The following is a 57,671-nucleotide window of genomic DNA, read 5'->3' as shown; positions in this document are numbered from 1 at the left end:
TAGAAACACCTGATTGGACACTTGAAGAACTCAAAGAATTAGAAGGGGTCATCGATGTGAAGGAAACGAGAAAAAATCAATATACATTGAAACTCGAGGATGCATCTTATGGTGAACCTTTATTTAAAACAATTTCTAAAGGTGAATACTTACCGAAGTTTAGTCAACAGCCACCGACATTAGAGGAAATATTTAAGATGAAAGCAGGTGAAGCCATTCATGAATAGATTAGGAGTTATAATTAAAGAAGTCTATCGAAAAAATGTCCTATCTTGGTCATTTTTTTGGATGATTGTCTCACCAATTATAATGGTAGGTGTTGTTTTAGCTATTGGTTATTTCGTCGGCAGCAGTCAGTTAGATTCATCTGTGGGTAATATTGCGGTGATTGATGCGAATGCTGAAGTACAAGAGATTATTGAAGAAGTTAATACTGGAAATCAAATACAATATGATTTTGATCGTAGTCAAGCAGATGAAGCTTTACAGACCGATGACATAGACGGTTATTTAATATTTGGAGATGATGTTTCTAATCCAATGTATTACCGCAAAACTACAAGCAAAGATATTTCATTAGCACCTTTTGAAGAAGCCTTAAGTCAATATAATTTCGTCAATTCAGCGGAAGAAATGGGCTTGACCGGTGAACAATTAACTCAAATTCAAGATACAGCCGTATCGATTAATAGTATTAATGTGAGTAGGAATGAGGCCGGTGAAGTCGTTGAACAATCTGCTCAAGATCCTGTGATGTTTGTAAGGATTGGGATTGCTTATGCTGTTTCAATTATTGTATTCATATTTATTATGAATTATGTGAGTATTATTTCTCAAGAAATCGCGGTTGAAAAAGGGTCTAGAATTATGGAAATTATACTTTCCAGTGTATCACCTACCGCTCACTTCCTAGGGAAATTGATCGGGATATTATTAGTGATACTGACTCAAGTCGTTATTTATATTGGTTTGTATTTCTTAATTTCTTTTGTTTTACGTCAATTGAATCTACTGGATTCTTTTGAGGGATTAAATATTGGTGAACTGTTACAAGGTAGTAGTAATGTTGTTATCTTAGGTATCGTCTATGCCATCAGCGGTATATTAATTTATACTGTTCTTGCCGGATTCTTAGGTTCACTAGTATCTAAGACTGAAGATGTTAATAAGATGATTACACCGATTATATTCTTAGCTCTAGGTGGTTTCTATGTTGGGATGTTTGCACTGAATTCAACGAATAATTCCTTAGTTCGAATTACATCGCAAATCCCATTATTTACACCATTTATCATGCCGTTTAGAGTCGCTGCAGAGACTGTAAGTTCAACTGAAATCACTATTTCAATTGTGGTTTCCGTCTTATTTATGGCCTTTGTACTTTGGTTCTCACTTCTGTTCTATAAGAGCAATGTTCTAATCTATAGTGATAAAGGGATGGTGAATGCCTTCAAGCGTTCATTTGCCTTATGGAAAAGTGAAAGAGCAAGTAAATAGAATGTGTTTAAAGAAACAATCCAGTCACACGGGTTGTTTTTTTGTGAAATTTTAGGCACATTTTTTAGCATTATTTTGTAATCAGCGTTATACTATAAGTTAATAATTATTTGTTTACTTTCGGAGCGATTTATTCACTCCACTTAATATCGATGCGATATTATTAATACGGTACTATTAGAAAAGAGATGAAAGTATGAAAGAATTACCCATTGGCTTTATTGATTCAGGGTTTGGTGGTTTAACGGTTGTAAAGCAGAGTTTAAAACAACTACCTAATGAATCAATCATCTATCTAGGTGACAGTGCACGTACACCTTATGGGCCGAGATCATTACAAGAAGTTAAACGATATATATGGCAGATGACGAATTACTTACGCGAAAAGGGCATCAAAATGCTTGTCATTGCTTGTAATACAGGGACAGCAGCTGCGTTAGAAGAGATTCGAGCAACATTAGCTATTCCAGTTGTTGGTGTGATTCATTCTGGTTGTCGTACAGCTATTAAGAATACGACCGGCGGACACGTCGGTGTTATCGGAACCCAAGGAACAATTAATAGTAATATGTATGAAGAGGTGATGCTTGAAAAAGCTGACACACTCAATATTACGAGTATCGCTTGTCCTGAATTTGTTGAACTCGTTGAGTCTCAAAATATTGAAACGGACGAAGCTCTTGATATTATAAATCATCGATTAGAACCCTTAAAAGAGGCGAAAGTAGATAGCCTTGTTCTAGGATGTACACATTATCCCTTACTGATTGACAAGATTCAAAAGGTCATGGGACCAGAGGTTACTTTGATTGATTCTGGGGTTGAAACGATTAATGAAGTGAGTACCTTACTCGATTACTTTAGTTTAAGTCGTACCGCAGAAGAAGCAGCACTCACACCAGCAACGCAAGCAATTTATACGACAGGCAATGCTTCGGAATTTGAAACATTCGCCCGTCAATGGTTAAAGCAACCCGAACTCAAAGTTCAAGAATGTGATATAAAAGGAGAGATTATCGTTGATCGTCATGATAGCTAGTCATAATCAAGGGAAAATAAAAGAATTTAAAGAGATGTTCAAAAACACTGATATCGAAGTAAAATCATTATTAGATTACCCTGACGTTGAAGAAGTTGAAGAAACTGGAACAACATTTGAAGAAAATGCGCGTTTGAAAGCTGAAACAATTGCCAATGAATTACAGGTCATTGCTTTAGCCGATGACTCAGGCTTGGTTGTTCCATCATTAAACGGCAAACCGGGGGTATATAGTGCAAGATACAGCGGGGAACCGAAAGATGATCAACGAAATAATCAGAAATTATTAACCGAGATGGCAAGTTTTGAAGGGGAAGACCGCCAGGCATACTTTCAATCGGTATTAGTATTAGCTTATCCAAATAATGAAAGTCTAGTGGTTGAAGGTAGAGCCAAGGGTTATATACTCAAAGAATTGAGTGGAGACGATGGATTTGGCTATGACCCATTATTTTATTATCCTGAGAAAGACCAGACATTTGCTGAGATGCCCCTGGCTGAAAAGAATAAAATAAGTCACAGAGCAAAGGCAATGCAAGAATTAAATAAAAAAATAGATACATGGATGAAGGAGCTGGATATTTATGAAAATGATGATATTAAGTGACAATCACGGACGTTGGAAAAAAGTATATGACATTGTTAAAGAAGTCAGACCAACAGTGGATTATATCTTCCATCTAGGTGATTCAGAATTTGAACAAGATGATTCAATTTGGGAATTAATCGATGGAGCGGTAGAAGGGAACATGGATGGTACTCATTATTATCCTATGGAACAAATTATCGATACACCTGAAGGTAAAGTATACTTAGTTCACGGACATGTTCAAAGTGTTAATCGGACAAACAGCGCGGTCATTGAATTAGCTAAAGAACGCGGAGCGAACTTTGTGTTTCATGGTCACACGCATCAATTAAAGAGTGAATTGATTGATGATGAATTACTATTAGTTAATCCAGGTAGTTTAAATAATTCAAGAGGGATTCATCCATATAAAACATATGCGATTGTTAATGTAACTAAAGATGAATATGAAGTGACGTTCTATGATGAGGATATGAAACTACTAGAAGAGTTAACACACACCTATCCAAGATAAAAAAATGCGATGAGTTTTTAAGCTCATCGCATTTTTTTATTATGTTTCGTCGTAAACAGAACTTGGAATTTTGAAATCTTGTTCTTGTAGAGCAAATAAATATTCACGATAGAAAATACTTGTATGCATATAATCTTCTCCCGTTGCTACAGTAAAAGCAATACGGTAATTGAATGTTTGATCAACTCCTCGAACAAAACCAACAATGGAAGGTTCATCGCGCATGACTTCATTGTATTTTTCATAAATCATTTGAGTTATATCTTCCATTTCTGCTTCAAAAGTTTTAAATTCAGTTTCGTCTGCTACAGGGATTTCAATCGTAACTTGACGCGTACTACGGCTTTTATTGTTAACCGTTGTAATTAAACTATTGGGAATATAAAACTTATCCCCACTAGCAGCCTGAATGGTTGTTGTACGTATACCAACATCCTCAATTGTACCAGTAATTTCTTCCGCTGGAATTTGCACAAAATCTCCCACTTCAAAGTGATTCTCAAAGATAATGAAGAAACCATTAATCATATCATTGATCAGATCTTGGGCACCAAGACCAATCGCAACCCCGGCAATCCCAGCACCAGCTAATAACGTTCCAACTGGAAAACCTAAAGCTGTGAGTAGATAATATATAAATAGGAAGTATAAAATATACATTGAAAAGTTACGAAGTAAAGTATTAATTGTCTTAATTCGTTGTGGTGATTGCTTTCCTCTAAAACTGATACGACCTGCAGGGTTCGCATCAAAGAATGATTCGACAAGGTATTTCACGATTAAAAAAATAATCGTAATGATTATTAAACGTAATAATATTGTTCCAAAATAAATAATATTCTCAGATGTTTCTTCTGGCATAAAATTCCTTAGAATTGCTTCTAAGTTTAATTGTCCGATTGCCAAATTATCACACTCCTTTACTAAAATATAACAGAATTAGAATGATTTAAATAGTTTTTTGCATGATTAGAAAGACGCTTCAAAAATATTTTGTAAAAAAACTCACTTTATAAGTATCCAATTATTTGTACAATATCCTTAAAAATGATATATTTATCCTATAAGAACAGGGAAGGAGTGAGTTAGAAGTATGACAATAGGAGAATTAGCTGGAATTATTGCAGCGCTTGCATTTGTGGTATTAGTTGTATTTATTTGTTTAAATTTATCAAAATTATCACAAATTTTAAAAGATGTAAACGAAACGGTGGCAAAACTAAATACTACTATTGATGTCGTGACAAAAGACGTAGATAATCTATCGATCGAAGTTGAGGGGTTATTGAACAAAGCGAATACGTTAGTTGACGATGTAAATGGTAAATTAAGTAAAACAGATCCATTATTTGTTGCTATCGGAGATTTAGGTACTTCGGTATCTGATTTAAATGATTCAACTAAAAATATGACTTCAAATTTATTGAAAGGTGTAGGAAAGAAACGCCAATCACCGATTAAAAAATTTGTAAATTCAGCTAAGAGAGTAGCACGCAAACGACCATCAGCTGGAGAAGCGGCGCCGTCACCAAGAACAGAAACGTCGAATCAACCGGTGACTAAACCAAAACCACCTGTACCAACGGTAGATTCATTAGAGAAAGAATTATATGAATCAGAATTATTTGATATTAAACATAAACCAGCTTCAAAGACAGCTGGAGAAATAACAATAAAAAACTAAAAGAATGATAATAGAAAGGATGATTTGAATGAGTAAAAATGGAGGATTTTTCTTAGGAGCATTATTTGGCGCTTCAGTAGCAGGGATTGCTGCTTTATTATACGCACCAAAATCAGGGAAAGAATTACGTCGTGATATTGCCGTTGAAGTTGACCAGTTTTTAGATAGCGCTGGTGAATATACTGACTATGCAGTAGAACGCGGTGTTGAATTATATGATGCTGCCTATGAAACAACTGAAGATATTAAAGTAAATCTAAAAGATTCAGCGGATCAATTTAAATCTCAATTTGATGATATTCGTCAAGAAGCAACAACAGAATGGGATCGTGTAAAAAGCGATATGAAAGATTCAAAAGATGAATTAAGTAAAGATGCACAAAAATTAAAAGAAGATGCAGAAGACTTAGGAGATACTATCACTGTTGAAGCAAAAGATTTAGCAGATGATGTTAGTGACTCAACACAACACGTAAAAGCTTCAACTGAAGACGCAGTTGATACCGTGAAAAATGAAGTAAATAAATAATAAATTAGCAATGTGAATGATACATTAATTTAATGTATTATTCACATTTTTTATTGACATTTTCATGAAAATATAGGAACATGGAGTCTTGGGTATATTTATATCATTTTCATAAAAACATTGCTGAAATCGTCATTCACTGGAAATAAAACGCTTGCAATAAAAAATGAATTGTGATAAATTTACAACAAGTAGATACTTATTTGAAAGAAGGTTAGCCCTATGGAAAAACAAACAATTACAATATATGATGTCGCTCGTGAAGCAGGGGTTTCTATGGCAACGGTATCTCGTGTTGTCAATGGTAATCCGAATGTTAAACCTAGTACACGCAAAAAGGTTTCAGAGGTTATTGAAAGATTAGATTATCGACCAAATGCCGTAGCTCGTGGTTTAGCAAGTAAAAAAACGACGACAGTTGGAGTTATTTTACCGAGTGTAACGAATTTATTCTTCTCATCTTTAGCTCGAGGAATAGACGATATTGCGTCAATGTACAAATATAACATTATCTTAGCAAACTCTGATGAGAGTCAAGAGAAGGAAGTACAAGTATTTAATACATTACTTGCCAATCAAGTAGATGGAATTATCTTTATGGGACAAAATGTTTCAGAGTCTATTCGTAAAGAAATCGAACGTACATCAACACCGGTTGTTTTTGCTGGTACTTTAGTTGACAACCCAGAATATTACAGTGTGAATATTGATCACACGGTTGCTACAAAAGAAATCACAGCAGAATTATTAGACCATGGACGTCGTGTTGTTTTAGTGACAGATGAGCCAGAATTATTAACGTCTCAACACCGTTTAGAAGGATTTAAAGCTGCATATGAAGAAAAAGGTGTAGAGTTTGATGAAGACTTAGTTATCCAACAAGCACTACGATATACGGATGCTGATAAAGTATTAGAAGAATTACAAACCCTTAAGGCAGATAGTGTTATCGTTAAAGAAGATACATTTGCTGCCGCATTAATGAACGCTGCTTTAGACGCTGGCTTTAAAGTACCAGAAGACTTAGAAGTGATTACTAGTGATAACTCAATCGTTACTGAAATTGTACGACCAAAATTAACAAGTATCCAACAACCATTATATGATATTGGTGCAGTTGCGATGCGTCTGTTAACTAAAATTATGAGTAATGAAGAAGTTGAAGAGAAACAAGTAATTTTACCGTATAAGATTAAACACCGTGGTTCAACATTGCACAAAGATGAAAATTAAATAGTAATGAAAAAAATCCCGCTAAATTGTTTAATTAACAGTTAAGTGGGATTAATTCATTTGCTTGTATATTATATAAGGTGAATCAAATAAAATTGACTATGACAGCCTTTTTGTCTTCATAATAGATATATGGTTAAATAATTAAAAGCATCTCTTAAATAGGGCGTAATTGCGTTAAAACGGAATAAAATATATTTCAAATATAATAATAAAAAGACACTGAGAAAACTACTAATAAAGTAGCGCTCAGTGCCTTTTTCTGTTTTTTAACCTTCCGGTGTCGATTCTGCCGGTTGTTCCTCATCACTTGAGTCATTATTTTCATCTGGATTCTCTATTGTTTCATCTTCATTAGATTCATCCTGATTACTTTCGTCGCCCTCGTTACTTTCATCACTTTCTTGGGATGATTGTTGCTGCTGCTGTTGCTGTCTTCTTTGTTGTTCTTGAGTTGAACGAACATTATTCCAGAATCGAGCAAGATCTTCTTCAGTAGCTCCTAACATAAAGTCAAAAGTTAACTCAGGTGCAGGGTTAGAAACCTTGAATAGCTCTGTCTTCGTTGGTCCAGTTAACTGATAAGTATTGCCATTGTAAGTAAATCTACCTGGAAGTGTACCCGTTTGTTCTAGAACAGTTTGTTCTCGGACAGAATCAGGTTGGACGAAAGTTTCTTCCGTACCGAAAATTTCTGGGCGAAGTTCATATAAATCATTCACAATACGAGACCAATAGATCTGACTACGAACACTTTCACGGTCAAAACCATCATTCACATCAATCGTATAATCAGCATATCTTGAATCATAACCAATCCAAGAACCAATTGTAATCGATGGGGTAGAAGCAATAAACCATATATCTTTAGAGTTTTCACTAATACCTGATTTTGCAATCCAATCTCCTGGGACATTCATGTATTCATTCGCAGTACGACCTGTACCTTCGGTCATAGTGTCTCGTAACATGTCAACCATGATATAGTTTGTATCTTCCGAGAATACACGTGTCGGAGCTTCGTTTTGGTTGAATACAACATTACCAAAAGCATCCTCGATACGTTCAATATAGTGACCATCCACATATTCTCCACCGTTAGCAAACGTTGAGAAAGCACGTGTTTCTTCTAGAACAGTAGGACCAGTAGTCACACCACCTAGTGAGAAAGCTAAGTTATTTGTATCTTCTTCGGTATATGAGTCAATAGTATTGAAGCCCATACGCTCTAGATAATCAATCACAGGAATACCTTGAGAACGTAATTCGTCATAAATACGAACCGCAGGTATATTATCTGATCTTAATAGGGCAGTTCGAGCGGTCATTAATGTATCACTCACAACACTACCATAGTTCGTTGGTGCCCAAGTTGAACCATCTTCATAAGTTTCTACAAAAGCTGTATCCGGAATAACTGTAGAAGGGTTAATGATATTGTTCTCCACTGCAGGTCCATAAACGGCCATCGGTTTAATGGTTGAACCTGGTGAGCGACGCATTTGAAATGCGTGGTCAATTTGGTTATTCTCAAAATCAGTTCCCGCTACGAATCCAAGGACCGCACCTGTATTGTTATCAATTGCAACTAAACCAGTTTGAACTTCTTCCACATAGTATGTTTCCACACCAGTCTCAGGGTCAGTGTAGACACCATCATAAACCGCACCAAGCTGATCCTCATAGGCTCTAGCTGACTCTTGGAGTTGGTCATAAATTTCTTTATCGATTGTAGAATATACGCGGTAACCCCCAGTACGTAACTGTTCTTCAGCCGCAAAGTAATATTCATTGTACCATTCGTCATCACTATAGACTTGCTTCCATGAGTATCCATCGTCTTGAATGTTTAATAACATAAGTTCCTCAATGGCACCATTCATAACCGCTTGATATAAGTATGATTGACGAATTTCTTCACGCGGCTCGGCTGGCAAGAAGTCTTGAGTAATATCATAAGCAATAGCTGTTTCATATTCGTCTTTAGTAATTTTTTCAGCACGATACATACGATATAAAACTTCATTCATTCGTTCGATACCAAATTGAAGGGAAGCCTCGTCACGGATTTCACCATTTTGATCGTAAGGAGTATAAGTATACGGGTCTTGAGGAAGACCGACTAAGAATGCGGCTTGATTTAAAGAAACATCCTCTGGTGCTACTCCAAAAATACCCTCAGCTGCTTTAACAATACCAGCCACATTATCTCCGTTATTATTTCTACCGAAAGGAGATACGTTTAAGTAGGCTGTTAATATTTCTTCTTTAGAAAAATAGTTTTCTAATCTTAAAGCTAAAAGAATTTCATTCGCTTTTCTAAAGAAAGTCACATCATTTGTTAGCATTTGTTGCTTAACTAATTGCTGTGTTAGCGTTGAACCACCTGTACCCGAACCCGTTAAGAAAGTTTGGAGAACAGCACGAAGCAATGCTTTTGGAACAATTCCCGGATGTTCTGAAAAATATTCATCCTCAGTTGCAATAAAACCGTCGACAATATAATTAGAAATATCGTTCAGATTCGCAACAGAACGAACAATATCTGTTCGGACATTGGCAATTGGGTTTCCGTCAGCATAGTACAATGTACTTTGTTGTTCTAGACGATTAATCTGTTCTGCCATCTCACGTTCAGTAGGAGGGGGCGTATTTGCTACAAGATTCGCAAAGAATCCGATACCAGTACCACCAACAAGTGCTCCCGCTAAGACGATAATAATAATTAAAGACATAATTAATCGTTTGATAACATTAAAAGTTACGTTTATTCCAAAAAATGTTTTGTCTTTTAATGAAAAGTTTTTTAGTGAATATTTATCTTTTTTACTTTGACGTTTTTCTCTTTTAGGATCAACTGCTTCTTCACCAGTTTCAACCTCAGAGTCCGTACTTGCAACAACTCCGCCAGCTAATGTCGCAGCTCCTGCGGGATTTTCAATGCTTTGTCCTAGAGGAGCGGCTGATGCAGTTTCACCCTCAGGATTGAACACATGAATTGAATCCATTGAATCAGCCCAGTGTGCATCCGGCTTACTTTCAGATTGCACTTCATCATCTGTTATAGCTTGCTTTTCATCATCGTCAATGTCATTTGTTTGGATTTGAGACTCAGAGTCAGGCACATTCGCTTCACCCTCAAGTGGAGTAGGATCAATCACTTGAGGTGTAGGCATTACTGGAACAATTGGTTTGTTATCAGTATCCTTAGAATCGTCATGATTGTCGTTTGTTGAAGCTGACGGTGACTTAGTTGTTTGATACGAATCTTCAATTTCTTTGTCCGAACTCATACTTTCAAGTTGTGTGATTCTTTCTTTACGACGTCGTTCTCGTTCAGCTAATAATCGATCAGGACTTGGGAGATCAGAAGCCGCATTGTGTGTTGAGTTATTATTCAACGGCTCCTCTTTATTATCTTCTGTATCAGATAATGAAAAGACTGGCTTATAGGCACTTTTATCAGAATAAAGCTGATCATTGAGTTCTGATTCTCTGCGTTCTCTTACAATATTTCGTTTGATTGCATCATCTCTTAACGGAATGTTGCTTGTGTTAAGAGAGGCTCTTTTGGCTCGTTCATTTAAATCTCGGCTTTTCGCTGATTTAATATCTGAATAAGTAGAAGAGGGCGCTTCATTTGTTTCGCTAAATAACTTTTGAACCCGTTTAATTGACCGGTTTATCATTAAACTTGATTTATTCGGATCGAATTTATTATCGGGTGATGTATTTTCTTTATTAAAGTCCGAGTTAGAAGAGCTTTCCTTCCGAATATCAGAATAGCGTTCTTGTTGTTCCTCTTGAAAATCATCATAAAAGTTATCCCACTTATTAGAAGAGGGATGGTTATTTGATTCATTAGTATCTTCAGACGGAACTTTACGATTTGAGTGGCTATCTTCAATAGGCTCGTCAAATGAAATATCAAAAAACTTACTATCATTAGAATTATTTTTTGAATGTTTATCAGTCATTGATTCACCATCTTCCTGTTAAAATTTATTATTAAGCCGTTTCGGTATTCTCTAAAGATTCCCCAATGGCTTCTAAGCGATTTTGCCATTCAGAAGTTGTAAGATGATGCTCGCTTACAAAACGATTGCGCGGATGACGACGGCATTCTGGTGAACATCCACGGACATATTTTGCTTCATTTTCTTCTGAACTTAATATTTGTTTATTACAATCTGGGTTTGCACAGTTTACATAACTTTCACAAGGCGTTCCGTCATAGTAATCTTTACCAACAATAGTCGGTGATACGCGGTTAATTGGTACTGAGATACGCTCATCAAAGACGTACATTTGACCTTCCCATAAATCCCCTTGAGTTTCTGGGTCTTTACTGTATGTATCAATTCCACCTTCTAATTGGCCAACTTCTGTTGTGATACCTTCGCGAAGCATCCAACCAGAGAACTTCTCACAACGTACGCCTCCTGTACAATAAACAACGACTTTTTTGTCCATGAATTTCTCTTTATTGTTTATTACCCATTCAGGTAATTCACGGAAGTTACGAATTTCAGGGCGAAGCGCACCTTTAAAGTGACCTAAGTCATATTCATAATCATTACGTGTATCTAATACAATGGTATCTTCGTCTTCTAGCGCTTCACGGAATTCTTTTGGTTTTAAATGTTTACCTGTTGTTGTTAGTGGATCGATGTCATCCTCTAAGTTTAACGAAACGATTTCTTCACGTACACGCACAAACATTTTACTATGAGCATAGTCATCAGCAGGATCTTCTTTGAACCATACGTCCTCAAATCCTGGAAGAGAATGTAAAAATTCTTTATATTTCTCTGTTTGTTCGATTGTACCAGAAACAGTTCCATTAATACCTTCAGTTCCAACTAAAATACGTCCTTTTAGGCCAGTTTTTTTACAAAAGGCTAGATGCTCTTCTCTAAACTGCTCAGGATCATCAATAGTCTCGTATTTATAGTATAATAACACCTTAAATTCTTTCTTCATTATTTTTCCTCCTTGTAGTTGCATACTACAGTTTTCTGAATATATATTATACTATTAAATCAAGAATGGTAACAGGTTTTAGCTAAAATTCATATAAATGTAATAGAAAAATCATATTATAGATGTGAATTATTATCTAAATTGGTATAATATTATTTAGATAATAATAAATATATCACAAAGATGGTGAATTTTATGCTGAAAAACGTATTGTTAATAACAAACCCAGTTGCAGGAAAAGGGTATGGAGAAAAGTATGCTCAAAAATTAAAGAATGTTCTTGAAGATTATCATCAATCTAAAGTTGAGATAAAAATTACTGAAGAAGAATTCGATGCAACAAAATGGAGTAAAAATGCAACAAAAGATGGATTTGACACAGTCATTTGCTTAGGTGGCGATGGTACAGTGTCAGAAACGGTAAATGGAATTATTGAAGCTCAAGATAAGCCGGTATTTGGCTTTGTTCCAATGGGGACGGTTAATGATTTAGGCCGTGCATTGGGATATAAAATGAACGCAAAAAAAGCGATTGAAGATTTTCAAACTGTTTCGATCGATAAATTAGATGTTGGAAAAGTAAATGATCGTATATTTATTAATGTAATTGCATTAGGACCGATTGCAGAAGAAGTAATGACGACAGCTTCAGATGATAAGAATCGCTTCGGCGCTCTTGCTTATGTAAGGGACGGTATGAAAGCATTCTTTACCGATAAAGGTTATGAAGTTCGAGTGACAGCTTCAGATGGTACGGCCACAGATATTAAAACAAATTTATTATTTGTTGGTCTAACAAACAGCATTGGTGGCGTTGAATTTATGGTTCCAGGAGCCAATTACAATGACGGTAAAGGTTACTTATCCGCAATAAAAGGACATACGCCAATAAGTACGATTCGAGCAGGACTCGAGGTTGGGTTATCTAATTTAGATGCAGATAATATCTTCAGATTATCCGACCATAAATTTAAAATTGAGTCAATCAATAATGAATCGATTACTACTAACGTCGACGGGGATAATGGACCAGAATTGCCATTAGAGATTGAAATTTTGGGTCAAGCGATTGACGTTTTAATTACTGGTGAAACCTAAAAAGCATATTGTGAGCAATATATTTGAAAATACGTTATAATTGTATTAGTGAGCGTTAAGGTCAACGAGGAAAGAGGGAATTAACGTGAGTGCAGAAAACGTAACAGCAAGTGAACGTAAGATTATTGAGCGTGAACTAAGAAGAGGTACGAGTAAATCCCGTATTGCAGCGATTTTAGACGTTGATTACGATAAAGGACTTATCAAGATTGAAAGTGTAAAGGATAAAATTCGTCCTGAAGTTGGTAATCAGATCGAGTTTAAATTCAGAGATAGTAAGATGACCGGAATAATTATCAAACTATTAACTAATAGTGCCGTTGTTGAGATATATTGGAGTAAATCTGATATTACGATGCGTGATATTTGCGAAGACCGTACAATTGTAAACTTCAAAGATATTGAATCGTTTGTATCGCTTCCAGAGCAAGTAGAAGACGAAGATATTATGTTCGAATATGAAGAAGTAAAGACAACAAATTAATAAAGGCAGGCCTTGAATATCGTCAGGCATGTCTTTAATTTATTTCTTTAAGATTTAGATAGAGTATAAGTAAAGAGGCCTTCCATTTATTGTGGAGGGCCTCTTTATTTACGCGTGGAATAATTGTGCTAATTCGTCTTGAGCAAGTTGGTAATACTCCTTTTCCTGTTTTGTAAGAATATCAATCATCTCATTTTCTAAGCCGAATTGTAATAATGTATAGTTTAACCATTTTTGTGGATCTGAAATAGCCTCATCATAAAAAGGATAAAAAACCATCGCATGCAAATTGAACAATTCTAGAATTTGTTTAGCAAAGTGAGGATCAGTTTGTGAGAAATAATCTTCGATGATCCGTATACCTGTTTGATAAAAGTCCGTACTAGTATAAGGCTTTAACTGTTTCGTTTGGATATGCTTCTCTACATTTAGCCACGTATAGTCAATATCTAAAAACTCACCATTAATAATTATATAATGTAAGATGTCATTTTTAATAAAATTCAAAAGATTGTCATCATTTAGAAGTACTTTCAAAAGTGGTAAATTCTTGTCTAAATCAGTTTGATAAACGAGTTTTAATTTAGATAAGACTTCAAAATGGGACTTCTCTAGTAACTGTTTCGCATATGCCTCAATTCTTTCTTTAGTTGTTAAAGCATTTATTTCTTGCTTTACATTTAATAAATCCGAAATGGTTGTAATGGCTTTATTTAATTCAGTCGTCGCAGTTGAACTTTGAATTGAATCTCTCAATTGATATAATTTATTTAAACTTTCGCTCGTTGGGCTCATAATCGGTAGGGATTGGGCATACAAACTTGTTAGCTCTGAGGATTGTGAGATAAAATCCAATGTAAATTGGTCTTGTTCCCATAATCTAGTTAGCTGTTCTTGCTTGTTAAAAGCAATATATAATTTAACTAATTCAGTAAAAACGAGTGGGTTAGATTCAAGATTATAACTATTTTCTAAGTATTGAATCGCTTTATTGAATTGGTTGTTTTCTAGAGCGTTGCTTGCTTTTCTATAATAATTTTCAGCATTATTAGGCATTGGTGTGATATCAGTCATAGTCAGTTCCTTTCATAAAAGAATAAGAGGTCAAAAATGATAAAAATAAGTACAGATGCTGCTTTTAATCCTAAAATTCAAGAGTCCGGCATCGGAATCCAAATCAATCATGGTAAACAACAAGAATTAATTAAAATACATATATCTGAAGTCGTAGATAACCATGTGGCTGAGTTTTTAGCATTAATCGGTGCTTTAAACTTTGTTAAAACACATCTTGATATCAATCAGATTATCATGTATCAGTCAGATAGTAAAATTGTCATCCAATCCATAGACAAAAAATTTGCTAAGAATAAAGAATATAAAAAGTTACTCGATTATATATTAAAAACATTGAATGATTCGCCTACATTTTTCGCTAATTGGATTCCTGAAGCTCAAAATCGTGGCGCAGATTCCTTAGCTAGGCAAGCATTGAGAAAAGAAGGAAAGATAGCAAAAGATATAAAATATTCCGAATTAGAATTAGAGCAATTATAAAAAAAGCTTGTTGATTTGGCAAGACGCCAGTCAACAAGCTTTTTTGAGTATCTACAAGGGTATGAGTTATTTCGTCCCCCAGTACTGGTAATAAGTTACCTTCAATGGGCCATTATATAATTTGCGTTTTTTAGTAGCTTTCTTACCATAAAACTCTTCGAATTTATCATCACTTGTGATAATGTATTTACTCCAAGTAGGCATCGTTTCATATAATTCACCCATTTGGCGATAAATGTTTTGGACATCTTCTTCTGATAACATACGGTCCCCATATGGAGGGTTAGAAATTAAGATTCCATAATCAGTTGTAGGGCGGTAATCAGATAATTGCATTTGCTTGAATTCGATGGAGTCACCGACTCCTGCTTCACGTGCATTGTCTTTAGCAATTTCAATCATCCGTCCATCAACATCCGTACCATAGATTTGTAAGTCCTTATCGTAATCCGCTGCTTCTTTAGCTTCTTGACGCGTTTTATCCCAGATATCTGTATGTTCATTCAATAAATTCCACTTTTCACAAGCAAATTCACGTTTTAAACCTGGGGCAATATTATGACCCATTAAAGCCGCTTCAATAAGAATCGTTCCTGAACCACAAGTTGGATCATATAAAGGACGATCATCATGCCAAGTTGTTAACATAACTAACGCCGCTGCCATATTTTCCTTCATTGGAGCCGTACCCTTATGTTCACGGTATCCACGTTTAAATAAACTTGACCCACTTGTATCTAAAGTTAACATGACGTGATCTTTTCTAATGGCTACTTCAATCGGGTAAAGGGCACCAGTTTCTGGTAAGTCAGTACGGCGGTGATAGAAGTCCATCAGTCGCTTACTAATGGCTTTTTTTACAATACGTTGCACATTAGGAACACTGTGTAATGTTGATTTGATTGATTTTCCACTTACTGGAAATTCTGCATCCATCGGAAGAATATCTTCCCAAGGTAAGTCATACGTTTGATTGAATAAATCGTCAAAAGTTTTTGTATCAAATTCTCCAAAGATTATCTTTACGCGATCTGCAGTACGTAACCAAAGGTTAGCGTAAGCAATATCTTTTGCAGTTCCGTCAAAACGAACCAGTCCATTTTCAGTTTGAGTTTCGTAACCGAATGATTTTAATTCTCGAGCAACAAGGGCTTCAATTCCAGCCGCTGCCGTTGCTAATAACGAATAAGTTTTCATAATTTTCACTCCAATATTTATTACGCTTTAAGTTTACATAAAAAAAGACTCTGATTCCAGAGTCAATTAAATAATCCTATGAGTAAGTAAATTTCTATAAGCCATGTCCTGTCATTATCTCTAGCATAGGAACTAGGGATAATGGATAATCATCTATCTACGATAAAAATATCGTTCTCTTCTTTTGTTCATTTACTACTCGAAGAAATGCCCCTACCAATGTTTGGGTTGCTCGCTCGAGGGGTTTACCGCGTTCCAATCTTATAGTTTCCTATAAGCGTCGTCTCTGTGGCACTTTACAAATTACTAAATCATAGCCGAAGCCTTAGATAGTTCTTTCGCCGTTAACCTAATAGGGTACCTTAACTTATTTTTTCGTTAAGCACGAACACTACAAGCATCTCAGCTTGTGCGAGCATGGACTTTCCTCAGTTAATTCAATAACCGCGATTATCCGAAATTTACTCAGTCATTTATTAATATTTTGTTGCTTTAGAGTAATCGATCGTATTGTCAGTGTTGTCAATTTTCGAACCGAAAACATGCTTCTCTAAATTAGATAAGCGTTTTAAGATATCAAAGTTTGTCACGCCACTCCCTGGAGAGTTTGGTGTACTTTTCTTAGCTAAAGCAAGTTGTTTAGTTAATTCATCAACTTTACTGATGAGACGTTCGTTTTCATTTTTTAAATAAACTACGTCTTTTTGGAAAGAATCATAATCTCTGATGATACTATCTAAATATTCATCAACTTCAGCAGTATTGTATCCACGAACAGATTTATTAAACTCTTTTTGCAAAATATCTTTTGCTGTTAAGTTTTTTTCTGCCATTATATTCACCTCGTATATTATATATTTTTATTAGAATGGCACTTTAGATTAATCACATTATAAGTTTACTATGACTTTGAATAAATATCAAAGCAAAACTCTAAAGTAGCGATTTTGTTTAATTTTAAAGACTAAATTTCATTTATTATGCCATGAAATTAGACAAATTGTTAATCCATTATAATGTGTTAAGTCTTGAATAACAAGGGTAAAATGATATTTTCACAAAATATATCTACATAGCGAGAAAAAACAAATAATTTTAATGTCATATTATAAGCTTGGTGGTTGTTAATTAAATTGAATTATCTTAGAAAATCAGTCATAATATGTAATGACTAAATAGGTGGTGTATGAATGAATAGAGCAAATATATTAAATGTGTTTGAACAACTTATTGAGGAGTCTTATTTTCATTGTGAATGGGCTATTGAATGGCAAGAGCGAGAGAATGAGATTGAGTTAATATTCCAAATGAATTTAGAAAATCCGAATAATCTTTCTTTTATAGATAATTATGACAACATCAGCCATCAAACTGAACTCGTATATAATGTAAAAATTATGATTTACAAGGATGGTTATAAACGCTTCAGTGATAAGGATTATATTGTGTCAATACCAGTGAATAGTGAGCGTGGAATTGATTACGGAAAATGTTTAGCAATTGTTAAATACTTAAAAAATCTAACGTCTTCTGTTGATGTCAAGTGGCTTGATTTTCTTTCAGAAACGGATGTGGAAGAATTTTCATTGAAATGGAAATGGAGTGACTTTGAAGCGATCCAAAACCGTTTAATTGAAAGCAATCGCTATAGTGAAACGCCCATTTATTTTCCAAATCACGAAGATATTAATTAAGGAGTGATGAATATGGATAAAGTATGGAAAGAAATAAAAGTAACGTTAGATTCCTTGCAAACAGTGGATATAGATTTAGTTAATTACTATTTAAATGAAGCGGGTGCAGTAGGTAATGAAATTAAATATGCACAAGGGTATTTAGAAAATCATCCGAATTTGTTTGGTGAAATTCCAGAAGAACTACCTGAAGATTACTTAAATCATCCCGTCGAGGTGATTGGCTATTATGAATCTGAGATTGATTTAGAAAAACTTGAAGAACAATTAAAAACTGTCGGAAAGGTTGATTTTAAGGTTGAAGTGGCTGATTTAGAAACTGAAAATTGGCATGATAATTGGATGCAATATTATAAACCTGAACGAATTTCTCGCTTTTTATCTATTGTACCTGAATGGCAAGATAACTATGAAGCTGCACCGTTTGAACAAGTCATTTTTATGGATCCAGGCGTTGCTTTTGGAACTGGGAATCACCCGACAACTCGCTTAAGTGCTCAGGCACTTGAAATGGTTATGCAAGGTGGAGAAACCGTTCTTGATGTTGGAACTGGGACAGGAATCTTAAGTTTTATTGCTTCTGTTTTTGGAGCTAAAGAAGTGTTAGGGATGGATTATGATCCTCAAGCAGTCAATGCTGCCATCAATAACTTAAATGCTCAAAAGAATCATGAAATGATTAGTCATCTAATCGACGCGCAAAAAATTCGCTTTATTGAAAATGATTTACTAAAAGGAATTGACCAAACAGCGGATGTCATTGTTGCGAATATTTTACCGCATATTCTAGTAAATTTATTCTCTGATGCTCATAAGTTATTGAATGACAATGGGTATCTGATTTTAGGCGGTATTTTAAATGAGAAAGCGTCGTTTATAGAAGAAGCAATTGAAACTCACAACTTTGAAATTTATCAAAAAACTCAGATGAGAGAATGGGTAAATTATATTGTTGTTAAGGGAGATATGGACTAATGCAACGGTATTTTTCAAAACAAACCCTAGAAGTTAATCAACAGATTCAACTAGAAAAAGTTGATAATCATCACATTGTTCGAGTGATGCGAGGAAAGATTGATGACGAAGTTATAATCGTAGATTCAACAAATATCGCTTATAAAGCAAAGATAGAGACAATTGAAGATAACGTAGCAAACTTACGAATTATAAATGCTTTAGAAGACCAACAAACTGAATTACCCATTCAAGTAACTATTGCTTGTGGTTTATCAAAGAATGACAAGATTGATTTAATTGTTCAAAAGGCAACCGAATGCGGGATGAATGAATTTATCCCTTTGGCATTGGACAGAGATGTTGTAAAGTGGAAAGGTAATAAAATTAGTAACCGAATCGAACGACTGGAACGCATTAGTAAAGAAGCAGCAGAACAATGCCACCGTAATGTGATCCCAGAGATAAGTCATTTATCAACCATTGATACTTTGCAAAAAGAAGCCGATAATTATAAGCATAAATTAATTGCTTATGAAGAGACTGCTAAGAAAGGACAACACGGCCAACTTAAAGAAACCTTGAAAGAAGTTCAAGCAGGGGATAATTTAATCATCGTCTTTGGTTCAGAGGGCGGTTTAACAGAGTTAGAAGTAGCCAAATTGAAAGAAGTAGGGTATATTGAATGTAGTTTAGGTCCACGGATTTTAAGAGCCGAAACGGCACCTATATACGCTTTAAGCGCAATGAGTTATCATTTAGAAGTATAGAAAGAGGAGATAGAATGGAATTAGAAAAATATATTGACCACACATTATTAAAAGCAGATGCAACTGAGGAACAAATTGAAAAATTATGCCAAGAAGCAGCAGAATATAATTTTAAATCAGTTTGTATTAACCCAGCATTTGTTGCAAAATCCAAAGAATTATTAAAAGACTCAGATAGCTTAGTTTGTACGGTTATTGGTTTCCCTTTAGGCGCAAATGCGACGGAAGTAAAAGTTTTTGAAGCACAACAAGCTGTCAAAGATGGCGCAGATGAGATTGATATGGTCATCAATATTTCTCGTGCTAAAGATGGAGACTGGGCTTATGTTCTAGAAGAAATCAAAGCAGTTGTTGGAGCGGTTGATGAGTCAATTACAACCAAAGTAATTATTGAAACGTCTTTATTGACAGATGACGAGAAACGTAAAGCATCAGAAGTCGTTAAAGAATCTGGAGCAGACTTTGTTAAGACTTCAACTGGATTCTCTACTGGAGGAGCGACGCTAGCTGATGTTAAATTAATGCGTGAAGCCATAGGTCCAGATTTAGGTGTTAAAGCAAGTGGTGGCGTAAGTAATTATGATGAAGCCATCGCTATGATTGAAGCTGGAGCAACGCGTATTGGAGCTTCAAAAGGAATCGCAATTGTATCAGGAACACTATCGACATCTAATGATAACTATTAAGCTAATTTAAAACACAAATAAAGGCTGTGCTAAACAAAGGCACAGTCTTTTGTTATAATGAAATACAAAGAAAAAAACACAATATTGTTAAATGAGTATAATTAGGTTATAATTGCGCTTATATTTTAAGAAGTGAGGTGAATAAATTTGCAAGGACAAGATTTTTCAACACAAGAGGTAATTGATTTATGTGCAAAGTACATGAATGACAGTAGTTTGGAGTTTATTCAGCGTGCGCTTGATTATGCAACGGAAGCTCATAAAGACCAATTTCGCTTATCCGGTGAACCTTATATTATTCACCCCATTCAAGTAGCAGGTATTTTGGCAGAGTTACAATTAGATCCTTCAACAATCGCTACAGGTTTTTTACATGATGTCGTTGAAGATACGGATCGAACATTGGATGATATCCGGAATGAATTTAGTGAAGTCGTTGCATTTTTAGTTGACGGAGTTACTAAACTAGGTAAATTGAAATTCCAAAGTAAACAAGAGGCTTTGGCCGAAAACCATCGAAAAATGTTACTCGCAATGAGTAAAGATTTACGAGTAATTATCGTAAAATTAGCCGATAGATTACATAATATGCGAACGATGAAATTTCAGCGTAAAGAAAAGCAGATTGAGAAATCACAAGAAGCGATTGATATTTATGCACCGTTAGCTGATCGCTTAGGGATTAGCTCCATTAAGTGGGAACTTGAAGACATTGCATTGCGTTATGTTAATTCAGAATACTACTATTCAATTGTGAATCAGATGGACACGAAGCGTACGGAACGCGAGAACTTTATTCAAGAAACAATTGATGAGATTAAAGTTGCGGTTGAAGAGTTAGGGATTGAAGCAGATATTTCAGGAAGACCGAAACATATTTATTCTATTTATCGTAAGATGGTGGACCAAAGAAAAGAATTTGATGATATTTATGACTTATTAGCTATTCGAGTCATTGTTGATTCAATTAAAGATTGTTACGCTGTATTGGGAGCTGTGCATACGCAGTGGAAGCCAATGCCTGGCAGATTTAAAGATTATATTGCCATGCCAAAAGCGAATATGTATCAATCGATTCATACGACCGTTATAGGAGCGAGTGGCAAACCCGTTGAAATTCAGATTAGAACTAAACAAATGCATATGGTTGCTGAATATGGGGTGGCAGCTCATTGGGCTTATAAAGAAGGTAAGACAAGTAAGGTTGATGAAGAAGATAGTATCAATAAACAGATGACATGGTTCCGTGATTTAGTTGAATTACAAGATGATGCTAAAGATGCCAGTGAATTTATGGATTTTGTTAAAGAAGATTTATTTAAAGATCAAGTCTATGTATTTACACCAAACGGAGAAGTGATGGAACTTCCAACAGGCTCTGGTCCGATTGACTTTGCTTATCACATTCACTCCGAAATAGGGAACAAAACAATTGGTGCTAAAGTTAACGGACGAATTGTCGCCTTAGATTATAAACTGAAGAATGGTGACATTGTTAACATATTGACTAATTCAAATTCGAACGGACCCAGTCGTGATTGGTTGAAGTTTACTAATACGAGTAAAGCCCGTAACCGAATCAAACGCTTCTTTAAACTCCAAGACCTTGAAGCGAATAGTGAACTTGGCGAAAGTATCTTAGAAAAAGAACTGAAAGAAACAGGCCACTCACTAAAAGTATTAAATAATAAAAAAGTCGAAGCCAGTTTATTAGAGCGCTTTAACTACAATACTTTAACGGATTTATTTGCTTCTATTGGATTAGGTGAGGTAAGTGTGTCAACGATAATTAACTTCTTAGATTTAAAACAAGAAAAAGCTGAAGAAGAAGTGCTTGATAATGACACAACTATTTCAAAAGAGGCTTCAAATCGTCAACGCCAAAGAACGGTCCATGAAAGTGGTGTTGTGGTTGAAGGTGCCGATAATTTAATGATTCGCTTAAGTAAATGTTGTAATCCAGTTCCTGGTGATGAAATTATTGGTTATATTACACGTGGACGAGGGATTTCAGTTCACCGTAAAGATTGCCCTAATTTGTTAGCAGAAACGGAATTAAACGATCGATTAATTGATGTTAAATGGGATCAAGAATTCCAACCAACCGAAGAATATATCACAGAATTATTCATTATTGGTTTTGATCGAGCAGGCCTAATTAATGATGTTCTGCATGTTGTCAGCCATACAGTGAAAAGTTTACTAAGTGTTAACGGGAAACGAGATAAAAATAGTACCGCTACAGTATCACTTAAAGTGGCTGTTTCGAATACGATGCAGTTAGATGATTTAATTAATAAATTGAAAAATATACCAGATGTTTATGAAGTAAAACGTGTGACGGGATAATATTCTTTATTCAATGGTTATTGAAAGTTCAAAAGAAAGGTTGTTATGATGCGAGTTTTAATTCAAAGAAGTTTAGAGAGTCATGTTAAAGTCGACGGCGAAATTATCGGACAAATAGACCGAGGCTACGTATTATTAGTTGGCGTGACGCATGAGGATACTCAAGAAGATGTTGTTTACTTAGCTAGAAAAGTAGCCAATATGCGACTTTTTGAAGATGGGGACAGTAAAGTTAACCTTTCTTTATCAGATGTTGGTGGAGATATTCTATCGATTAGCCAATTTACCTTATATGGCAATACAAAAAAAGGGAACCGGCCAAGTTTTACCAATGCAGCGAAGCCTGATATGGCAAACGCATTGTATGAAGGTTTTAACCAAGCCTTGCGAGAGTACGGCTACAAAGTTGAAGTCGGAAAGTTTGGTGCTGATATGAAAGTATCGATTATAAACGATGGTCCGGTAACAATTCTCTTAGATTCAAAGAATAGAAGTTTATAAATCAATAAAAATGACGCTATCACGTTGAATGTGATAGCGTCATTTTTATATTTATTTTACTGATTATAGTAATTTTCTAAACCAGCGACAATTAAGTCAGTAATACGATCATGATATTCTTGAGAACGTATATAATCAATATCAGTACTATTACTCATATATCCGAGCTCTAATAGAACACTTGGTCGATTATTTTCTCGCAATACATGATAATTACCAAAGACAACATTATTGTTTGGTAATTCAAACTGAGCCAGTTGTTGATTAATACTGTCAGCTAAATCAAAGTCATCTTCATGGAAATAATAAGTCGTGGTCCCGTGCCAATCAGGCACAGGTGACGAATCATAGTGAAGTGATAAGAATGCATCGACATTGGCTTCGTTACTTAGGATTGTTCGCTCATCTAAGTCAACGAATTCATCAGTTGAACGAGTTTGAAGAACAGTCGCACCAGCAGCTTCCAATTTCTCCTGTAAGATTTCTGCTGTCCGTAAAGTAACATCTTTTTCATATGTAATATTATCTAAGCTAATCGCTCCAGAATCTTCGCCACCATGACCTGCGTCAATCATTATGGTTGCGTCGGCTAAGGAACCAGGATTGGTTGTGCCGACATGATTTAACGAGTAGCTTCCAAGGGCAGCGATACGAGATTCAATGTATCCTCTAATACCAGTTTCATCTTCAACCAAATAGAACTCAGTTTCATCTGTACCAGTAGTAATATCAATGAGTTCAAAGCGTTGATTGATAGATGGTGTATAGATGATGTCCGAATATAAATCCGGTGCTGATAAGAAGGCTTGGTTTTCTTGTCGTACGATTACTAATCTTTCAGCTTCTTCTAATTCTTCTTGCGTCATTTCATCTGGCAAAGATTCTTCTGTTGATTCAGGGTCAGGTACTGATTCAGGAATCGCATCTTGATGGATTAACTCTACAGAACTCGTTGGAATATAGCCATATTGGTTCTCATAGACAACTTGCACCCAGCCATTACTTTCGAAATTAACAATTAAATAAGTGCCCGCATCAATGTCAGCTAACTGCTGTGAGTCAGTAGTTTGCTCAGAATATATCGGTGATGCAACAAGTAAATGAGCGGCAAGATTTTGATCAGTTACCAAATTATCACTTTCAAGTAACCACTTTGGAATCCAACCTTCAGATGTTCCTTTATAACGCACTCGTAACCAACCATTTCGCTCGGATATAACATTTACATTTGCGTTTATATCGATGGAATCAATGGCTTGGCTATTTGTTGCTGGTTGACTTCTTAAAACGACAGACTCTTTTTCTATCGTCATTAATTCACTCGTTGTTAAGCTTAAGATAGCTATTGAACTCAGTAAAATTAAAACGAATGTAATAAAAGGTGGAAAATACTTTTTAGTATAAAGTCGCTTTAAGAATATATTGAAGGTATTGATAAAATCCCCCCACTCCTACAAAAATTTTAAAGATATTAATTTTATTATATAAATTGTGTAACATAAATTCAAATACGATTAACCTTTGTCACTCAATAGTAATATGTTTGTTATAAATCCGTTAAGACAACTTGGATTTTCAATAGAAAGAGTAGACAAGCCGATTAATATGTCATTAGTTTGGCTTAAATCATTTGCTGATTACCTCATATATTTTATCATAGTAGAAGAAACATTGCTTGGAAACGATTTAATTTGAATCCTTTAAGAAATTAGTTGATTAAATTTTAATTAGACTCTATAATAAAGGGGTATTTTAATAAAATCGTTGAAGTAGCCAAGTAAATGCCTCAATAACAGAGACTTCTCATTCCGCTGAAAGTAGAAGATGAGCCATTGAAGACACTATGGAGATGAACAATGCAAAGTTGTTCCGCTAACTACGTTACAGTTCTAAGGTAATAATATATATTGTTACAAATTTAGGTGGTACCGCGTTGAAGACGTCCTATAGCAACTTGCTGTAGGGCTTTTTTATATTTATGGAGGTAAATTATGTTAAAAAAACCAAAAGGAACAGAAGATATTCTGCCAGTTAATATTGATAAATGGCATTATGTTGAAGATACTGCTCGTGCAGTATTAGATTCATATAACTTTAAAGAAATTAGAACACCTTTATTCGAATCGATTGATTTATTTAAACGATCTGTAGGGAATACGACAGATATAGTTTCTAAAGAAATGTATGATTTTATGGATAAAGGGGACCGTCACCTGGCTTTACGTCCAGAAGGAACGGCGCCAATTGCCCGTGCTTATATCGAGCATAAATTGCATGGACCTGAACATCCACAGCCGTTAAAAGTTTATTATATGGAGCCTATGTTCCGTTATGAAAGACCACAAGCTGGAAGACAGCGTCAATTCCATCAATTAGGAATCGAAGTGTTTGGTAGTACAAATCCTGCGACTGATGTGGAAGGTATTGCATTAGCGATGGATTTATTTGATGAATTAGGTTTATCGAATTTATCACTACACATTAACTCTTTAGGAAAACCTGAAGAACGTGAGAATTATCGTAATGCTTTAATCGAATACTTTACACCCCTTAAAGATCAATTAAGTGAAGATTCGCAAAGACGTCTGGCTGATAACCCAATGCGTATTATCGATTCAAAAGATAAGAGAGACAAAGCTTTAGCTGAGTCTGCGCCAGTTATTCTAGATTTTCTAGGCGAAGAAAGTCAGAAACACTTTGATGAAGTTCAAGCATTACTAAATGCGCTGAATATTCCATTCACTGTGACACCAACTATTGTTCGTGGCCTAGATTATTATCAAGATACAATCTTTGAAATCCTGGCTACTGACGATTCTATTGGGGCACAGTCCACTGTATGTGGTGGTGGACGCTATGATGGCTTAGTCGAACAATTAGGCGGACCAAAGACACCTGGTTTTGGTTTCGGTATTGGTTTAGAAAGATTAATGCTTCTATTAGAGAATCAAGACGTTGACATTCCTGAATCTGAAGGCCTAGATATCTTTGTGATGAGCTTAGGTGAAGAGGCAAATATGATGGCATTACAAGTTGTTCAAGCAGCTAGAAAAGATGGTTTAGTTGCTGATCGTGACTACTTAAATCGAAGCATGAAATCACAATTTAAGACAGCTGATAAATTAAATACAACGCTTGTGATTACGATTGGAGAACAAGAGATTGAAACAGGAAAAGTCCAAGTAAAACATCAAGGAACTGGGAAACAAACCGAAGTTGCTTTTGATGATTTAATGACAGACTTTATGGGCGAGTATCGCAAATTAACTGTTGATACATCAGCCATTGACAAATATTTTGGAGGTAAATACTAATGAAAAAGAGAACGACTTATGCAGGTTTAATTAATGAATCATTTGTAGATAAAGAGGTAACATTAAAAGGGTGGGTACAAAAGCGCCGTGACTTAGGTGGCGTTATCTTTATTGACTTACGTGATAGAGAAGGCTTCTGTCAAGTAGTCTTCAACGCTCAATATATTCCAGAACAAATGGATGAAGCAGATCACTTAAGAAGTGAATACGTTGTTGAAGTCACAGGGACTTTAAAACGTCGTGCAGATGAGCAAGTAAACCCTAAAATTCCAACAGGTGAATTTGAATTATTAGCCACTGAATTAACAGTTCTTGCTAAAAGTAAAACACCACCAATTTATGTTGAAGATAGCATTGAAACTGATGAAGAAGTACGTTTACGTAATCGTTTCATCGATTTACGTCGTCCGAAGATGTTCAACAACATTCGTTTACGTCACCAAGTGACTCAAACAATTCGTCAATTCTTAAATAATTTGGACTTTATCGATGTTGAAACACCTTACTTAACTAAGTCAACACCTGAAGGGGCACGTGACTATTTAGTTCCAACACGAAATAACGCAGGTCATTTCTTTGCATTACCGCAATCACCACAATTATTCAAACAATTATTAATGGGTGCGGGAATGGACCGTTATTACCAAATCGTACGTTGTTTCCGTGATGAAGATTTACGTGGAGACCGTCAACCAGAATTTACACAAGTTGATATTGAAACAAGTTTCTTAACTCAAGCAGAAATTCAAGAATTTACTGAAGATATGTTAAAAGCAGTAGCGAAAGCAGCTAGAGGCATTGAAATCACTGAAGATTTCCCAGTAATGACTTATCAAGAAGCGATGGATCAATACGGTTCAGATAAACCTGACATTCGTTTCGAAATGAAATTAGTGGATCTTTCAGACTTCGCTAAAACAACTGACTTTGGAGTGTTCAAAGGTGCAGTTGATAACGGTGGTCAAGTAAAAGCAATCAACTTAAAAGGTCATGCAGACGATTATACGCGTAAAACTGCAGACGAAATATATAACGTAGTTAAACCATATGGAGCGAAAGGTCTAGCATGGACAAAAGTTTCAGAAGATGGCTTTAACGGTCCAATTGCAAAATTCTTCTCATCAGAAGAAGACTACAACTACTTAACCAATGCGTTAGACGCTAAAGTAGGAGATATCATCTTCTTTATGGCTGACTCTACAAAAGTCGTAGCAGACTCATTAGGCGCACTTAGACTTCACTTAGGATCTAAGCACGAATTATATGACCTATCTGAATTAGCTTTCCTTTGGGTAGTAGATTGGCCATTACTTGAGTATGATGAAGACAACAAACGTTACGTTGCAATGCACCACCCATTCACATCACCACAAAACTCAGATATTTCTGAATTATCTAATAAACCTCAAGACGCATTAGCAAATGCGTATGATATTGTTTTAAATGGTTATGAAATTGGTGGAGGAAGTATTCGTATCCATACTCGTGAAATGCAAGAACAAATGTTTGACCTATTAGGCTTCACTAAAGAAGAAGCATATAGTCAATTTGGTTTCTTATTAGACGCGTTAGAATACGGCTTCCCACCACACGGCGGAATTGCTTTAGGATTAGACCGTTTAGTTATGATTCTAGCTCAAGAGCCAAACATTCGTGAAGTGATTGCCTTCCCTAAAACTGGACGCGGTTTAGACTTAATGTCACAAGCTCCAAGTAGAGTAAGTAATGATCAATTACGTGAATTAAATATTTCAGTTAAAGAAAGCAAAAAGTAATTTTAAGGTAAAGCATACAAGGAGAGATATCATGTATATCGGATCACACGTTTCAATGAAGGGAAAAGAGATGCTTCTAGGTGCTGCTCAAGAAGCAGCATCTTACGGAAGTAATATCTTTATGATTTACACTGGCGCGCCCCAAAACACGCGTCGAAAAGAAGTCTCTGAGTTTAGAATTGAAGAAGCAAAGACGTTTATGAAAGAGAACGGTATTGAATTTTTCACAGTTCATGCTCCTTACATTGTTAATCTTGCTAACACAACGAAGGAAGGTTACCATGACTTTGCGATGCAATTTTTACGAGAAGAAATTGAACGCGTAGAAGCTATTGGTGCCACTCAAATTACGATGCATCCAGGTGCGCATGTGGGCGCGGGTGCTGAAGTTGGGATTAAGCAAATTATCAACGGTCTAAATGGCGTTTTAACTGCAGAACAATCACCACAGATTGCTTTAGAGACGATGGCAGGTAAGGGGACGGAAATTGGTAGAAACTTTGAGGAATTAGCTGCCATTATTGATGGGGTTACTTTCAACGAGAAGTTATCAATTACCTTAGATACGTGTCACGTTTATGATGCGGGTTATGATCTTGTTAATGATTTAGATGGTGTATTGAACGAATTTGATAAAGTCATTGGCTTAGATCGATTAAAAGTCTTACATATCAATGATTCTAAAAATCCATTTAAGAGTTATAAAGATAGACACGCTAATATTGGTGAAGGATCTATTGGCTTTGATACGCTGAATGCAATTGTTCATCATCCACAACTGAGCCATATCCCTAAGATTCTTGAAACACCTTGGGTGCCAATTCCTGAGAAAGAAAAGGTTAAAGTAGCTCCTTATAAAGAGGAGATTGCTATGTTTAAAGCAAACACTTATAATCCGAATTTAATCACAGATATTTTAAGATAAATAAAAACACTAACGCATATTAAGCTCTTAGAGAGCCGAATATGTGTTAGTGTTTATTTTGTTATTAGATTCTTTGTGGTAAATTCATGACTTCCATGACGATACTCGCTGATTCTTCAATACTACGATCAGAAACATTAATAATCGGACAACCTAACTCTTCATAAATTTTATGAGCGTATTCCAACTCTTCATTGACACGTGTTTTAGAAGCATATTTTGAACCCGTACCTATGCCGTATTCCTTCATACGCGATTCTCGATGTTTATTTATTACAGCAGAACTATTCGTTAAACCAATGACTTTCTTTGGATCGATTTCGTATAGAATCGGTGTGACTTCCTTTTCAGGAATTAAAGGTAAGTTTGCGACCTTATAGCCTAAAGTACCTAGATACATACTTAATGGTGTTTTACCAGTTCGAGAAATACCTAGAATAACAATCTCAGCTTCGCGTAAACCTTTAGGATCTTTACCATCATCGTAAGCTAGACAGAATTCCATGGCACGAATGCGATCGAAATAATCTTCTGATAATTCATATTGGGCACCACTGATAGCAGATGGTTCAGTTTCTAATCGACGAGCAATTTCTAAAGTGAAAGGTTGAATTAAGTTATAACAAATTAAACCAGTCTTAATGCAATATTTTTCAGCAAATTTAGCAAGTTCTGCATCGGCAATTGTCATAAACACTAAACCATCATGTTCATTTGCATCTTCAAGAATAGATTGAAGTGTTTCATGGTTTGAAATAAATGTATATTTATGTGATACTGTAGTGACATTAGGAAACTGTGCGAAAGAGGCTTTTGCCACCTTTTGAGCAGTTTCTCCAATTGAATCTGATAAAATATAATAATGTAGTACTTTATTATTATTCATGTTAAAATGACCCCCTATAAGTTCTTACATCATAGCATATTTATATAAGGAGACGTCAAGTAATGACTTATGAAGTTATAACAAAAAAAGAAGAAAATAAAATTAATGAAGCAATCTTAAAATTAAAAGAATTCGGCTTTAAAAACACTAAAAAAAGACAAGAAATATTAACGCTGTTTGCATGTAATGATCGTTACTTAAGTGCGCAAACAGTTCATGAGAAACTAACAGAAAATTATCCCACAATGAGTTACAACACTACGTATCGTAATGTATATGACTTTGTCGAAGCTGGTATTCTGGAAGCAACAGAATATAACCAAGAACAACATTTTCGTATGAATTGTTTAGACCACAATCACCATCACCATCATTTCATTTGTACAAATTGTGGGATGGCAATACCTTTAGAAACATGCCCGATGGATTTAACCAAAATGACGGATGCTTTAAATGATGTTCAAATTGACACACATCGATTTGAAATATTTGGTTTATGTTCAAAGTGTAAAGTATAAAACTTAAATTAAAAATTTTATCTAATAAACTTTTCGATAAATAGGATAAAAATCCTATATTTAATCGAATTTTTGAAAATAAATATACACTTTCTATGAAAAAACTTTCATTAAGACCTTGCAAAGACAAGGTTGTTTGATTATAATATTACAAGAACTTTATTATTTTGCATAAAAAATAGTAAGGTCAGAAAAGCTTGGGAGGAGGGGATTCATAATGTCTAAGACAGTAGTTCGTGATAACGAATCATTAGAAGACGCTCTTCGTCGCTTTAAGCGAGATGTTTCAAAAACAGGTACTTTAAGAGAAGCACGTAAACGTGAATTTTACGAAAAACCAAGTGTTAAACGTAAGAAAAAATCGGAAGCAGCTCGTAAAAGAAAATTCTAAATAACAGATAGGTGAGGCGAAATGTCACTAACTGAACGAATTAATCAAGACGTCAAGCAAGCGATGAAGGCTAGAGATAAAGAGACTTTAAAAGTATTACGTATGTTGAAGTCGGCATTACAAATGGAGCAATTAGAGCATTCTGAACCTTTAAATGAGGAGCAAGAAATTACGATAATTGCTCGCGAATTAAAACAGCGTAAAGATTCTTTAGCTGAATTTGAAAAAGCTGGACGACAAGATTTAGTAGATGAAGTAACCGATGAAATTGTAGTAGTCGAACGTTACTTACCTAAACAATTATCAGAAGAAGAAATTGAAGTTGAAGTTCGAAAAGTAATGGACGAACTGAATGCTACTTCTAAATCTGACTTTGGTAAAGTTATGGGGAAAGCTATGGCCAACCTAAAAGGAAAAGCTGATGGTAACCTTGTAAAAGAAGTTACAAAGAATCTATTAGGTTAATCTTTTTAAACACCCGAAAGGGTGTTTTTATTTTTATACAAAAAGCTGCGAGTAAGAGAAATCTCACTCGCAGCTTTATTTATCTAGTATAGAAAATTATTTAGTAATTTCATAAGAATGAACAAGTGTTGTTTCACGGTTGTCTAAATCTTCACCAACCACTTGATATAATTCATAAGTGACAGTATCCGAAGTTACGTCTACAACAGAGTAGTGTTGGAAGTTTGATTCACGTGCATTTGAATGACCTTCTGCATAGAATGAAGAAATGAAAGGTTGTTCTTCTGTTAATAACAACTCGCGGAAGCTATTAATATTTTCTTCAGTTAATTCATGACCGAATAAGTCTTCGTATGTTTCATGAATATCTTCTTTTTCTAAGATCCAATCAAAACTTTCAAGCTTATAAATCGTATTATAAGTCTTAGTTCCCGCTGTACTAGGAATGAAGAAGACCGTTCCTTCAGGATTATTGAACGTTGTCACATCTTCATTCGTTTCACCTGCAGTGGCTACTTCTGCGTTACCGAATGCTTCAGCATTATGAGTTAGTGCATGAGTCACGGTTAAGTTGTGATCGTGCCCATTGAAGACTAAGTCTACATCATACTCATCTAGTAAAGCCATTAAATCATCACGAATTAATTGTACACTTTCATCTTCTAATGAATGATAAGATGAAGAGAATAGAGGGCGGTGATAGCTGACAAATACCCAGTCAATGTCTCCGTTGTCCTTAGCTTCTTGAGCTTTTTGTAACTCTTCTTCAAACCACTCCATTTGGTTATCTAAGATTGCTGGTGCTTCATCTTCGTTTGATTCATTTGCTTGTTCAGTGTTTAAGTTAATGAATTGTACACCGTTATAACGTGTTGAATAAGCTGCACCAGAATCCATCCCTTCAACTGCATTGTCGGTATTAATATGATCTAAGAAGTTATCATTATCATGGTTACCGGTGATAAACATATGTGGCATTTCATTATTTAATGGTAATAATGCATCTAAAGTTAAGTCCCATTCTGTATCGTTCCAGTCATCATTAACCACATCACCTGTATGTAGAGCAAATTTTGCATCTTCTGCATTAGGGTTTTCTAACATTGATTGAATCGTAGAATTTGAATAATCTGCTTCTGAACGTTGGTTTTCTGATGAGAAAGCGTTTTGAGTGTCAGTATAGTGAATGAATGAGAAATCTTCATTTGATTCGCTTGCTGTTGTAAATGTCGCTTCTTCAGATAATTCACCGTCTTTATTTCCAACTGCGTAGTGATATACAGTATTTGGATTTAATTCAGTCGCAGTCGCTTTATAGGCTGTTTCAGTAAAGCTAGGATAAGGTAAACCTAAAGAATAATTGTCAAACCCTTTGTCTAGCCATAATAAGTTGTCATTTGAAAATACTTCATCAGTATAGTATCCAATAACTTGATCTGGATTTTCAGCTGCAATCCATGGGTCATCATCGTCTGTCATGGGCTCATCTTCTTCCTCATCCCACATAATAGCATAAACGTAATGCCCGTCTTCTGTCATTTGGTTATAGAAAGCATCATCAATTTCAATGATTTCAGGATCTACTTCAGCAGCGTCATCCATCGATTGCCCATCTTCCCAAATGTATAACTTAGCGTTCTCATCTGCATCCGTTGTGTGCCATTGGAAATGCATTAATGTCGAAGGATCATCTGTTAAGTTCGTTGTAATTCTGTTTGGTGTATTATTCACAGGCGCCTCAGGATTAGCTGGGTTTTCTTGAGTGATTTCTGCAGTTTCTCCACCAATCGTTACTGCTGTAATATTACCTTCATCGTCAAAGTCAATGCCGTCTTCTGCCGTAATTGCTTCTTCAGAATATGCCTCATCATTCGCACGTTCCTCATTAGCGATATGTGTATTTTCAGTGATTGAACCTGTGGTTGTTTCTTGTGCGTGAACATTAAATCCAACACTTGATAACATAGTCGTTGCCAGTAAAGCAGACAAGACCATTTTTTTCAAAGATTTCATTTACATTCTCCTTAAACAATATTTTTGTTATTTCCATCACTAACTATACGATAGAAGTGTAAATTCCCTGTAAATATTGTGTAAATTAGATGTAAAGATGAAAAAATGAAGTAACTTTGCTCTACCATGCAATGTTTAAAGGATTTTGTTATAATTAGGTACTAAAGTTCATTTTTTTATGTATTTATGGTAATCTTATTTTAATTAAAGACAATGATAAAAGGAGCGTATTATTTGAGCGGAGCAGATGCATTTTCACAACAAGTTATTGTATCAAACCAAGATTGGTTATTAGCGATACTAGGAACACATGATAAGTATGTTCGATTACTCGAAGAGAACTTTGATATTCAGGTAAGTAATCGTGGCGAAGTCATAACAATATCAGGAAAAGAAGATGATGTTGAGATGACACGAGCAATCATGTTGAATTTAGTTGAGCTTTTAGAAAGAGGGATTACCCCTCGAACGATGGATATCATTACTGCTGTTAAGATGGCAAAAAATGGAACCATTGAATATTTCATTAACCTATTTGAAGAAGTCATCGGTCGAGCATATGACGGAACAGCGATTCGTGCGAAAAATTTTGGACAATTACAATATGTCAAAGCAGTTGAAACTCACGATGTGGTGTTTGGAATCGGGCCAGCAGGTACAGGGAAAACTTTCTTAGCGGTAGTTTTAGCAGTTCAAGCTATGAGAGAAGGCCGTGTTAAGAAAATCATTTTAACTCGTCCTGCCGTAGAAGCCGGAGAGAGCCTTGGATTTTTACCAGGCGACTTGAAAGAAAAAGTAGATCCATATCTGAGACCTGTTTACGATGCACTTTATGCTATTTTTGGGATGGAACATACAAATCGTTTGATGGAAAGAGGTATTATTGAAATTGCGCCTTTAGCATATATGCGTGGTCGTACATTAGATGACGCTTTTGTTATCTTAGATGAAGCTCAAAATACAACCATTGCACAAATGAAGATGTTCTTAACACGACTTGGCTTTGGTTCTAAGATGATTATTAACGGAGACCAAACTCAAATTGACTTACCAAAAGGTGTTAAATCAGGCTTAATTGATGCTGAGAGAAAATTAAATAAAATAAATAAAATTAAATTTAATTACTTTGATGAATTTGATGTTGTACGTCATCCAGTTGTAGCGGATATTATTAGAGCTTATTCTGAAGATTAATTTTATATAGAGGGGGAGTAAAATGAACCAGCAATTACGGAAACTACAGACGGTTTTAGGCACATTATTCATCCCTCTAATTATTTTGCTTATGTCTGTGTTGATATTTTTCATAGGTTTTACTGATGTGCAACCTGAACAATATAACTTTCGGATCAACCAAGTAGCGGAGGAAACGGTTCAAGCACCTGTAACAATAGAAGATACTGAACAGACTGAGATAAATAGGGAACGTGCACGCTCAAGCGTGCCAGACGCATATGTATTTCAGCCTGCTATTCTTGAACAACAAGTGGAGCAGGCTGAAGAGTTTTTTAATTTAATTTATTCTATTAGAGAGAATGAATACTCAACCGTCGACATTAATGAGATGCTTGAAGATTCTGTATTAAGTAATCTGATGGATATCACTTCGATTGATAGTCAACGAACTGAGACACAATCCGTTCCGTTTGGACAATTAGAAGATACTGAACAGCATGTAGTTTATAATCAAGCGGTCTTAGCGAGTGAGGGTGATTCGGTCAGAGAATTAGATGAATCGCTATCAGTGGACTCAATTACTACGCTATTAACAGTGAATAATGAAGCATTGAATCAATTGCAACAGCAAATTAATGATTTACTTGCGAGTGTTTTAAGTAGTGAAATTGAATCGACTGATTTAAATCAAATTTTATCAGATGTGAATCAGTACATTAGTGAATTGGATATTGACTCTGAAAGTAAGGGAATTATCAGCGAATTAATGCAGGAATTGGTTGTACCAACAGTTGTCTTTAGTGAAAGCGAGACAGAAAAGCGTCGTGAAGAAGCTGAGAATGCTGTTCAACCGAGCTATATCTTACAGGGGCAAATTATCGTCCAAGAAGGACACATTATTAACCAAACAACCTATAGACAATTAGATTTATTAGGTTATTTAGATCAAGAGTCGAATAATGATTTATTAATTGCTTTTGCTGCAGTCATTATCATTCATGCAATCGCACTTGTTTACTATGTTGTTAAAGAGAAAGAAAAAGCGTTATTGGACATTGAATTAGGTACACAAATATTGGGCTATGGCTTACTCTTTACAGTAAGTTTCCTTGTCTTGAGAGTGTTGCATATATTGCAATTGAATGGGATTGATTATGCAATGTTATTTCTGCCAATCTATGTGATCCCAATGTTGTTAAGACCAAGAACTAATATAAGATTAACCTTATTCTTTATGGGCTTTTTCAATTTATTGGCGTTATTTATATCACATGATGGCGATAGTATGACTGTGACCTTTATGATTACGATCTTTTATTTCTTTAGTTCATTGATTTCATTAAGTTATCAATTATTAGTGAAGAATAAAAATTCATTAAGATACGGTTTCTTATATGCATTAGCTTTGCATGCCGTTTTTGCGATACCGATTGTGTTGATGACGAACGTTACATTAGTATCTGAAACTTTAGTCGTTATATTATCGTTTATTTTATTTAATTTACTGATTGCATTTGGCATTTATTTCTTTATTGAACCATATTGGCATAAACTGTTAAGCAGCAAAGCACCATTAACATTAAATCAACTAGCGAATTTAACTCATCCGCTACTGAAAAGTATTGTGGAGAAAGCTCCAGGTTCATATCATCATAGTATGATGGTAGCGAATATTGCAGCGAATGCTGCGGATGCTATCGGATCAGATTCATCGTTAGTGAGAATTGCATCGTATTATCATGATATTGGAAAGGTAAATCATCCATTGTTTTTTGTTGAGAATTTATCTGAAGGAATGGAGTCACCACATTCAATGGTGACGGCTGAAGAGAGTGCCGCCATTATTATTGGGCATGTCACTGAAGGTGAAAAGATTTTACGAGAATATGATATGCCAGAAAGTGTGATAGATATTTGTATGCAGCATCACGGAACTACTTTAGTAAGGTATTTTTATCATCAAGCGAAACAAGCTGACAATCATGTGGACGAGGAAAAGTTCCGTTATCCTGGACCTAAACCTCAAAGCAAAGAAGCGATGATTATTATGATTGCTGATTCAGTTGAAGCTGCCTCTAGAACAATTAAAGAACATACGCAAACGGCTTTTGAAAACTTAGTTGATAATATTATTAATGGAAAATTGGCTGAAGGGCAATTTGAAGAGTGCCATATGACAGTCGCAGAATTAGAAAAAGTTAAAAAATCAATTGTACATACAATAGCAAGTACATTTCATACTCGTGTTGAGTATCCAGATTAAATAACGGAGGACAACTTATGATTATAGATTTAATAGATGAAGATGGGTTACTAACTGAAGAACATACAGAAATGTTAAACCATATTATTACTCAAACAGCTCATAAACTTGGATTAGGTGAGGGAATCGAAGTCGATATTTCTATCGTTTCTAATGATATTATTCATGAATTGAATAAAGAATACCGTGGTATCGATCGACCAACAGATGTGTTAAGTTTTGCCTTAGAGGAAGACATAGAAGAGGCACCAAACTTCAACTTCGATTCATTCTCTAATATCGAAGGTGGCGGTGATGTGTCCAAACACTTAGGAGATATTATTATTTCTTTTGAAAAAACCGTTGAACAGGCTGAAGATTATGGACATTCAGTCGAAAGAGAATTAGCATTCTTAGCTGTCCATGGCTTCTTACATTTGAATGGATATGACCATCAAACCGAAGCTGACGAAAAAGAAATGTTCTCGTTACAAGAAGAGGTGCTAGAAGAAAATGGCTTTTCACGAGGGCAATAATAAATTTACGAAGTCTGTCTATCATGCAGTCCAAGGGATTATGGAGACAGTAAAAGTCGAAAGAAATATTAAAATCCATATGATTATTACAGCTCTAGTTATCATTGCAGGCTTTCTATTCAAGATTAATTTAGTTGAGTGGTTGAGTATCGTTATTTGCATTGGCTTAGTCATCGGTATGGAATTATTGAATACTTCCATCGAACATACAGTTGATTTAGCATGTCAAAAGGAGTACCATCAACTAGCGAAAAAAGCAAAAGATGCATCCGCTGGCGCAGTATTAGTAGTTGCTACCATGTCGGTTGTTATTGGAATGATTATATTTATACCAAAAATTTGGAAGTTAATATTTATTAATTAAGGAGTGTTTATGAAAAATAACAAATTTAAATCAGGTTTTATTACCATTATTGGTAGACCAAATGTAGGGAAATCAACTTTATTAAACCGTTTTGTCGGACAAAAAGTAGCAATTATGTCTGATAAAGCGCAAACAACACGTAATCGAATTCAAGGGGTTGTGACTGATGAAGAAAGCCAAATTGTCTTCATAGATACACCGGGAATTCATAAACCAAAACATGCGTTAGGTGACTTTATGTTGAATGCAGCATACAGCGCACTTAAAGGGGTAGACGGAATCTTAGTAGTTGTGAATGCCTCCGAAAAAATCGGACCTGGGGACCGCTTGGTGATTGAACGCGTGAAACAAGCGAACATTCCTGTGTTCTTAGTTATTAATAAGATTGATCTAGTAACACCAGACGAATTATTACCAATCATTGACTCGTACCGTCAAGAACATGATTTTGATGAAATCTTCCCAATCAGTGCCACAGAAGGTAATAATGTTGATGCGCTAGTTAAAGGAATTAAAGAAATTATTCCAGAAGGACCTCAATATTATCCAGCTGACCAAGTGATGGATCACCCAGAATACTTTATAGTCGCTGAATTTATTCGTGAGAAAATATTAGAATTAACGCGCGAAGAAATTCCGCATTCGGTTGCGGTTCAAGTTGAGAGTATGAGACGTAACGAAGATGATAAGATTGAGATTCAAGCAGCTATTATTGTAGAACGCAGTTCTCAAAAAGGAATTATTATCGGAGCCCAAGGATCAATGATTAAAAAAATTGGTCAACGCGCTCGTCGAGATATTGAAATTCTATTAGGAGATAAAGTTTATCTTGATTTATGGGTGAAAGTTCAAAAGAATTGGCGCGATCGTCGTACTCAATTGAATGACTTTGGTTATCAACCAGATAATTATTAAATGGCAGAGGTGATTAGTTGAATGAACGGTTTGAAGGGATTGTTTTGTTTCAAAGAAAGCATCGTGAACATGATGCGCTCGTAAAGATTTTTACAGAAGATTATGGAACAAAAATGTTCTTTGTAAGAGGCTTACAAAAACCTAATCATCGCTTAACTAGTCAACTGATACCACTCACAGTGAACCACTATATTGGTAACATAAATGAAGAAGGCTTATCTTTTCTAAAAGAAGCGAATACGATTGAAATTCATCGAAAAATTCAAACGGACTATATGAAACAAGCATATTCAAGTTATGTGACCCAATTAGTAGATGCAGCGATTAATGACAACACACCAGATCAAGCATTATATGAGATGCTAAAGAAAGCATTGGAACTAATGAATAGCGATGTCTCTTACGAAGCGATTACGATCAGCATGGAGATTAAGTTATTACGGTATTTTGGTTTTGACATACATTTTGATCGGTGTCGCATCTGTGGCACAACGGTACAGCCCTTTGATTTCAGTATCAAATTACAAGGGGTGTTATGTCAGAAACACTTTCATGAAGATCCATTTCGTATGCATATTGCGCCTAAGGCAATGTTTATTGCAAGTCGACTTGATTTAGCTAGTTTACATCAGATTAATAGTATTCAGGTTAGTCAGGAGACAATCCAAGAATTACGTCGATTAATGGATGAAATTTATAAAGAATTTGTCGGTATTAACTTGAAGAGCAAGAGTTATTTAAATATTTTGGACACTTTAAGTGCTTCCATGCAAGATATCATCAGAAAACGACACAAATCTGATTGAGAATTTGAGTGAATTGTAGTATGATGTTTTATGTATTAAGGTGAATAAATAAGATAGTAAAGCGAGTCTAGGAGAGTGAAAGCTAGACCAAATCGAAGGCAACCTTAAAAGTGTTTTTTAATTGAATCGTTTGACATAAGTGCAAGTTAACGCTTGAATTAGGGTGGAACCGCGAATTTACTTCGTCCCTATGATTTAGATTTTTATCTAATCATAGGGGCAGTTTTTTTATTTTACAGAAAAGAGGAATTATCAATGGCAAAGACAATTCAAGAAATGATATTAACATTACAACAATTTTGGGCAGAACAAGGGTGTTTAATTTTACAAAGTTATGACACTGAAAAAGGGGCAGGAACAATGAGCCCGTATACATTCTTGCGTGCGATCGGACCTGAGCCTTGGAATGCAGCGTATGTTGAACCATCAAGACGTCCAGCAGATGGTCGTTATGGTGAAAACCCAAACCGTTTATATCAACATCACCAATTTCAAGTTGTGATGAAACCATCTCCAACAAATATTCAAGAATTATACTTAGATAGTTTAGTTGCTTTAGGAATTGATCCACTTGCACATGACATTCGTTTTGTTGAAGATAACTGGGAAAACCCATCATTAGGCTGTGCAGGATTAGGTTGGGAAGTATGGATTGATGGAATGGAAATTACACAATTTACTTACTTCCAACAAGTAGGTGGCTTAAAAGTAGATCCAGTAACTAGTGAATTAACCTATGGTTTAGAGCGTTTAGCAATGTATATTCTAGATGTAGATAATGTTTATGATTTAGAATGGGCTCCGGGAGTGAAATACGGCGAAATATTTAAACAACCCGAACGTGAACATTCGACTTACTCATTCGATTTAAGTAATACAGAAATGCTTTTCACACAATTTAATGCCTTTGAAAAAGAAGCAATGAATTTAATTGATAATGGACTGTCACATCCAGCTTATGATTACATCTTAAAATGTTCGCACACATTCAATTTACTTGATGCACGTGGAGTGATCTCTCAGTCAGACCGTGCTGGGTACTTAGGTAGAATTAGAAAAATGGCTCGCTCTGTTGCACAAGCATTTGTCAATGAGCGTGAAGAGCTTGGCTTCCCATTATTAAACAAAGACAAAGCGTAAAGGAGCAATTGAAATGACAAAAGATTATTTATTAGAAGTTGGTATGGAAGAAATACCTGCTCGTTTTTTAACTGAATTAAGCGACCAATTAAAAGATAAAGTCGAGCAGTTTTTAGCTGATAACCGATTAACTTATGATGATGCAGTTGCTTATTCAACACCAAGACGCTTAGCTGTGATTGTTAAAGGAATTGCGGAACGTCAAGAAGACGTGTCTGAGAAAGTTAAAGGACCTGCATTACGCATTGCTCAAGACGACACAGGTGCATGGAGTAAGGCAGCACAAGGTTTTGTTCGCGGACAAAAATTAACTGTCGACGACATTTTTGTTGAACAAATTAAAGATGAAGACTATATCTTCGTTAATAAACATACAGAAGGCTTATCAGCTAAAGAGGTATTAGCGAATATGGCTGATGTATTAAACGCGATGACATTCCCAGTTAGTATGACTTGGAATTCATTCCATAAAAGCTTTATCCGTCCAATACACTGGATTGTGTCATTACTAGATGATGAAGTCGTACCATTTAGCTTTATTAATATCGAAGCAAGTAATACATCAATAGGTCACCGTTTCCTAGGTGGCAAGACAGAAATTACGTCTCCTGATACTTATGTAGAAAAACTAAGAGATGAATTTGTAATTGTTGATACAAATGAAAGAAAAGATATTATTATCAAACAAATTGAACAAATCGCTTCAGATAACAATTGGAATGTCCCAATGACAGAAGATTTATTAGATGAAGTAACGGCTTTAGTTGAGTGGCCAACAGCTTTCTTTGGACAATTTGAAGATGAATATTTAGAAATTCCACAAATTGTTTTAATCACTGCGATGAGAGACCATCAAAGATATTTCTACGCTTTAGATCAAGGAACTGATAAGCTGTTACCTTATTTCATCTCAGTTCGTAATGGTGACGCCAATCACATTGAAAATGTTATCAAAGGAAATAAAAAAGTGTTGAAAGCTCGTTTAGAAGATGCTTTATTCTTCTATCATGAAGATATGACACATGATTTAGCTTTCTTTACAGAGAAGTTAGAATCAGTTAAAGAACATTTCAAACTAGGTACATTAGCTGATAAACAAAAACGTGTGGAACTCATCATTCAAAAATTAGCTGAAACGATCAATGAACCTGAAGCGGGTGCCATTGCAAGTGAAGCAAGTAAAATTTACAAATTTGATTTAATGACCCAAGTAGTAAACGAATTTGATGAGTTACAAGGTCAGATGGGCGAAATTTACGCGAAGAAATTTGGTCTTTCAGATGAGATTGCTCATACAATTAGCCAACAATACATGCCAACAAGCAGTGGTGGAGAATTACCTGAAACTTTATCCGGAGCAATGCTTGCTTTTGCTGATAAATTTGATACACTATTAAACTACTTTAACATCGGATTAATCCCAACAGGATCAAACGATCCATATGCACTTCGCCGTCAAGCGATGGGAATGGTAGAAATTAGTGAGAAATATGATTGGAACTTTGACATGCATGAATTTGTTAAAGTTGTGATTAAAGATATGGATGTTACCGAGGAAGATTTAATTGACTCATTTATTGATTTTATTAAATTACGTATTCAACAATTTCTTGAGAAAGAAGCGATTGATTATGATATCATTCAAGCAGAGCTTAATGGACGTCATGCGAATGTGTATACAGGTGTTAATTTTGCTAGAGGCATTCAAAAACTTAAGAATGACTCTCCAGAAGAGTATCGTAATTTAGTTGAATCTTTAACACGTGTGGTGAATTTAGGCGTTAAAGAAAATTCAGATGGCTTATTCGAAGAAACGAAAGCTCAAACAGAATCAGAGCAAAAATTATTCGATATGTTAAAATCAGATTTCTCTACGAACCGAGAAAAAGAATTAGATATGTTCGTTAAATTGTCTGATCCAATTGCCGATTACTTCAACAACAATATGGTTAATGACGATAATGAAGCAATAAGAGAAAACAGACTGAAAACAATGAAATTTATTACGGATAAAGTATTGAAATTCATTGATCCAAGAGAGTTAAACAGTAAGTTTTAGAAAATTATACATAGAAAGAAAGGAGTGATGTCAAATGTCAACATTTTTAGATCATGCTAAAGTAGAAGTCAAAGCAGGCAAGGGTGGCGATGGAATGGTCGCTTTCCGTAGAGAGAAATACGTTCCAGATGGTGGACCAGCCGGCGGAGATGGAGGTCAAGGTGGAGATGTTATCTTCATCGTAGATGAAGGATTAAGAACCTTAATGGATTTCCGTTATAACCGTCATTTTAAAGCCAAAAATGGCGAAAATGGAATGAGTAAAAGTAAATACGGTGCCGGAGCAGAAGATTTAATTATTAAAGTTCCACCTGGAACGATTGTTCGTGAAGCTGCCACAGGTCAGTTCATGGCCGATTTAGTTGATAATGGTCAAAAATTCACTGTTGCTAAAGGAGGACGTGGGGGTCGTGGTAACATTCGTTTTGCAACGCATAAAAATCCAGCACCTTCGATTGCAGAAAATGGCGAACCCGGAGAAGAATTAGAATTAGAACTTGAACTAAAAGTTCTTGCAGATGTTGCCTTAATCGGGTACCCAAGTGTGGGTAAATCAACATTACTTTCGTTAATTAGTAATGCAAAACCAAAAATAGCTGACTATCAATTTACAACATTAGTTCCGAACTTAGGTGTTGTACAACTAGCAAACCAACAAGAGTTTGTTGTCGCAGATATGCCAGGTTTAATTGAAGGAGCTTCTGAAGGTGTTGGATTAGGAATTCAATTCTTACGCCACATTGAAAGAACAAAAATTATGTTACATGTCATCGATATGGGAGCAGTACATGGTCGCAATCCTTTTGTTGATTTCACTGACATTATGGATGAATTAGAAGCATACAACGAGAGATTATTACTGAGACCAATGTTGATTGTCGCTAACAAAATGGACGAAGCAATCTCTGAGGAAAATCTTGAAATTTTTGAAGAAAAATTAAATGCTTATTACGGCGAACGTGAATTAGAAGTTCCAGAAATTTTCCCGATTAGCTCATGGCAAAATAAAGGTGTAGATCAGCTAATCAAGAAAACAGCTTCACTTGTTCAAAACGAAGAATTTATTCCACTTGAAGAAGAAGTTGAAGTCGAAGAAGCTTATTATACTTTAGAGCAAGAAGAAGCGCCTTTCGAAGTCGAACAAGTCGAAGAAGGCTTCTACCGTATTACGGGTGCTCAAATCGAAAAATTATTTGCGATGACGAATATGGCACATGATGAAAGTATTGCTCGTTTCCAAAGACAAATGCGTGGTATGGGAATTGATCAAGCTCTTCGTGATATTGGAGCTCAAACAGGAGATATTGTTGAGTTATCAACATTCCAGTTTGAGTTTATGGATTAGGTGATAGCATGTCACAAGAAACTAAGTCCAAAAAAAGATTAGATATCTTTGATGGTCTTAAAGGGCTATCAATTATCACAATTATTGTGTATTATTTTTTCCAGCATATTTTACCCGGTGGATTTTTAGCGGTAAATATGTTCTTGTTAATCGCTGGTTTTTTTAACTTTAGACACTTTGTTAGTGCTAGTCAAAAAGGAATTAAAATAAATTACTTAACCTTTTATAAAAAAAGGTTAAGTCGATTGTTTTTCCCAATGTTAGCCATGATTATAACAGCAAGTTCTTTTATCTTGTTATTTTCAAGAGGGTCTTTATTTAACCTTAGAAATATGGCTTTATCAGGACTTGCTTTCTTTAACAACTATTATCAAATCTTGAATGAACAGTCTTATTTCGTTCAGGCTGCAAACCCAAGTGCCTTCACGCACTTATGGTATGTCGGAATTTTAGGGCAGTTAATATTGCTTACACCAGTACTAATATTGCTGTTTTATTCTTGGCATAAGAAACAAACAACAACAGTGAATATGTTACTCATCGTTACTGTTGTATCGGCATTTTTAATGGGGTATTTATATAAAGACGGTGAAGATCCTACACGTATTTATTATAGTGTGTTTACTCGTGCATTTTCATATACGGCGGGTGGGGTTATCGGTTTAATACTACCAATGAATCTTACTGCGAAGCCAATTAAGGGTAAAATTAATTGGATATTTAATGGTATCGGAACGTTAATTATGGTCTTGATGTTCTTTATGTGTAAATTTATGTACGGAACACAACCTTTTGCTTACCGCTTTGGGATGAGTTTATTCACACTTTTAAGTGCATTATTTATCCTAGTTTCAATTCACCCAAGCACGATTTGGAACAAGATTTTAAGTTTCCGCCTGTTTACCTTTATTGGTAAACGTAGTTATTCTTATTATTTATGGTTTTATCCTGTTTATTTAATTATACCTAATATGATGCAAAATTTAGGTTTACCATCGTGGGCAAACTATACGATTCAATTTTTAATTATCGCGCTACTTGCAGAAATTAGTTACAGATTATTTGAGCAAGTAAATATTAGTTTACCTCTAGGACAAGACTTTAATATTAAGAAAACACGTCACCAATTAAAATATTTAAGATCTCATAAAGGGACTCTTTTAAATGTTAAAGTGATTACAGGTACCTATATTGTGATTTTCGTTATTGGTACGATTGGAATTTTTGCTGCACCTGAGGAAAGAGCTCAAACGGCAGAAGAATTACAAACGATTATTGAAACGAACTCCCAAATAGCCGAAGATACCCAGACGGAAGATACTGAAAATGTGAAAGTAGTTAACAATATTGAAGGCTTAGGCCAACAAGAAATGCTTTATGCCAATGGCTTAGATATTACCTTTGTAGGGGACTCTACTTTATTAGCATCTACAAAACAAATTCAAAATGTCTTCCCGAAAGCGGTCATTAATGGTGAAGTCGGACGTCAACTGTATAATAGTGTGTCGGTAGTGAATAGTTTAGATCAAAGTGGACTATTGAAGCCAACCGTTGTTACAATGATGGGATCAAACGGAACCTTTACTGCAGGTCAAATTAATGACTATATTGAAGCGATTGGACCAGAACATGATGTTTTCTTTGTTACATCAGACACAAAACGTTCATGGGTAACTGACGCTAATCAACAGTTATTAGCAGCAGCTCAGCGATATGGTAATGTTCATATTATTGATTGGGCAAGTTATTCAAATGACCAAACTGGTTGGCAAAGAGAAGACGGTGCGCATCCAACTGAAGAAGGAGCACATGAATTATCAGTCTTTATTGCTAAAGAAATATATCGTCAAAGATAAATGTATTAGTTAATTGAGGAGTGTTGGTGGGGAGATTAACTCACTAACACTCTTTTTATGCTTAATAAGATAAATGTAAAGAAATTCTCAAAAAATTGTAGTAAAATATAATGTATTAATGAAAGGTAGTGACTATGGAAATATTATTTTTAGGAACTGGCGCTGGCGTTCCATCAAAAAGTCGTAACGTAAGTTCTTTAGTGTTAAAACTATTGAATGAATTGAATGAAACTTGGCTATTTGATTGTGGAGAAGGTACTCAACATCAAATATTAAAAACAACATTAAAACCAGGGAAGGTCAAAAATATATTTATTACTCATATGCATGGGGATCATATATTCGGCTTACCAGGATTTTTAAGTAGTCGTTCGTTTCAAGGTGGAGATAACCAACCTATTACTATCTACGGACCTCCTGGGATTGAACAATACATTAATGCTTCATTGAAGTATTCGAAATCAAATTTACTTTATAAAGTAAATATTGTTGAATTAGATCCAAAGGGTGGCGAGCTTCAATTAAATAAGGGCTGGAAAGTTAAATACTTACCACTACAACATAACGTTCTGTCGTTTGGTTATAGAATTGAAGAACCGAAATCCGATGGTGTGTTACTGGTTGAAAAACTTAAAGAATACAATATTCCGAACGGACCGATATTTGGAAAGTTAAAAAATGGAGAAACAGTTACTTTAGAAGATGGTACTGAACTTGATGGGAAAGATTTTGTCGGGGAAGCCCAACCAGGTAAAGTCATTGCAATTATAGGAGATACGAGACCCAATGCAAACATCGGGAAATTAGCCGAAGAAGCTGATGTCCTTGTTCATGAAGGGACACATGCAAAAGGTGAGAACAAGATGGCGAATCGTTATTTCCATTCTACAGTTGAACAAGCAGCACAAGTTGCTAAACAATCAAAGGTTAAGCAATTATATTTAAATCACATTAGCTCAAGATATTTAGGGGCAGATGTGAAACAATTAGAAAAAGATGCGCGCTCAATATTCAAACAAACGAAAGTTGCTTATGATTTAAATGAATTTGAAATATAATTGAAAGGATGAGATTATGTTTCTGAAAAACAAAGTCGTATTACTTACGGGCGCTTCAAGTGGTATCGGTAAAGCGATTGCCATTGAAGTAGCCAAAAAAGGCGGTAATCTTGTATTAGTATCTCGAAGAGAAGAAGTACTCAATGAATTGGCAGACAAACTGAAGCAAGAATACGAAATAGACACACTTGTGTTAGCGAAAGATTTATCTGAGGCTAAAGAAATTGAAGAAACCGTTGAAGAAACAATCAATGCCTTTGGTCATATAGATTATTTAATCAATTCAAGTGGTATGGGTATATTTAAAAAAGCAGTGGATTTCACTTCTAAAGAAATTGATCAGCTCTTTAAAATCAATACTTATGCGATGATTTATCTATCACAATTGGTCGCAAGGGAAATGATTATTAAAAATACAGCTGGACATATTTTATTCATCTCTTCCATAGCTGGTAAAATAGCCACACCAAGTTCAAGTGTTTATTCGGCATCGAAGTTTGCAGTGATAGGCTATGCGAATAGTTTAAGATTGGAATTAAAGCGGTTTGGTATTGATGTGACAACAATTAATCCTGGACCTGTCAAAACGGACTTTTTCAATCATGATTCAAATTCTAAAGAATATTATGACCGTATTAAAGCATTTGCATTAAATCCACAAAAGTTAGCTAAAGATGTGACTAAACATTTAAAACCATCACGTCGCAAAAGAGAGTTAAATCGTCCCCGTTATTATCATTTTATTGATATACTATATAAAGTGTTTCCAAGTATTGGAGATAAATTAGCAGGAGAAATGTTAAATTTCAAGGAGGATAATTAGATGAAAGAACAATGGAAAGTTATTGCGATTATTATGTTACTAATCTTAGTAGTCGTTTTTGCATTACAAAATACAAATGTTGTTGGAATTGATTTCTTTTTCACTCAATTTGAAGTATCACTTGTCTTAGTTGTATTATTCAGTATTTTGGTTGGAGTTATCATTGGAATGATTGCATCAATGTCTGCGATTCAATCAAACAGAAAGAAAAATAAAGAATTAGAAAAACAATTATCAAAAGAGAAACATAATCACTCAAATACTGCGATTGAAAAAGATGCAACAATTGCTGAATTACGCAGTAAGGTCGAAGAACAAGAGCGTGTTTCACGTAATACAATTTCTATAGAAACAGAAGAAAAACCAGAATTAAATGAAGATGTAGCAACTGATACAACAGAGGAAGTGTAATATTCGTGAAGTTCAATATGGCACAGTTTGATTGGCAAATCAGACCAGAGTTTAATAGAGACGCTTCTAAAAGTATTTTAGACAATAATGAATCTACATTTAGTTCAACTTTTTTACGCCTATGTTCAATTAGAGGCATCACAAGTTCTGAAGAGTTAATTGAGAAAACAAATCAAAAACCTCAACTTTATCATGATCCTTTTCTACTATTTGAGATGGACAAAACAATCGAACGCATTCAAAAAGCGATTGAAGAATTTGAACCAATCTTAATCTATGGAGATTATGATGCAGACGGTATTACTAGCACATTGGTAATGTATGAGACTTTAGAGACTATTGGAGCCAACGTCCATTACTATTTACCAAACCGCTTAACAGACGGTTATGGGCCAAATAAAGCATGTTGGAGTGAGTTGGTTAACGAATTAGATATCCGATTAATCATAACCGTCGATAACGGTGTTGCTGGCTTTGAAGCTGTGGATGCAATGAATGATATAGGTGTGGATTGTATTATTACCGATCACCATGAATTGCAAAGTGAATTACCGAATGCATTCTCAATTATTCATCCAAAACATCCTTCAGGTCAATATCCTTTCCCAGAATTAAGTGGGGCGGGAGTCGCTTTGAAAGTAGTTAGTGCATTATTAGGTGAAGTTCCGACAGAAGCTGTTGAATTGGCAGCAATCGGTACGGTTGCAGATATGGTGTCTTTAACGGATGAAAATCGAACGATTGTATTAAGTGGATTGACTCTAATTAAAGACTCGATGCGCGTTGGTTTACAATTATTATTACAAAATGAAAAAGTTAATTTAGATAACTTAACGAGTGAGACGATTGGCTTTATTATTGGTCCACGTTTAAATGCAGTTGGTCGATTAGGAGATCCGACGCCTGGCTTAGAGTTAATGAAAACATTAGATATTTCTGAAGCAGAAACTTTATTAGAAATAGTGAATGAAAAGAATCGTGAAAGAAAATCTATCACCGAAAACATTACTAGAGAAATTGAAAATCGAATGGGTCAATATGACTCGATTCCAAATATTATTATTGAAGCAGATAAAGATTGGCCTGCCGGAGTCTTGGGGATTGCTGCAAGTCGTTTGGTTAAAAAATACCAAAGACCAGCGATTGTCTTCCAATACATAGAAGAGAAAAAGCAATATAAAGGAAGTTCAAGAAGTGTCTCTAAGATAAATATCTTCGAAGAACTCGTTAAACAAAATGAGTACCTGACTCACTTCGGTGGACATAGTCAAGCAGCAGGGTTAACGATTGATGAAGAGAATTGGGAAGACTTTAAACAAAGCATTCACAAAAGTTTTGAACACTACACTGAATTACTAAACGAACCTGAGCCAATTGTCATTGATATGCCGTTAAGTGTGAATGAAATGACGATTGATTTTATTAATGAAGTGAACTTATTAGGGCCTTTCGGTACGGATAATCCAAAACCGCAGTTTATGGTTAAAGATGCTCATATTAACACAATTAGATTTATTGGAGCAGATAAAAACCATGTTAAACTTGCCCTAAGCCAAACGGATACCAAAGTCGAATTACAAGCCATTGGCTTTGGCAAAGCAGAGCAAGCTGAAAGCTTAGAGAACGGCAGTGTGGTATCTGTTGTTGGTGAGTTAGATATTAATGAATGGAACGGGAACCGTCTTCCACAGTTAATGGTGAAAGATATGGGAGTTAATGGCTCTCAGTGGTTAGATTACCGCTCAAGCAAGATTCACAAAGATTTGTTAAGTATAGATAAAGCTTTATATTTATTCGCCCATCAGCCGATTGCAGATTATATGTCCAAGCAATTGAACGGTGCAGCTGTTGTATTATATGAGAATGCATCAAAAGTTAATTTAGCCCAATATAATAACCTCATTGTAATGGAGCCGCCGATTCAATTACAACAATTGAATGAGATAGTGAATACACAAGCTTGGTCGAAAGTCTATCTAGGATCATTTGTTCAGGAATCGAAATATATGGCAGGTATCCCATCTCGAGAAGAGTTCGTTAATTTGTATAAATATATCTTTGTCAAGCAAGAATTTATGTACAAAACAGAAGTTGAAAACATAACAAAAGCATTAAATATACACCCAGTTAAATTAAAAGGAATGTTTTTGATGTTTTTAGAAGCAGAATTTGTTACAATTAAGAATGGTCGGTTAGAGTTTAATAAAGAAGCAACAAAAAATAAAATTGATTTACCTCATTTAAAGACATTTATTCAATATGAAAGTGAATATAAGTCAGAGGCTTTATTAAATTATCAGCCGTTAGACGCTATTAAAGATTATTTTGAAGGGAATTAAATAACTAAATGAACTTAAACGATTATATTGCTTCAATCGAAGATTATCCAAAGGAAGGTGTAACGTTTCGCGATATTACACCATTAATGGCAAATGGACCTGCTTTTGCGCAAGCAACACAAGAAATTGTGGACTATGCAAGAGAAGTAGGGGCTGAAGTTGCTGTTGGACCTGAAGCGCGTGGGTTTATCGTGGGATGTCCTGTTGCTTACGCAATGGAAATTGGCTTTGCGCCAGTTCGTAAAAAAGGGAAATTACCTCGTGAAATCATTGAAGTAGAATACGAACTTGAATATGGTACTGACGTATTAACGATGCATAAAGATGCAATTACACCTGGTCAAAAAGTTGTCATTATCGATGATTTATTAGCAACAGGTGGTACGGTTAAAGCTACAATCGACTTAGTTGAAAAACTAGGTGGAGAAGTTGTAGGAATTGCATTCTTAATTGAATTGAAAGAATTAAACGGTAGAGAAAAAATTGAAGGTTATAACTATAAAGCTTTAATGCAATACTAATATCTACTCTTTATTTTAAAATTCAAAAAAATCCGAACTCTACTATAGTGTTCGGATTTCGTTTTAATTAATATATTTTAAATCTAAAATTCACGGTATAAGCTAATAACTTTACCTAATATTTGGACTGAGTTTAAAATAATGTCATCCATAGCGTCATTTTCGGGACGTAAAATATAGTGATCAGACTGTTTGTAAAAAGTCTTACAAGTTGCTTCGTCATCATCAGTCAAAGCGACAACGATATCACCATTATTAGCAGAAGGTTGGCGACGAACTGTAATTAAATCACCATTGAAGATACCGGCATTGATCATACTTTCACCGTCAATTTGGAGCATGAATAAATCATTGCTATCAAAATGTTCTAAATTAGGTGGAATTGGATAGTAATCAACAGCCTCTTCAATCGCTAAGATAGGCGCACCGGCAGCAACGCGACCAAGCAAGGGAATATCCTTTCTTGAAACACCCAATGCTTCGAGCGCAATTGGTGTAAGCTCTAACGCACGTGTTTTACTTGCGTCACGGACTAAGTAACCTTTGCCTTCTAATCGAGAAAGATGACCATGAACAGTGGATGTCGAAGCTAAACCAACTTCTGCTCCAATTTCTCTGACAGTCGGAGGGTATCCATTAGAGTCAATTGCTTTATGTATACAATCAAGTATATTTAATTGTTTTACTGATATTGATTTCATAATTTCAACTCTTTCGTTTTTATTGTTTTTAGTATAGCATTTATAATACCGCTTAGCAAACAAATGTTCGTAGTAAAGGAGTGATTACATGTTAAGTAAAGATAAGATCAAACGCATCAACGAACTGTCTAAAAAGAACAAAGCAGGGACAATCACTGAAGAAGAAGCGATTGAAAGAAAAAAACTGCACAAAGAATATATTCAAAGTATGAGAGATAGCATTGGTGCTCAAATTGAGGGAATTAAAGTCGTTGATCCTGAAGGGGAGGACTTAACTCCAAATAAAGTTAAAGAGATACAAAAAGAACGCGGCTTACATAATAGAAACAACAAATAATTTTCTCTAGTCAACACTATGATTATTTAGTATTATTGTATTACATGATGTTTAGAAGAGAGGTGTAGTTAAATGGCAACTTGGATATGGTTAGTTATCGTATTTATTGCATTAATTATTGGTTTTGTCGCTGGTTTCTTCCTATCAAGAAAGTATATGATGGATTACTTTAAGGAAAATCCACCGATTGACGAGAGAATGATTTCTCAAATGATGGCTCAAATGGGTCAAAAACCATCTAAAAAGAAAGTTCAACAAATTATGAACTCAATGAAACAGCGTTAATATAGCGTTTGTAAAAAAGTATAAAAAGGGTTGATGGCATTTATATGTCATCAACCCTTTTATTTAAGGAAAAAATTATAAATTCAGAATACTAAAGAGTATTAATGGATAAATTTTTTGTTGTTTTCATGCCAATTCTCTGGAAATCCCATCTTATTAGAATGACATTAATAGAAATAGAATTTAGTTTTTATCCAAAGACTTAATTTGTTTTAGAAAAGAATTGTGTAAAAAAGCATATTCATTTCGACTAACAAAACATTGCAATATGCTAAAAACGTTATATACATCATTTCTGCAGTGAAGATAACATTTATTGAATTCGATTTTCATGAACAAATGATAGGCAATTCTTTGCTATTTGATTTAACAAGGATATAGGCAAGCAATAAAATAATGTGTTAATTTGTCCGAAATCAATAAAGTTTAAGATAATCCATATTGGGACTTCATTATAATTTTTTACATAATGTTTTATAGCATTATCTTTTTTATATCTGGTTTTCGTTTTTATTAAATTACAAAGATTTGAAATTAACCAATCTAGTTTTGAATATCTATTTTTTTATAACTACTTATTTTTACATAGGCGTATTTTTATATTAGGATAATTACCTGCAAAACGATGCTCAGTTATATATTTAATATGATCTTCTGCATGATCTAATGATTTCATCAGAGCATGCTTTATTACTGTATCAGATCTGTGAAGATGTGTTATTTCATCGCAAGTAGCCTTGTTTTTATAAATATGAGTCTCATTGTCCATAAATAATTTACTTTAACCATTAATTATATTTAAATAGTTGGTAGTCAGTAAGAATTGTTTTGCTCTTTTATAATCAGTAATTCTTCAATTCCTATTATGGACAATTATGATTTGTTCATCCAATATTTTAAATTGGTTAATAAAAAACCTCCATTCCTAAGAATGAAGGTTTCCACATTGGACCCCGTAGAGTTATCAACACTATCTCTTTCTCCATTCTATTTTTTTGAATTTTGTCAATTTCCTATGAAATAAATATGTAACATCTGATATCAATTAATTACTTTTTATAACCAATTCTAATTAAATATGCATGACAATTTTAAAAGTGTTATAATACTAGGGCTGTTCTCAATAGATAAGAAGCAAAAGATTTGCTTCAGTAAATAGGCTATGGTATGTTTTATCCTACTAATAGCGGTTGTATCAAGGTTTTTTATTTAAAAGTTAAGTTTTTGAGATGAAATTGATAGCTTTATTTTGAGAGGCAAAGGGTATGACATGTCTCTCTTTTTTAAATTTTAGGATGGGGTGAATTGTATGGATATGTTTGGAAAACTGGGTTGGTTTTTTAAACAAGAAAGAAAAGCGTATATTTTTGGAATATCAATGTTAATTCTATTGAGTGTGATGACTGCGCTTGTGCCAATGATTATTGGTATCATCATAGATAATATGACTGCAGGTACAATTACAGGAAGTCAATTGGTTATGTGGAGTGTCATTCTGGTTGTTATTGCTATAGTTCAATATGCGATGCGTTACGTATGGCGTACGAAGATTTTTGGAACATCAGCAAAACTGGAAAAGATACTTAGAGCAAGATTGTTCACTCATTTTACCCAAATGGATTCGATATTCTTTCAAAAATATCGTACTGGAGATTTGATGGCGAGAACGACAAATGACTTGAACTCGATACGTATGGTTGCTGGGGGAGGAATTTTAACCTTAGTTGACTCTTTATCTCAAGGATTATTGACATTATTCATGATGTTTTTCTTTGTAGACTGGCGATTAACACTAGTGTCGATTATCCCTATACCTTTGTTAACGATTTTAATTCGTTTTGTCGGTCGTAAGCTTCACTATCACTCACGAAAATCTCAAGCAGCTTTTTCTTCGATGAACGATAAAGTTCAAGAGAGTGTTACTGGTATGAAAGTAATTAAAACGTTTGGTGAAGAAGAGTTAGATATTGAAGACTTTAAGAAAATGACGACAAACGTAGTTGATCGGAATCAAAAAGTTTATTTATTTGATGCTGCGTTTAGACCTGCAAGTCAACTAATTATGGGTGCAGCTACGATTTTAGGTGTATTCTTTGGTGGTTTTCTAGTTTCACAAGGAGAAATTACTATTGGTTTATTAGTTGCTTTCATCAGTTATGTGACTCGTTTACAGTGGCCGATGATTGCGATCGGACGTTTGTTTAATATTTTAGAACGTGGTTCAGCAAGTTATGACCGTATTTTAGAAATTTTAAATGAAAAAAGTACGATTATTGAAGAACCGGATGCATTGAGTCAATCTATCTCAGGTGATATTCATATTGAAATAGATGAATTTGCTTATCCAGATGATGATGACGAGGCTTCCTTACGTGATATTGATATTCATATTAAACAAGGGAATACACTTGGAATCGTTGGTCGTACTGGATCTGGTAAGACGTCATTATTTAAGTTATTGTTACGTGATTATGACCAATTTAAAGGAGATATTACCTTCAATGGAATTTCGATTAAAGATTATCAATTAGATAGTTTATTAGCGAATATCGGTTACGTTCCTCAAGATAATTTCTTATTCTCAACGACTGTTCGTGATAATATCCGTTTTGCGAATATGGATACTACTAATGAAGAAGTTGAAGAAATTGCTAAAGTGACAAGTGTTCATGAGGACATATTAGGCTTTAGTGAAGGCTATGATACATTAGTAGGTGAACGTGGAGTGGCTTTATCTGGAGGACAAAAACAACGTATTTCTATGGCGAGAGCGATGTTAATTAATCCAGAGTTATTGATATTGGATGATTCACTTTCTGCCGTAGACGCTAAAACTGAAGAAGCCATTCTAAATTCAATTAAAGAAACACGTGAAGACAAATCAACAATAATTTCTGCCCATCGTCTAAGTAGTGTGATGCATGCGGATGAGATTGTTGTGCTGGATGAAGGTCAAATTGTTGAGCGTGGAACACACGAGGAATTAATTAACAATAATGGTTGGTACCAAGAAATGTATGAACACCAACAATTAGAATTAAGTTCTGAAATGGAAGAGGTGTAATAATGGCAAGTAAAGTTCAACATGAATCAGCTTGGGCAAGAAAAATGTCCATGAGAGAGCAATTTACCGTAACGAAACGAATTTTTGCTTTCGCAAAACCATATTGGAAGACGTTCTTAGTTGCTATCTTATTTACATCAGTCACAGTAGCTGTTTCTGTTATTATGCCAAGAGTAATTCAAACATTTATTGATGATCATTTGACACATCTAGACGTTACTGTACAAATAGCGACCACTTTTGCTTTAACTTATGGTTTCTTACTTCTATTACAAGGTGTATCGAATTATTTATCGACGTATTTATTCAATATGGCTGCTGAAAAGACAGTTGAAAACGTCCGAGATACAATATTTACTAAAATTAATACGTTAGGAATGCGATACTTTGACCAAACTCCCGGTGGATCGATAGTTTCTCGCGTAACAAATGATACTGAAACATTGAAAAACTTTTGGAATACATTTTATGCTTTGTTTGAAGGGATTGTAACAGTTATCTCAGTCTTCATCGGGATGTATTTAATGAATCCAAGTATGGCAATGTTATTCTTAATCTTTGTCCCAATTATGATTGGAATTATTTGGTATTATCAAAGTTACAGTTCACAAGTATATCGCTCAATGCGTGAGAATTTAAGTCGATTAAATACTAAAATTAACGAGTCTATTCTTGGAATGAATGTTATTCAACATTTCCGTCAAGAGAAACGAATTATTAATGAATTTGATGACCAAAATGAAAAACATTTTGGTGCGCGCTATGAAATGGTAAAAATGAATGCACTCCTATTAATGAGTGTTATTAGTTTACTAGAAGGATTATCCTTAGCTTTAGTAATCTACTTCTTAGGTAGACAATACTTAAATGGTATATTAGAAGTAGGTGTGATTTATGCATTTGTTCAATATAGTTCACAATTCTTTAGACCAATGGGAATGATGATGGATAGTTTAAGTTTACTTCAAGATGGGGTAGTATCAAGTTCACGTATTTTACGAGTACTGGATCATGAGGAATATGTGCCTGAGCAAATTGTTCACGAGGACGCTGAAATCAAAGATGCAAAAATCGAATTTAAAAATTTAACATTCTCTTATGATGGAAATCAAAATGTATTAAACAACATTAGTTTCACTGTTAATCCAGGAGAAACGGTTGCGATTGTTGGGCATACCGGAAGTGGTAAGAGTTCGATTATTAATGTCTTAATGCGATTTTATGAGTTTCAATCAGGAGATGTTTTAATAGACGGACATAGTATTCGTGAGTTTTCTTATGAAGAATTAAGAAAAGATATCGGGCTAGTTCTTCAAGATTCTTTCTTATTCTATGGGGATGTGAATCGAAATATCCGTTTGTTAGACCATTCAATATCAGATCGAACGATTCGTGAAGCGGCACACTTTGTAAATGCTGATTTATTTATTGAAAAACATTCAGATGGCTATGAGCACCGAGTTATTGAACGAGGAGCTAGTTATTCAAGTGGTGAAAAACAATTAATCTCATTCGCCAGAACAATGGCGCGTGATCCGAAGATTTTAATTCTTGATGAAGCTACGGCTAATATTGATACGGAAACAGAAGAGTATATTCAAGCAAGTTTGGCTAAGATGCGTCAGAACCGAACAACCATTGCGATTGCTCACCGTTTAAGTACGATTAGAGATGCCAATCAGATTATCGTTCTTGATAAAGGAAACATTATCGAACAAGGAAATCACGATGAATTGATTGAGAAAAAAGGGACATACTATCAAATGTATCGTCTGCAAACTAAAAACTAAAAAAATAAGACATCTAGCTGCCTTCAAATTGGGGTTCTTGAATTTTTGGTGTTGGTGAGAGAAATCTCACTGACACCTTTTTTTGTATGTACACAAAAAGCCAGTGAATTCCTATATAATAAAGTTACCATACATTACTAAAAGGAGAATTCACTTGGCTCATATGAATTATATCGCAGACTTACTAAATATTAAAGATAAACATGTTCAACTTCAAGATGACATCATGGAGGAAATGCACAAGGGGGTGCGGTGTAA

At 35.0% G+C, this 57,671-nt stretch carries 53 protein-coding genes, 1 other RNA gene and 1 other annotated feature (1 of these 55 running past the window's edge); of the genes, 42 read left to right on the top strand and 12 right to left on the bottom strand.

The genetic code is table 11. The features are described 5' to 3' along the window. The 5 genes from FEZ33_RS03250 to FEZ33_RS03230 all read left to right on the top strand — a co-directional run. Positions 1–227: the final stretch of an ABC transporter ATP-binding protein gene (locus tag FEZ33_RS03250; RefSeq protein WP_138403963.1), read on the top strand. It extends 682 nt beyond the left edge of the window; the window shows 227 of its 909 coding nt (coding positions 683–909); its start codon lies off the left edge, out of view; the stop codon is at positions 225–227. After that, positions 220–1,497, top strand: coding sequence for an ABC transporter permease (locus tag FEZ33_RS03245; RefSeq protein WP_138403962.1), 1,278 nt, complete (start codon positions 220–222; stop codon positions 1,495–1,497). Before FEZ33_RS03250 ends, FEZ33_RS03245 begins: the two co-directional genes overlap by 8 nt. 196 nt (positions 1,498–1,693) lie before the next feature. Further along, a complete protein-coding gene (racE, locus tag FEZ33_RS03240; RefSeq protein WP_138403961.1) occupies positions 1,694–2,536 on the top strand; it encodes a glutamate racemase in 843 nt (280 codons plus the stop codon). Then, entirely contained in the window at positions 2,526–3,143 is a 618-nt protein-coding gene (locus tag FEZ33_RS03235) for an XTP/dITP diphosphatase (RefSeq protein ID WP_328590768.1), read from the top strand. The genes racE and FEZ33_RS03235 overlap by 11 nt, the downstream gene beginning before the upstream one ends. Continuing rightward, the gene (locus FEZ33_RS03230) at positions 3,121–3,639 is read left to right on the top strand and encodes a YfcE family phosphodiesterase (RefSeq protein ID WP_138403959.1); all 519 of its coding nucleotides are present in this window, start codon (positions 3,121–3,123) and stop codon (positions 3,637–3,639) included. The genes FEZ33_RS03235 and FEZ33_RS03230 overlap by 23 nt, the downstream gene beginning before the upstream one ends. A gap of 39 nt (positions 3,640–3,678) precedes the next feature. On the opposite strand, the gene FEZ33_RS03225 is transcribed toward FEZ33_RS03230, so the two are convergent. Then, positions 3,679–4,545, bottom strand: coding sequence for a mechanosensitive ion channel family protein (locus FEZ33_RS03225; protein WP_138403958.1), 867 nt, complete (start codon positions 4,543–4,545; stop codon positions 3,679–3,681). A 187-nt stretch (positions 4,546–4,732) separates the two neighbouring features. Between FEZ33_RS03225 and FEZ33_RS03220 the strand changes: the two genes are divergently transcribed. The 3 genes from FEZ33_RS03220 (at position 4,733) to ccpA (ending at position 7,085) form a co-directional block, all read left to right on the top strand. Next, positions 4,733–5,323 (top strand): DUF948 domain-containing protein, encoded by a 591-nt coding sequence (locus tag FEZ33_RS03220; protein ID WP_138403957.1) that lies wholly within the window; start codon positions 4,733–4,735, stop codon positions 5,321–5,323. Between the two features lie 28 nt (positions 5,324–5,351). Further along, positions 5,352–5,852, top strand: a complete 501-nt coding sequence (locus FEZ33_RS03215; protein WP_138403956.1) for a YtxH domain-containing protein — start codon at positions 5,352–5,354, stop codon at positions 5,850–5,852. 222 nt (positions 5,853–6,074) lie between these two features. Next, a complete protein-coding gene (gene ccpA / locus FEZ33_RS03210) occupies positions 6,075–7,085 on the top strand; it encodes a catabolite control protein A (RefSeq protein ID WP_138403955.1) in 1,011 nt (336 codons plus the stop codon). A gap of 269 nt (positions 7,086–7,354) precedes the next feature. Here the strand turns inward: ccpA and FEZ33_RS03205 are convergent, their stop codons facing one another. Beyond that, positions 7,355–11,062, bottom strand: coding sequence for a transglycosylase domain-containing protein (locus FEZ33_RS03205; protein ID WP_235888756.1), 3,708 nt, complete (start codon positions 11,060–11,062; stop codon positions 7,355–7,357). A gap of 31 nt (positions 11,063–11,093) precedes the next feature. After that, positions 11,094–12,068, bottom strand: a complete 975-nt coding sequence (trhO, locus tag FEZ33_RS03200; RefSeq protein WP_138403954.1) for an oxygen-dependent tRNA uridine(34) hydroxylase TrhO — start codon at positions 12,066–12,068, stop codon at positions 11,094–11,096. A 195-nt stretch (positions 12,069–12,263) separates the two neighbouring features. Here trhO and FEZ33_RS03195 point away from each other — a divergent pair, with 195 nt between their 5' ends. Both FEZ33_RS03195 and FEZ33_RS03190 read left to right on the top strand, forming a co-directional pair. After that, positions 12,264–13,166, top strand: a complete 903-nt coding sequence (locus tag FEZ33_RS03195) for a diacylglycerol/lipid kinase family protein (protein ID WP_171031263.1) — start codon at positions 12,264–12,266, stop codon at positions 13,164–13,166. 85 nt (positions 13,167–13,251) lie between these two features. Further along, entirely contained in the window at positions 13,252–13,650 is a 399-nt protein-coding gene (locus FEZ33_RS03190; RefSeq protein WP_138403952.1) for a DUF2187 family protein, read from the top strand. Between the two features lie 108 nt (positions 13,651–13,758). On the opposite strand, the gene FEZ33_RS03185 is transcribed toward FEZ33_RS03190, so the two are convergent. Next, positions 13,759–14,724 carry a hypothetical protein gene (locus tag FEZ33_RS03185; protein ID WP_138403951.1) on the bottom strand — a complete coding sequence of 322 codons (966 nt, stop codon included), beginning with the start codon at positions 14,722–14,724 and terminating at the stop codon, positions 13,759–13,761. Positions 14,725–14,760: 36 nt separating this feature from the next. On the opposite strand from FEZ33_RS03185, the gene FEZ33_RS03180 reads away from it, so the two are divergent. Continuing rightward, positions 14,761–15,207, top strand: coding sequence for a ribonuclease HI family protein (locus tag FEZ33_RS03180; RefSeq protein ID WP_138403950.1), 447 nt, complete (start codon positions 14,761–14,763; stop codon positions 15,205–15,207). Between the two features lie 66 nt (positions 15,208–15,273). On the opposite strand, the gene FEZ33_RS03175 is transcribed toward FEZ33_RS03180, so the two are convergent. The 3 genes from FEZ33_RS03175 to gpsB form a co-directional block, all read right to left on the bottom strand. After that, positions 15,274–16,404: a THUMP domain-containing class I SAM-dependent RNA methyltransferase gene (locus tag FEZ33_RS03175; RefSeq protein ID WP_138403949.1), complete on the bottom strand. Its 1,131-nt coding sequence runs from the start codon at positions 16,402–16,404 to the stop codon at positions 15,274–15,276. 92 nt (positions 16,405–16,496) lie between these two features. Beyond that, positions 16,497–16,866: RNase P RNA component class B (gene rnpB, locus FEZ33_RS03170), an RNA gene on the bottom strand. A gap of 14 nt (positions 16,867–16,880) precedes the next feature. Then, a complete protein-coding gene (gpsB, locus tag FEZ33_RS03165; protein ID WP_138403948.1) occupies positions 16,881–17,237 on the bottom strand; it encodes a cell division regulator GpsB in 357 nt (118 codons plus the stop codon). 357 nt (positions 17,238–17,594) lie between these two features. Between gpsB and FEZ33_RS03160 the strand changes: the two genes are divergently transcribed. The 6 genes from FEZ33_RS03160 to dtd all read left to right on the top strand — a co-directional run bounded on the left by FEZ33_RS03160 (position 17,595) and on the right by dtd (position 23,358). Next, entirely contained in the window at positions 17,595–18,098 is a 504-nt protein-coding gene (locus tag FEZ33_RS03160) for a DUF3013 family protein (RefSeq protein WP_138403947.1), read from the top strand. A 12-nt stretch (positions 18,099–18,110) separates the two neighbouring features. Further along, positions 18,111–19,073 carry a 50S ribosomal protein L11 methyltransferase gene (prmA, locus tag FEZ33_RS03155; RefSeq protein WP_138403946.1) on the top strand — a complete coding sequence of 321 codons (963 nt, stop codon included), beginning with the start codon at positions 18,111–18,113 and terminating at the stop codon, positions 19,071–19,073. Further along, entirely contained in the window at positions 19,073–19,822 is a 750-nt protein-coding gene (locus tag FEZ33_RS03150; protein WP_138403945.1) for a 16S rRNA (uracil(1498)-N(3))-methyltransferase, read from the top strand. The genes prmA and FEZ33_RS03150 overlap by 1 nt, the downstream gene beginning before the upstream one ends. Positions 19,823–19,836: 14 nt before the next feature. Beyond that, positions 19,837–20,508, top strand: coding sequence for a deoxyribose-phosphate aldolase (gene deoC / locus FEZ33_RS03145; protein ID WP_138403944.1), 672 nt, complete (start codon positions 19,837–19,839; stop codon positions 20,506–20,508). Between the two features lie 201 nt (positions 20,509–20,709). Then, a complete protein-coding gene (locus tag FEZ33_RS03140; RefSeq protein WP_138403971.1) occupies positions 20,710–22,857 on the top strand; it encodes a RelA/SpoT family protein in 2,148 nt (715 codons plus the stop codon). Between the two features lie 48 nt (positions 22,858–22,905). Next, positions 22,906–23,358: a D-aminoacyl-tRNA deacylase gene (gene dtd / locus FEZ33_RS03135; RefSeq protein ID WP_138403970.1), complete on the top strand. Its 453-nt coding sequence runs from the start codon at positions 22,906–22,908 to the stop codon at positions 23,356–23,358. 56 nt (positions 23,359–23,414) lie between these two features. On the opposite strand, the gene FEZ33_RS03130 is transcribed toward dtd, so the two are convergent. Then, a complete protein-coding gene (locus FEZ33_RS03130) occupies positions 23,415–24,671 on the bottom strand; it encodes an N-acetylmuramoyl-L-alanine amidase family protein (protein WP_138403943.1) in 1,257 nt (418 codons plus the stop codon). A gap of 442 nt (positions 24,672–25,113) precedes the next feature. After that, positions 25,114–25,308, top strand: a binding site (T-box leader). Between the two features lie 41 nt (positions 25,309–25,349). Between FEZ33_RS03130 and hisS the strand changes: the two genes are divergently transcribed. From hisS to FEZ33_RS03115, 3 genes are read left to right on the top strand one after another with little or no spacing between them, the layout of a single operon-like run. Then, complete coding sequence (hisS, locus tag FEZ33_RS03125) at positions 25,350–26,672, top strand: histidine--tRNA ligase (RefSeq protein WP_138403942.1); 1,323 nt, start codon at positions 25,350–25,352, stop codon at positions 26,670–26,672. After that, entirely contained in the window at positions 26,672–28,447 is a 1,776-nt protein-coding gene (gene aspS, locus FEZ33_RS03120) for an aspartate--tRNA ligase (RefSeq protein WP_138403941.1), read from the top strand. Before hisS ends, aspS begins: the two co-directional genes overlap by 1 nt. A gap of 31 nt (positions 28,448–28,478) precedes the next feature. Continuing rightward, complete coding sequence (locus tag FEZ33_RS03115) at positions 28,479–29,372, top strand: deoxyribonuclease IV (protein ID WP_138403940.1); 894 nt, start codon at positions 28,479–28,481, stop codon at positions 29,370–29,372. 64 nt (positions 29,373–29,436) lie between these two features. Here FEZ33_RS03115 and FEZ33_RS03110 read toward each other — a convergent pair whose 3' ends face one another. Further along, positions 29,437–30,258: a pyruvate, water dikinase regulatory protein gene (locus tag FEZ33_RS03110; protein WP_138403939.1), complete on the bottom strand. Its 822-nt coding sequence runs from the start codon at positions 30,256–30,258 to the stop codon at positions 29,437–29,439. A 62-nt stretch (positions 30,259–30,320) separates the two neighbouring features. Between FEZ33_RS03110 and FEZ33_RS03105 the strand changes: the two genes are divergently transcribed. From FEZ33_RS03105 to FEZ33_RS03095, 3 genes are all read left to right on the top strand, one after another. Beyond that, entirely contained in the window at positions 30,321–30,776 is a 456-nt protein-coding gene (locus FEZ33_RS03105; protein ID WP_138403938.1) for a Fur family transcriptional regulator, read from the top strand. A gap of 217 nt (positions 30,777–30,993) precedes the next feature. Further along, positions 30,994–31,167 (top strand): 30S ribosomal protein S21, encoded by a 174-nt coding sequence (rpsU, locus tag FEZ33_RS03100; protein ID WP_138403937.1) that lies wholly within the window; start codon positions 30,994–30,996, stop codon positions 31,165–31,167. Between the two features lie 21 nt (positions 31,168–31,188). Then, the gene (locus FEZ33_RS03095; protein WP_138403936.1) at positions 31,189–31,632 is read left to right on the top strand and encodes a GatB/YqeY domain-containing protein; all 444 of its coding nucleotides are present in this window, start codon (positions 31,189–31,191) and stop codon (positions 31,630–31,632) included. A 96-nt stretch (positions 31,633–31,728) separates the two neighbouring features. Here FEZ33_RS03095 and FEZ33_RS03090 read toward each other — a convergent pair whose 3' ends face one another. Then, positions 31,729–33,645: a purple acid phosphatase family protein gene (locus FEZ33_RS03090; protein WP_138403935.1), complete on the bottom strand. Its 1,917-nt coding sequence runs from the start codon at positions 33,643–33,645 to the stop codon at positions 31,729–31,731. A gap of 234 nt (positions 33,646–33,879) precedes the next feature. Between FEZ33_RS03090 and FEZ33_RS03085 the strand changes: the two genes are divergently transcribed. From FEZ33_RS03085 to FEZ33_RS03015, 15 genes are all read left to right on the top strand, one after another. Then, positions 33,880–34,839: a PhoH family protein gene (locus FEZ33_RS03085; RefSeq protein ID WP_138403934.1), complete on the top strand. Its 960-nt coding sequence runs from the start codon at positions 33,880–33,882 to the stop codon at positions 34,837–34,839. 22 nt (positions 34,840–34,861) lie between these two features. Beyond that, on the top strand, positions 34,862–37,084 hold the full coding sequence (locus FEZ33_RS03080; protein WP_138403933.1) for an HD family phosphohydrolase: 2,223 nt from the start codon (positions 34,862–34,864) through the stop codon (positions 37,082–37,084). Between the two features lie 17 nt (positions 37,085–37,101). Continuing rightward, positions 37,102–37,599 (top strand): rRNA maturation RNase YbeY, encoded by a 498-nt coding sequence (gene ybeY, locus FEZ33_RS03075; RefSeq protein ID WP_138403932.1) that lies wholly within the window; start codon positions 37,102–37,104, stop codon positions 37,597–37,599. Next, positions 37,577–37,963, top strand: a complete 387-nt coding sequence (locus FEZ33_RS03070; protein WP_138403931.1) for a diacylglycerol kinase family protein — start codon at positions 37,577–37,579, stop codon at positions 37,961–37,963. Before ybeY ends, FEZ33_RS03070 begins: the two co-directional genes overlap by 23 nt. Positions 37,964–37,972: 9 nt before the next feature. Then, positions 37,973–38,878 carry a GTPase Era gene (gene era, locus FEZ33_RS03065; RefSeq protein WP_138403930.1) on the top strand — a complete coding sequence of 302 codons (906 nt, stop codon included), beginning with the start codon at positions 37,973–37,975 and terminating at the stop codon, positions 38,876–38,878. A gap of 17 nt (positions 38,879–38,895) precedes the next feature. Beyond that, a complete protein-coding gene (gene recO / locus FEZ33_RS03060; RefSeq protein ID WP_138403929.1) occupies positions 38,896–39,684 on the top strand; it encodes a DNA repair protein RecO in 789 nt (262 codons plus the stop codon). A 255-nt stretch (positions 39,685–39,939) separates the two neighbouring features. Then, positions 39,940–40,824, top strand: a complete 885-nt coding sequence (gene glyQ, locus FEZ33_RS03055) for a glycine--tRNA ligase subunit alpha (protein ID WP_138403928.1) — start codon at positions 39,940–39,942, stop codon at positions 40,822–40,824. Positions 40,825–40,837: 13 nt separating this feature from the next. Then, positions 40,838–42,883, top strand: a complete 2,046-nt coding sequence (gene glyS, locus FEZ33_RS03050) for a glycine--tRNA ligase subunit beta (RefSeq protein ID WP_138403927.1) — start codon at positions 40,838–40,840, stop codon at positions 42,881–42,883. Positions 42,884–42,917: 34 nt separating this feature from the next. Beyond that, positions 42,918–44,228 (top strand): GTPase ObgE, encoded by a 1,311-nt coding sequence (gene obgE / locus FEZ33_RS03045; protein ID WP_138403926.1) that lies wholly within the window; start codon positions 42,918–42,920, stop codon positions 44,226–44,228. An 8-nt stretch (positions 44,229–44,236) separates the two neighbouring features. After that, a complete protein-coding gene (locus tag FEZ33_RS03040) occupies positions 44,237–46,084 on the top strand; it encodes an acyltransferase family protein (RefSeq protein WP_138403925.1) in 1,848 nt (615 codons plus the stop codon). 134 nt (positions 46,085–46,218) lie between these two features. Continuing rightward, complete coding sequence (gene rnz, locus FEZ33_RS03035) at positions 46,219–47,142, top strand: ribonuclease Z (RefSeq protein WP_138403924.1); 924 nt, start codon at positions 46,219–46,221, stop codon at positions 47,140–47,142. Positions 47,143–47,158: 16 nt separating this feature from the next. Further along, positions 47,159–47,965 carry an SDR family NAD(P)-dependent oxidoreductase gene (locus FEZ33_RS03030; protein ID WP_138403923.1) on the top strand — a complete coding sequence of 269 codons (807 nt, stop codon included), beginning with the start codon at positions 47,159–47,161 and terminating at the stop codon, positions 47,963–47,965. After that, positions 47,966–48,376, top strand: coding sequence for a LapA family protein (locus FEZ33_RS03025; protein ID WP_138403922.1), 411 nt, complete (start codon positions 47,966–47,968; stop codon positions 48,374–48,376). Between the two features lie 5 nt (positions 48,377–48,381). Further along, positions 48,382–50,715: a single-stranded-DNA-specific exonuclease RecJ gene (gene recJ, locus FEZ33_RS03020; protein ID WP_138403921.1), complete on the top strand. Its 2,334-nt coding sequence runs from the start codon at positions 48,382–48,384 to the stop codon at positions 50,713–50,715. Between the two features lie 8 nt (positions 50,716–50,723). Next, positions 50,724–51,236 carry an adenine phosphoribosyltransferase gene (locus tag FEZ33_RS03015; RefSeq protein WP_138403920.1) on the top strand — a complete coding sequence of 171 codons (513 nt, stop codon included), beginning with the start codon at positions 50,724–50,726 and terminating at the stop codon, positions 51,234–51,236. 83 nt (positions 51,237–51,319) lie between these two features. Here the strand turns inward: FEZ33_RS03015 and lexA are convergent, their stop codons facing one another. Beyond that, a complete protein-coding gene (lexA, locus tag FEZ33_RS03010) occupies positions 51,320–51,937 on the bottom strand; it encodes a transcriptional repressor LexA (RefSeq protein ID WP_138403919.1) in 618 nt (205 codons plus the stop codon). An 88-nt stretch (positions 51,938–52,025) separates the two neighbouring features. Here lexA and FEZ33_RS03005 point away from each other — a divergent pair, with 88 nt between their 5' ends. Both FEZ33_RS03005 and FEZ33_RS03000 read left to right on the top strand, forming a co-directional pair. Then, positions 52,026–52,274: a DUF896 domain-containing protein gene (locus tag FEZ33_RS03005; RefSeq protein ID WP_138403918.1), complete on the top strand. Its 249-nt coding sequence runs from the start codon at positions 52,026–52,028 to the stop codon at positions 52,272–52,274. 72 nt (positions 52,275–52,346) lie between these two features. Then, positions 52,347–52,559: a YneF family protein gene (locus tag FEZ33_RS03000; protein ID WP_138403917.1), complete on the top strand. Its 213-nt coding sequence runs from the start codon at positions 52,347–52,349 to the stop codon at positions 52,557–52,559. 313 nt (positions 52,560–52,872) lie between these two features. On the opposite strand, the gene FEZ33_RS12970 is transcribed toward FEZ33_RS03000, so the two are convergent. Then, the gene (locus FEZ33_RS12970; protein ID WP_438943001.1) at positions 52,873–53,073 is read right to left on the bottom strand and encodes an Abi family protein; all 201 of its coding nucleotides are present in this window, start codon (positions 53,071–53,073) and stop codon (positions 52,873–52,875) included. Positions 53,074–53,868: 795 nt separating this feature from the next. Here FEZ33_RS12970 and FEZ33_RS02990 point away from each other — a divergent pair. Beyond that, positions 53,869–55,623: an ABC transporter ATP-binding protein gene (locus tag FEZ33_RS02990; RefSeq protein WP_138403916.1), complete on the top strand. Its 1,755-nt coding sequence runs from the start codon at positions 53,869–53,871 to the stop codon at positions 55,621–55,623. 2 nt (positions 55,624–55,625) lie between these two features. After that, complete coding sequence (locus FEZ33_RS02985; RefSeq protein ID WP_138403915.1) at positions 55,626–57,413, top strand: ABC transporter ATP-binding protein; 1,788 nt, start codon at positions 55,626–55,628, stop codon at positions 57,411–57,413. Positions 57,414–57,671 lie beyond the last annotated feature (258 nt).

Source organism: Ruoffia tabacinasalis (assembly GCF_005864045.1).
Taxonomy (GTDB): domain Bacteria; phylum Bacillota; class Bacilli; order Lactobacillales; family Aerococcaceae; genus Ruoffia; species Ruoffia tabacinasalis.
Note: the sequence above shows the minus strand (reverse complement) of the source record. Positions and strands in the feature narration are given on the sequence as shown.

What these genes read in the sequence shown, in the direction of transcription:
- FEZ33_RS03245 (WP_138403962.1), top strand. Translation starts at nt 220, where the DNA reads ATGAATAGATTAGGAGTTATAATTAAAGAAGTCTATCGAAAAAATGTC.
- racE (WP_138403961.1), top strand. Translation starts at nt 1,694, where the DNA reads ATGAAAGAATTACCCATTGGCTTTATTGATTCAGGGTTTGGTGGTTTA.
- FEZ33_RS03235 (WP_328590768.1), top strand. Translation starts at nt 2,526, where the DNA reads ATGATAGCTAGTCATAATCAAGGGAAAATAAAAGAATTTAAAGAGATG.
- FEZ33_RS03230 (WP_138403959.1), top strand. Translation starts at nt 3,121, where the DNA reads ATGAAAATGATGATATTAAGTGACAATCACGGACGTTGGAAAAAAGTA.
- FEZ33_RS03220 (WP_138403957.1), top strand. Translation starts at nt 4,733, where the DNA reads ATGACAATAGGAGAATTAGCTGGAATTATTGCAGCGCTTGCATTTGTG.
- FEZ33_RS03215 (WP_138403956.1), top strand. Translation starts at nt 5,352, where the DNA reads ATGAGTAAAAATGGAGGATTTTTCTTAGGAGCATTATTTGGCGCTTCA.
- ccpA (WP_138403955.1), top strand. Translation starts at nt 6,075, where the DNA reads ATGGAAAAACAAACAATTACAATATATGATGTCGCTCGTGAAGCAGGG.
- FEZ33_RS03205 (WP_235888756.1), bottom strand. Translation starts at nt 11,062, where the DNA reads ATGACTGATAAACATTCAAAAAATAATTCTAATGATAGTAAGTTTTTT.
- trhO (WP_138403954.1), bottom strand. Translation starts at nt 12,068, where the DNA reads ATGAAGAAAGAATTTAAGGTGTTATTATACTATAAATACGAGACTATT.
- FEZ33_RS03195 (WP_171031263.1), top strand. Translation starts at nt 12,264, where the DNA reads ATGCTGAAAAACGTATTGTTAATAACAAACCCAGTTGCAGGAAAAGGG.
- FEZ33_RS03185 (WP_138403951.1), bottom strand. Translation starts at nt 14,724, where the DNA reads ATGACTGATATCACACCAATGCCTAATAATGCTGAAAATTATTATAGA.
- FEZ33_RS03180 (WP_138403950.1), top strand. Translation starts at nt 14,761, where the DNA reads ATGATAAAAATAAGTACAGATGCTGCTTTTAATCCTAAAATTCAAGAG.
- FEZ33_RS03175 (WP_138403949.1), bottom strand. Translation starts at nt 16,404, where the DNA reads ATGAAAACTTATTCGTTATTAGCAACGGCAGCGGCTGGAATTGAAGCC.
- gpsB (WP_138403948.1), bottom strand. Translation starts at nt 17,237, where the DNA reads ATGGCAGAAAAAAACTTAACAGCAAAAGATATTTTGCAAAAAGAGTTT.
- FEZ33_RS03160 (WP_138403947.1), top strand. Translation starts at nt 17,595, where the DNA reads ATGAATAGAGCAAATATATTAAATGTGTTTGAACAACTTATTGAGGAG.
- prmA (WP_138403946.1), top strand. Translation starts at nt 18,111, where the DNA reads ATGGATAAAGTATGGAAAGAAATAAAAGTAACGTTAGATTCCTTGCAA.
- FEZ33_RS03150 (WP_138403945.1), top strand. Translation starts at nt 19,073, where the DNA reads ATGCAACGGTATTTTTCAAAACAAACCCTAGAAGTTAATCAACAGATT.
- deoC (WP_138403944.1), top strand. Translation starts at nt 19,837, where the DNA reads ATGGAATTAGAAAAATATATTGACCACACATTATTAAAAGCAGATGCA.
- FEZ33_RS03140 (WP_138403971.1), top strand. Translation starts at nt 20,710, where the DNA reads ATGAATGACAGTAGTTTGGAGTTTATTCAGCGTGCGCTTGATTATGCA.
- dtd (WP_138403970.1), top strand. Translation starts at nt 22,906, where the DNA reads ATGCGAGTTTTAATTCAAAGAAGTTTAGAGAGTCATGTTAAAGTCGAC.
- FEZ33_RS03130 (WP_138403943.1), bottom strand. Translation starts at nt 24,671, where the DNA reads ATGACGATAGAAAAAGAGTCTGTCGTTTTAAGAAGTCAACCAGCAACA.
- hisS (WP_138403942.1), top strand. Translation starts at nt 25,350, where the DNA reads ATGTTAAAAAAACCAAAAGGAACAGAAGATATTCTGCCAGTTAATATT.
- aspS (WP_138403941.1), top strand. Translation starts at nt 26,672, where the DNA reads ATGAAAAAGAGAACGACTTATGCAGGTTTAATTAATGAATCATTTGTA.
- FEZ33_RS03115 (WP_138403940.1), top strand. Translation starts at nt 28,479, where the DNA reads ATGTATATCGGATCACACGTTTCAATGAAGGGAAAAGAGATGCTTCTA.
- FEZ33_RS03110 (WP_138403939.1), bottom strand. Translation starts at nt 30,258, where the DNA reads ATGAATAATAATAAAGTACTACATTATTATATTTTATCAGATTCAATT.
- FEZ33_RS03105 (WP_138403938.1), top strand. Translation starts at nt 30,321, where the DNA reads ATGACTTATGAAGTTATAACAAAAAAAGAAGAAAATAAAATTAATGAA.
- rpsU (WP_138403937.1), top strand. Translation starts at nt 30,994, where the DNA reads ATGTCTAAGACAGTAGTTCGTGATAACGAATCATTAGAAGACGCTCTT.
- FEZ33_RS03095 (WP_138403936.1), top strand. Translation starts at nt 31,189, where the DNA reads ATGTCACTAACTGAACGAATTAATCAAGACGTCAAGCAAGCGATGAAG.
- FEZ33_RS03090 (WP_138403935.1), bottom strand. Translation starts at nt 33,645, where the DNA reads ATGAAATCTTTGAAAAAAATGGTCTTGTCTGCTTTACTGGCAACGACT.
- FEZ33_RS03080 (WP_138403933.1), top strand. Translation starts at nt 34,862, where the DNA reads ATGAACCAGCAATTACGGAAACTACAGACGGTTTTAGGCACATTATTC.
- ybeY (WP_138403932.1), top strand. Translation starts at nt 37,102, where the DNA reads ATGATTATAGATTTAATAGATGAAGATGGGTTACTAACTGAAGAACAT.
- FEZ33_RS03070 (WP_138403931.1), top strand. Translation starts at nt 37,577, where the DNA reads ATGGCTTTTCACGAGGGCAATAATAAATTTACGAAGTCTGTCTATCAT.
- era (WP_138403930.1), top strand. Translation starts at nt 37,973, where the DNA reads ATGAAAAATAACAAATTTAAATCAGGTTTTATTACCATTATTGGTAGA.
- glyQ (WP_138403928.1), top strand. Translation starts at nt 39,940, where the DNA reads ATGGCAAAGACAATTCAAGAAATGATATTAACATTACAACAATTTTGG.
- glyS (WP_138403927.1), top strand. Translation starts at nt 40,838, where the DNA reads ATGACAAAAGATTATTTATTAGAAGTTGGTATGGAAGAAATACCTGCT.
- obgE (WP_138403926.1), top strand. Translation starts at nt 42,918, where the DNA reads ATGTCAACATTTTTAGATCATGCTAAAGTAGAAGTCAAAGCAGGCAAG.
- FEZ33_RS03040 (WP_138403925.1), top strand. Translation starts at nt 44,237, where the DNA reads ATGTCACAAGAAACTAAGTCCAAAAAAAGATTAGATATCTTTGATGGT.
- rnz (WP_138403924.1), top strand. Translation starts at nt 46,219, where the DNA reads ATGGAAATATTATTTTTAGGAACTGGCGCTGGCGTTCCATCAAAAAGT.
- FEZ33_RS03030 (WP_138403923.1), top strand. Translation starts at nt 47,159, where the DNA reads ATGTTTCTGAAAAACAAAGTCGTATTACTTACGGGCGCTTCAAGTGGT.
- FEZ33_RS03025 (WP_138403922.1), top strand. Translation starts at nt 47,966, where the DNA reads ATGAAAGAACAATGGAAAGTTATTGCGATTATTATGTTACTAATCTTA.
- FEZ33_RS03015 (WP_138403920.1), top strand. Translation starts at nt 50,724, where the DNA reads ATGAACTTAAACGATTATATTGCTTCAATCGAAGATTATCCAAAGGAA.
- lexA (WP_138403919.1), bottom strand. Translation starts at nt 51,937, where the DNA reads ATGAAATCAATATCAGTAAAACAATTAAATATACTTGATTGTATACAT.
- FEZ33_RS03005 (WP_138403918.1), top strand. Translation starts at nt 52,026, where the DNA reads ATGTTAAGTAAAGATAAGATCAAACGCATCAACGAACTGTCTAAAAAG.
- FEZ33_RS03000 (WP_138403917.1), top strand. Translation starts at nt 52,347, where the DNA reads ATGGCAACTTGGATATGGTTAGTTATCGTATTTATTGCATTAATTATT.
- FEZ33_RS02990 (WP_138403916.1), top strand. Translation starts at nt 53,869, where the DNA reads ATGGATATGTTTGGAAAACTGGGTTGGTTTTTTAAACAAGAAAGAAAA.
- FEZ33_RS02985 (WP_138403915.1), top strand. Translation starts at nt 55,626, where the DNA reads ATGGCAAGTAAAGTTCAACATGAATCAGCTTGGGCAAGAAAAATGTCC.